Genomic DNA, 53,418 nt, shown 5'->3' on the forward strand with positions numbered 1-53,418 from the left:
CGGCCTCGGTCGCCGGCCTGCTGGTCACCACCGAAGCCATGATCGCGGAGGCTCCGAAGAAGGAGTCGGCTGGCGGCGGCATGCCTGGCGGCATGGGCGGCGGCGGCATGGGCGGCATGGGTGGCATGGATTTCTAATCCAGCCAATCTCGCAAGCTTACGGAAAGGGCGGCAGCGATGCCGCCCTTTTTGTTTGCTTCATAGCGGGCTGCCCCGGCTCAAGCGGCGATATCAATGCACCGCGGCAGCGGCACTCTTGGCCGGCAATGCCCCCTCAATCAGCGCCGCGACCTCATCGGCTACCGCCAGCACCGGGGCGCGGTCGTGGGTGGCGCGTGCGATCACCATCAGTCCTTCAAGCGATGATTCGACCAGCAGTGCCAGCGCGTGCGCGCGTCGCTCGGGCACCCCTGCCCTGACGAAGGCCGCCCTGAGCAAGCCTATCCATTGCTCGAAGGCGGACCGGCACAACTCGGCCAGTTCCGGCATGTCGATCGGCGAGTCCAACACCACAGGTGCGATCGGGCAACCGAGCGTGAACCGATTGTCTTCCAGCATGCGCGCGACCGACTGGTAGATGTGGTGGACAGCCACCGCCGGGTCCTTTTCGGCAGCGAGCGCGGCGTCCAGCCTCTGCGTCACATCGGCGACGCTGTCGCGCGTCACCTCGATGACCAGCTGATCCTTGCCGCCCGGAAAGTGAAAGTAGAGCGAACCTCTCGGTGCGCCTGAGGCGCTCAAAATATCGTTGAGCGACGTGCCGTGGTAGCCGCGCTGCCTCAGCAGCAGCCCGGTCGTCTCGAGTATGCGGGTGCGGGTGTCGTTCGCCATGTCAACCTCTGTCAGGAGTGAGCATTATAGGCCTTGCCTCGAATATGACAATCGGTCTATATAATATGTAGATCAGTCTACATATGCGAGAGGCAAATGCGCAGTTATCGTCTTGAAGAAACCTGCGGGACCAGGCGCCTGGTGATGCGCGACGAGGCGCAGCCGACGCCGAAGCCGCACGAGATCGTCGTGCGTGTCCGCGCCGCTTCGCTCAACCGCCGCGACACGATGATCCTCAACGGCAGCTATCCACTGGCGCCGCGCCAAGGGGTCGTTCCGCTGAGCGACGGCGCCGGTGAAGTCGTTGCGGTCGGCGATGCCGTCACCCGCTTTGCCGTCGGCGACCGCGTCACCGGCAGTTATTTTGCGCGCTGGATCGATGGCCGCATCAATGCCGGTCTGATCGACCAGCTTGGCTGCACGCTGGACGGGATGCTGGCCGAATACGCCGTGCTCGACGAGCAATGGGCGGTGCGGCTTCCCGATCATCTCGACTGGCATCAAGCGGCGACACCAACCTGCGCCGGCCTGACCGCCTGGAATGCCGTGACGGCGGCCGAAATGCCGAAGCCCGGCCAATGGGTTCTTGTCATCGGTTCAGGTGGCGTCGCGCTATTTGCGCTGCAATTCGCCAAGCTGCTCGGCTGCCGTGTCGTGGCAGTCAGCTCGCGCAACGAGAAGCTGGACCGGCTGCAGGCGCTGGGCGCCGACCTCGTCGTCTCGACCGCCGACATGCCGGAATGGGGTGCTGCGGTACGAGAGCAGACCGGCGGCATCGACCTCGTCGTCGAGACCGGCGGCCCGCCGACCTTCGCGCAATCGATGATCGCCTGCGCGCTTTACGGGCGCATCGTGCTTCTCACCATACAGGATGCGAAAGGCGGGACGGTGCAGATCCCCGGCCCGGTCTACCAGCGCAGCCTCGCCACCATCAGCCGCCTGTTCGTCGGCAATCGCACCAACCTCGAAGCCATGCTGCGCGCCATCTCGGTGCATCGGCTTAAGCCTGTCATCGACAAGGTGTTCGCCTTCGACGAGGCCAACGATGCCTATCGCTATTTCCAGCAAGGCGACGTCTTCGGGAAAGTGGTCGTCGACAGCGCCTGACTGGTCGGCCCAAAATCTGATCGACCCCTCAAATCAAAGGAGAGACACAATGACCATTCGTGAAGCAGAGGCCCAATGGCAGGGATCGTTGAAGGAAGGTTCGGGCCGGCTGAAGCTCGGCAGCGGCGTCTTCGAAGGCGCCTACTCGTTCCCGTCGCGTTTCGAGAACGGTCCCGGCACCAACCCCGAGGAATTGATTGTGGCGGCGCATGCCGGCTGCTTCTCGATGGCGCTGAGCGCCATTCTCGGCCGCGAAGGTTACACTCCCGCACGCATCCACACGATCGCGAAAGCACATCTCGGCGCCACCGTGGCCGGACCGACGCTGACCCGCATCGAGTTGGAGACGGAGGCAAGCGTCGCCGGGCTGGCGGCGGCGGAGTTCGAGCGGCTGGCGCAAATCGCCAAGGAGAGCTGCCTCGTATCGCGGGCGCTGGCCGGCGTCGCCGTGATCACGCTCAAGGCCCGCCTCGTCGAAACCGCTACCGATCACTGAAGGGAAGGAATATCCAATGACACAGGAACTCATCATCGACATCGCCGCAGCCAAACGCTCCGCCGAAACGGCCGAGATCATGCGGCGCTACAACGACGTCTTCCAGCGCCACGACCCGTCGGCGCTCGACGATCTGGTGGCGGAAGATTGCGTGATCGAGAACACCACGCCGGCCCCGGACGGCGCCCGCCGCATCGGCAAGGGCGCCTGCGTCGAACTGTGGTCGGCGATCGCGACCGGACCCGGCACGCGCTTCGACATCGAAGAAACTTTCGTCGCCGGCGACCGGGCGACGATCCGCTGGCGCTACTGGATGGCCGACGGCAATTCGCTGCGCGGCGTCAACCTGATGCGCGTGGCGGACGGGCAGATCGTCGAGGCCATGGGCTATGTCAAGGGATAGATTTGCGCTGCCCGCGACCTTCCTGTTTACCGGTCCGCCAGCGCCAGTTTGGCGCCGAGCATGACAAAGGCTCCGGCGAAGGTACGGCGCATCCAGGTCAGCACCTTTGGCCGCGACACGACATGGCTGCGGATTGACGCCGCGAAAACGCCGTAGCCGACAAAGACCACGAAGGTGAGCAGCATGAAGACGCTGCTGAGCTCCAGCATCTGCGACAGCGCATGCGGTTCGGTGGTGCTGACGAATTGCGGGAGGAAGGCAAAGAAGAAGATCGACAGCTTCGGATTGAGGATGTTGATGAGGATGCCCGAAGTGATCACTTTGCCGGCCGAGCGCGGCGCAACATTTTCTTCGACGCTCAGGCCACCCTTCTCCTTCAGCGTGTTCCAGGCCATGTAGAGCAGGTAGGCGACGCCGAGATATTTCAGCGTCTCGAAGGCGACGGCGCTGGTGTGCAGCAGCGCCGCGAGGCCGGTGATGGCGGCCGCCATGTGCGGAATGATGCCGAGCGTGCAGCCGAAAGCAGCAATGATGCTGGCGCGCGCACCACGTGAAAGCCCGGCGCTCAGGGTATAGAGAACGCCGGTGCCGGGCGAAGCCACGACAATCAGCGACGTCAACAGGAATTCGATGCTCACAGATGGTCTCCCGGTGCTGGCCCTGCCGCCGGCAGCGTAATCAGCGAAACGTGCGGGCACAAGCCAACCTGAGAGCCTATGCGCATTCAGATCATGCTGTTGGCGTGCATCTTGCTATCGGCAATAGGCTGCCGAACTTCCCAGTGTTCGACCAGCTTGCTGTCCTTCAGCCTGAAAATGTCGACGATGGCCAGGCCCTCCTCCTCCGGTTCGCGTTTTGCGTGCATGTGCACGATGACGAAATCCCCTTCGGCAAAAATCCGCTTCACCTCTCCCTTCACGAGGGGAAATGACTGTTTGCGCTGTTGCAGATAGGCTTTGAAGCCTTCCGCACCATCGGCAATGTTCGGATTGTGTTGGATGTAGCGTTCGCCAAAATGCATCGAAGCAGCTTCGATGTTGCCTTGGTTTACCGCTTTATCGATGAAGTCCAGGACGATCATCTTGTTGGTCTCGAGCGAACTATGAATCTTGGCTGGAACTAGATTTGATGGTTCGTCACGCATGTTTTGCTCCTTCCCGTGCCTGCTTCTGCCCGGTGTGGACAGGAGCGTCCGCACGCCGACATTGCCAACATGATCTGTTGCGACTGTGAGATGGTCGATACGCTATTCCACTAGATTCTTATCCAATCGTCTAATAGCGTCGTCCTATTCATCGTTGGAGGATGGTTCTCATGGACGCCTTGTCCGAACTTCTTGCTTCGCTGCGATTTGGCAGCGCCATGATCGGCAGCGCGACCCTGCATCGGCCATGGGGTATTTCAGTCGATCCGACAAGGAATGCCGCCATCCACGTCATACAGAACGGCGAATGCTGGTTGCGGCTGACTGGTCAAAAAGAGCCGATCCGCTTAGGCGAGGGAGATGTCATCCTTGTCGCGAGCGGTATCGGGCATGCCCTTTGCAATCCGGCGGATGCACCGACGGCATCGATATCCGCCGTCCTTTCCGCAAATCGGAGCGGACTGGAACCGAAAAGCGAGAGCGGCGCGACAACTCTTCTTTGTGCGAGATATTCACTCGACGGCGTCGGGCCATACCCGATGGCTTCGCTGCTTCCTCCGCTGATCCATTTCACCCGAAATCAGATTGGCACCAGCGAGCCGCTGCGGCTTGCCCTGGAACTTCTGCAGGTCGAAGCGAAAGGCGATCTCGGCGGCCACGACATTGTCGCCCCACGCCTTCTCGACAGCACGTTGATCTTCTTGTTGCGTGCCTGGATTGAACATCAGCCACTCGGAACAGGGGAATGGTTTGGCGCCTTGCGCGACAAAGGCATTGCGCAGGCCTTGCGCCTGATCCACGAGCGGCCGGGCAATCCCTGGACCATCGCTTCCCTTGCCAGCGGCGCAGCACAGTCCCGGGCCACCTTCGCGCGTCGCTTCGCTCAACTGGTAGGACAGCCGCCGCTGTCCTATGTGACCCGGTGGCGGATGAACCTTGCCGCCAAGGCTCTGCGGGAAACGAACCAGAACATTGGCGAGATCGGGCGCGCCGTCGGATATGAATCGGTGCCGTCGTTCTCGCAGGCATTTAAACGATTGACCGGACGATCGCCCGGCATCTACCGCAGCGACTTTCGCGCATCTGATTGACGAAATTCAAACTGGGACGCCAGCCCGGGCCGTCATTCAAGCGTCGGCAGACCGTGAGCCCGGCGCGCGATCAGGCAGTCGTCATCGCCCGGCATGCAGGCGCGGCAGACGTCGGGGCGGATGTCGTAGATGCCGCAGGCGGTCGACTTGCCGACCTCGCCGCACAGTGCCGAACAGCGCGCGCCGTCGCATCGCATACCGGCTTCGTCGGCAGCCACGTATTTTTGCGGGATAAGGTCGAGCTGCGCGTCATCCTCGGTGGAGAAGCGCGGCCATCTGGACGAGTAGGCGCAGCAGGCGCCACAGGTCTGGCAATCGAAGGCAATCGGACCGGCGCCCTCTTGTGGCGACGAAAACTCCTCTGCGACCGCCAGGGCAAGCAGCCTTGGCGCAGATTTCCGGTCGGCATTTTGCTGCAAGGGCGCTATTTCTTCTTGGGCTTGCGCGGCGGTGCTTCCGCCGGCGACCTGAACAGATCGGTGCCCGCTTCGGCGGCTTCGCCGGTTTTTGGCGCGGCGGCCGGCTTGGCCGGCTTCACGGCGGCAGCAGGCGCTGCCGGCTGGCCCTTGGCGGAAAACTTGATTGCCATATCAATCCTCGTCAGAGAAACGCGATGATGGCGCATTCGGATTGCGAAGGCGGCCGATGAGCGCCGAAACGGCCGTGATGTTCATTTCTTCGGGCGACCAGTTCCTGGCTTCCTCGATGTGCCGGGGCGCCAGCTCGCGATGCGTGCTGCCGCTGTAGGCGGCATCCTGAAAGGTCACGCGCTCGCGGGTCTTGGTGTTTTCCCGGACGTATTCGATCAGATAATTGGGGCATTCGGCACGACCGCGCACGCCGAGCCGAACTTGGGCATCGCCGTGGACACGCCTGCAGCGCTCGAGCTTTTCGAGCACGCGCCGGACATATTCGACCGGCTTGTCTAGTTCGCCCACGACATCGGCGATGGTCGAATCTGCGGCGATCGCCTTTTGAGGCACGCGTTTGGTGGCCATCAGCGTTTGCCTGCGCGTTTCGGCGAGGCCGCGAGCGCAACCGCCGCCGCCATGTCGTCGGCTTCCTTCTCCAGGCGCAATTCGCGCAGCCGCGCGGTCTTGGCTTCGCGGGCCTGGCTGACGGCATCCCGTTCGGAATTGATGCGGTCGAGCGACATCGACTGGGTCCGCGTCTTGCTGAAAATGGATTCGGCCTGGTCGCGGGGTTTTTTTGAAGTTGCGGTCAAGGTCTTTCTCCCGGTTCGGAGCACGCCGCCGAAAAGTGGCGAGACTGGTCTTTCGGCCAGGATCCCGCACAAAGCAATACGGCAGCCGGTTTCAAATTGCTGGAACGTCCTTAGCACGTCCGGGCCGTCGAGCAGCGCTCTTTCGGCGGTCGAAGCGCAAAAATGAAAAAGGCCAGGCACCGCCTGACCTTCCATAAGAGCGCCTGCGCATCCCGAGAGACGCGCAAAGAAACGTTCTTCTCATGCGCATGAGCGGGGACTTAACATCCCCGCGATCGTGCGCTGGAATTTGCCATTCACCGGTGCCAGTACATCCGTGGTCACCGGTGAGGCTGAATTCCGTTTTAGGCCGCCTTCAACTGGTCGGCGGACATCTTGCCCGACTTGTTGTCGCGGACCATCTCGTAGCCAAGCTTCTGGCCCTCGACGATGTCGCGCATTCCGGCGCGCTCGACGGCTGAGATGTGGACAAAAACGTCGGCAGAACCGTCGTCAGGCTGAATAAAACCAAAACCCTTGGTGGCGTTGAACCATTTAACTGTGCCTGTGCTCATAACGAACCCTTTCCATGGCAAATATTCGTTCGCCGTCATGCGGATGCACAACAACGTTTGTCTCGATTTTGATGGGGGAAGTTCGCCAAAGGCGCGCCTAAGCACGCGGATAACAAAAGTCGGTCAAACAAATATCGACAAAATTCTTATAGACTTCTTTGCGCGTTGTGTCAATTTTTTGATTTGCCACACTCGCAGAGACGCGCGGCGGCGGCCCGCGCCAGCACATCGGACGGCGAAAGCCGGGCTATTGCCCGCCGAAAAAACCAATCAGCCGGGAACCATTTTGGCGCCGGGGCATTTTTTCGGTGTCGAAAGCCGTTCTCGAAAGAGCAATCTTGAGAAAAGGCGGACGACAAACAGGACGCCCCCGCGCAGATAAAAGGCACGAGGGGCGTTCCTGTGATGCGACCATTCGCGCCGCCTGCCCCTCACAGCATGGCCCGGCTGAGCCCGCCATCCACCGGCAAAGCCACGCCGGTGATATAGGCGGCGGCGTCGCTGGCCAGGAATGCGGCAACCGCGCCGAATTCGGCGGGGGTCCCGTAGCGCTTTGCCGGGATTTCGGCCTGACTCTCGGCGGCGATCACAGCAGCGTCCACGCCCCTGTCGGCGGCGTCCATCGCGTCGAACTGTTTCGTCCGGTCCGTCGCAAAACGGCCAGGCAGCAACAGGTTGACGGTGACGCCGTCCGCCGCCACTTCGCCGGCCAGGGTCTTGGCCCAGCCGGCAAGCGACGCGCGCAACGCATTCGAAGCGGTGAGGCCGGGGATCGGCTCGCGGACGGATGTGAGGAAACGGCGATGATGCGCCCCCAGCGCCGCGCCCGCATGCTTGGCAGGAAAGAAATGGCGATACGCATCTGGCTCAGCACCATGCTGGTGAACTGCTTCTCCCAGACGCTCGCATCGAAGACGCTAGCCGCGAAGGGTGGCGGGCCGCCGCCATTGAGCAGGACGATGTCGATCCGCTGATGCTCGCCCTCGACGGCACGGATCAGCCGGGAGACGCTGTCGTTGTCGGAGAGGTCGGCGCTGAAGGTCGAGCAGATGTGGCCTGCGGGCTCGATTGCGCGTCGCGCCGCATCCAGGGTCGCCTCCTCTCGTCCGACCAGGATGATCTCGGCGCCTTTCGCCGCGAGCGCTTCGGCAACGCCGAAACCGAGGCCCTTGCCTCCGCCGAGGACAAGCGCCTTCCGCCCCTCAAGATTTGCGCTAATCAAGCCAAGTCTCCTCCTGGTTTTTGTTTCACTGCGCAGCCTCGGGATCAGGCCCGAGGCCATGCTTTGGGCGTGCATCAGCGAACATGCACGATAGCGTCGGCTTCGACCGGAACATTGGCCGGCAAGCCGGCCATGCCGAGCGAGCAGCGGGCGTGCTCGCCACGCTCGCCGAAAACATGGAGCAGAAATTCGGATGCTCCGTTGCCGACCTCCGAATAGGCCGAAAAGCCGGCCGCCGCATTCACATAGACGGTCAGCTTGGCGAATTTCACGACACGGTCGAGATTGCCGTCCAGTTCCTTGTCGAGCCAATAGACGATGTTGGCCGCGCAGAGCCGGGCGGCGTTCCGCGCGGCAGACAGATCGATCTCCCTGCCGACCTGGCCGATCGCGGCGATCTCCTGCCCGATCTCGGGAATCTGACCGGAGACATAGACGATGTCGGCGACCCGAACTGTCGGCGAGAACGGCAAAGCGGGCCGCTCGAGCGAGGGCCAGGCGACACCGAACTCCTCAAATCTTCTTCTGTAGGACAAGGTGGCTGCTCCTGTTTTCGTTCGTGCGAGCAGACCTTGAATTCAGATCGGGCTTTCGGATAGCCTGATAGTGCTGACACAGCTATCAGGAATTCTTATGATTGGAGATATCGACGTCAGACTGCTGCGCGCATTCGTCACCGTGGCCGATACGGGAACGGTGAGCCGAGCGGCCGATCGACTTGCCCGCACGCAGGCGGCGGTGAGCATGCAGCTTCAGCGCCTCGAGGGTGCAGTCGGCGCCGAGCTGCTGCGCCGTTCGCCGCGCGGCGTGACGCTGACCGAGGCCGGCGAGATCCTGCTCGCCTTCGCCCGCAAGGCCATCGCGATCGGCGACGATGCCAGGCGCGAGATAGAAGGCCGCAGGCTGGTCGGCCGTGTCCGGCTGGGCATCGTCGAGGATTTGGCGGTGACACGGCTGCCGTTGATCATTGCCGACTTCCGCCGCCGGCATCCTTCCGTGGAGATCGAGCTGACATCGGCCAGCAGCAGCGATCTCAGCAAGTCGCTGGGCGAAGGAAGATGCGACATCGTCATGGCCGATCCGGCACGCTTCACAATGGCGCCGCGAGGCCATCTGTCACGACAGCTGGTCTGGGCGGCAAGCCGCATGATCGAGATCGATGACGAGGTCGAGCTTCCGCTGATCATCTTCGAAGGCGCCTGCTCCTGGCAGGACAGGATGCTGGCTTCGCTCGCCGAGGCCGGGATCGGCTGGAAGATCGGCTGCCGCGTGTCGACCTTCGCGACACTGATCTCGGCGCTGAGGGCTGGGCTCGGCATCGGGCTTCTGCTGCAGGAAGGACTACCGCCCGACTGCCAAAGCCTCAACGGACGCTTCAACCTGCCGCCGGCGCCGATGGCGGATTTCGGCGTCTATCTCGCGAGGGACCCGTCGCGGCTGGTCGAGGAGTGTGGCGATTTCCTGCGAGCGGGATTCGAAGCGTAGCGAAATATCTGACGCCGTTCACCGTTCCTGGTCGGTCGGGCGGATGACGATCTCGTTGACGTTGACGTGTGCCGGCTGGCCCACGGCGTAGAGAATGGCCGCGGCGATGTCCTCGGCGGTCAGCGCCTCCATGGCGGCGAGCCGCTGGTCGAGCCCGGCCTTCGCCGCCGGGTTGGTGACATGGTCGCCGAGTTCGGTGCGCACAAGGCCAGGCTCGATGACGGTGACGCGAACCTTATCGGCATAGACTTCGCGGCGCAGCGATTCGGAAAAGCCGACGACGCCGAACTTGGTTGCGGCATAGCCGCTGGCGCCGGGATTGGCGACGCGTCCGGCGATCGACGAGACATTGACGATGTGACCCTTGGCGGCCCTCAGATGCGGCAGCGCCGCCTTGGTGACGCCCATCAGCGCCAGCAGGTTGAGCTCGATCATGCGGCGCCAGTCGTCGAGTTCGGCATCGGCGGCCGGCGACAGAAGCATGACACCTGCATTGTTAACGAGGATGTCGAGGCGGCCCCATTCGGTGACAACCTTGTCGACCATGGCGGTGACATCGTCGTTGCTGGTGACGTCGGCCTCGATGCGGAGCGCCGTGCCGCCGGCCTTTTCGATACGTGCGGCCAGCGCTTCGAGACGATCGGCGCGGCGTGCGGCAATCGCCACCTTGGCCCCGGCGGCTGCGAGCGCTACAGCCGTTGCCTCGCCGATGCCCGAGGAGGCGCCGGTGACGAGTGCGACCTTGCCGGCCAGTGCGGAAGAAACAGAAGTCATTGTGAAGTCTCCAAGGCCCCTGCCCGATCTTCAGATAGGCCGCGGGCCGCGAAGTGGAAGACCAGCTTGCCGGTTGCTCGGCTCTACTCGTCTGGGCCGGGCTCCGGCCAAGGCTCTTTCGCCGCCTCGGCATACCAGTGCCGCATCGCCGGCATCGAAAGCACGGCGTCGACATAGGCGCGGGTGTCGGGCGCCAGCGTGCCACCGTAGGTGTCGAAGCGGGTGACGACCGGCGCGTACATGGCATCGGCCGCGGTGAAACGGCCAAACAGAAACGGCCCGCCTTTGCCGTATTTTTCGCGGCATTCGCGCCATAGCCCTTCGATGCGCGCCCGTTGCGCCTCACCTTCGGCGTCGAGCGGCTTGTGGCCTTTCGGCCGGCGCAAATTCATCGGCCAGCCATAGCGGACTTCGCGAAAGCCCGAATGCATCTCTGTCGCCGCCGAGCGGGCCAGCGCACGGGCGCCGATATCGGCCGGCCAGAGCTTTTTCTCGGGAAACAGCTCAGCGAGATATTCAAGGATGGCAAGGGTTTCCCAGACGATCCGGACCTCGCCATTCGGCAGCCGATGGTTCAGCACCGGCACCTGGCCGGTCGGCGATATCCTGGCCAGATTGGCCGCGGTCTCGGGCGTGCGCAGGCGCACAAAACCCTCCTCGAACGGAATCTCCAGATGCTTCATCGCCAGCCATGGCCTCAGCGACCAGGACGAGAAGCATTTGTTGCCGATGAAGAGCGTGAATTCAGCCATTATCCCTCTCCGGCCCTGTCTGCTCGGGCTTTCTGGCACACCCTATCCCGCCCGCTTTGCGGCCGGAAGCCGGCCCAAATCGACCGGCCGAACCCGGAACCTAAGCGATCGGCAACCGTTTCCCTGGGCGAACGGTTCAGGAGATGCGCGATGGTGAACAAGGATCAGGTGGCAGGCGTCGCCAAGCAAGCCAAGGGCTCGGTCAAGCGAGCCGCCGGCAAGGCCACCGGCAACAGGCGGACCGAGGCCGAAGGCGACGTCGACAAGGCCACCGGCAAGATGCAGAAGGCTTACGGCGACGTGAAGGACAAGGTGAAGAAGGCGCTTTGAGCGCTGACCCTTCGCAGACCAGGAAAAAGGCGGTTCGGCCGCCTTTTTTTGCGCCCTCTCTTATCCGTCAGAAACTCAGGCTTTTGCTGTACGCATTGGTGAAGGTGACCTCGCCATGATCTCCGGCGGCTTCGCCCAGCACCACATCCATGCTGTTTCCCGTCACCCGCGCCAACGCAAAGCCGCCCATGAAGGCGGCCTTCGGCTTGAACAAGTCGAGCCCGTCACGGTGGTAGATCATCGGCGTCGCGTGCTGGTGGCCATGGAAGATGCCGACGACGTTGTAACCCTTCAGCACAGCCAGCAGCGCCTGCCTGTCCGCTTCGCTCCACCAATGCGGTGGACCCGTGCCATTGTCGTCAAAGGTTCTTTCGGCGGCGTCCCATCTTTCGATCGAAAAAGTATCCCAGCCATAATGCTGGAACAGGATGACCGGACGGCCGTCGCCGGCATAGGTCGCCAGGTCCTGCTTCAGCCATGGCAGGCTGCTGGTGGCGCCATGGCCGGTATCGCCGGCAAAACGGTGCGTCTGGACAAGATGCAGACCGCCCCAATCCCATGAATAGCAGTCGGTCGCGACGTCGTAGTTAGTCGCCGGCGCAGGCGGCTTGAAGAACACGCCGGGGCGGTGGTTGACCTCGACGTAGTCGCGCATTTCGCGGCGATACCAGTCGACATGCGAGCGCGGGCCGTTCTGGTCGAGGTCGTGGTTGCCGAGGCCGACATAGACCGGCATGTGAACGCGGTCGGGGCCGACGCCTTGCTGGTAGCGCTGGCTGAACTGAAGCAGCTGCGTACCCTCGCTGGGCTGGGTGATCTGGCCGCCGCCATCATCGGTGATGTCGCCGCCAACGACGAGGCCGAGCGGCGTGCCGATGTTGCCCGTCGAGCGCAGGCCGGTGGCAACGCCATCGATTTCGGCCGGCCATTGTCTGTCGCCGACGCCGTTGAGCGCAGCGACGTTGCGCAGCAAGGCGGCGTCGGTCTTGCCCTCCTGCTCGCAATGCGGGCTCAATCCGTTCGCCGTGCGGCAGGCGTGGACATCAGCGATAAACAAGAAGGTGGCGTCGATGGGCGGGATGCGCTGCCCGGTCTGGCCGAAGGCCGGGCGCGAAACGGCGCCGGCCGCGGCAACGACCGCTGCCTTCATCAGGAACCTGCGCCGGGAAACCGGCCGGGCGGAAATGCGACGCATCATGCGCTAAAATTCAGCACGACGCGGACCGGCAGTCCAGTTGCTCGCAAAGTGTGTCGACACGTTCCCCCAGGTCTGGCATTGCTTTCGGCATTCAACTTGCGCGGGCAGAGGAGGACGCCATGAACACTGCATCCATCGGCATGACAATGGTCATTCTGGCGGTGACGAGCGCAGCGCAAGGCGCCGAGTGCATCGACGCCAAATCGGCCAAGGCCGGCTTCATTCTCGAAAGGCCTGGCATCCACAGCGAATTTCGTCCGGCGGCGGGCGGAATGGTTGCCGTGGCCAACAAATACCAGTCGCAATCGCCCCAGTCGCAGTACCTGTTCGGCGGGCTGATCGAGGTGTTTCGCGACAGCAGCACGGGGCAGCTGGCGATGATCCCGTTTTCCGATCTCAGGAAGGTGTTCCCGCTGAAGGCGGGGGCCAAGAGCAAGATCGTGTTTGCCCGCCTCGCGCCGAATAAGCCGCCGAAGGGCACCGAGACGCTGGAGATCAACATCAAGGGCAAGGAGACGTTCAGCCTGGGTGAATGCAAATACTCCGTGCTCGCGGTCAAGCAGACGATCAGGAGCGAGGCCGGCGAGATGCGGGACGAGTTTACCGCGCTTTACGCACCCGACCTGCAGGCAGTTGTGGCCAGGCGCTATGACGAGGGCACCAGTGCCGAAAGCGTGGTCGGCTACGAGCTGATCAAGCCGCTGCCGAATTAAGAGCTCGGCCTCCCCGCCTCGGTCATAGTGAGCGACTGTCCTGCCGGCGTCAGAGGGCTCTGTGCAGTATCCTGCTACGTCGCCTCGTTCCTGTTTTGGAAGACATAACTCCCTGCTCCAACGCCATCAGGCAGTCACGCAGCACGCCTGCGTCCTGTGCTGTCTTGGCCATCGACATGGCGCCGGAATAGCTGGCGACGGCGAGCGCTGCGAAGCGCTGCGGATCGGTACCTAGCTCCCGGCCCGCCTGCTGGTCGGCGCTGATCTTGTCGGCGATCGCCTGACGCCAGGTAGAAAAAATGCCGGCAAGGGCAATGCGGAAATCCGGATCGGCAAGCGACAGTTCATGCGCCAGGTTGTTGAGCGGGCAGCCGCGCACGAAACCCTGCTGCTCCAGCTCCGCCGCGACGGCCGCGAACACGGAGCGCACGCCCTCGCGCGCTGAGGGAGCCATCCGCACCGGCGCGATCCATGTCTCTTCTACGGCGGCGGCGACCCGCTCCTCGATCAGTGCGAGCGCCAGCGCCTTCTTGGTTGGGAAATGGTGGTGCAGCGCGCCGCCGGTGACGCCCGCCGTCGCCATCAGGTCGCCCATGCTGGACGCATGATAGCCGCGTACCTGAAACGCCTCCTCGGCGACATCGAGCACCTTTTTGCGCATGCCTTCGGGGTCGTTGGTGCGTTTTTGAGCCCGCGACTTTGGGCGAGCGGTTATCTCTGCTGACATCTTCACACGATAGCAGATTGACAAAACAGGACAACCGGTCTGTTTTGTAAAACAGGATGACTGTCCTGTTTTGGAGCTCGCGCGATGAACCTGCCTTTGAACGCCATACCTAATCCCGATCTGCTCGCCTCGCCCGTCGTCGAACTCAGGCAATACACGCTGAAACCCGGCCGGCGCGAGACGCTGATCGGCATCTTCGACAATCACCTGATCGAGGGCCAGGAAACCGCGGGGATGACCATCATCGGCCAGTTCCGCGATCTCGACCGGCCGGATATGTTCGTCTGGCTGCGCGGCTTCGACGGTATGGAAGCGCGGAAAAACGCTCTGACCGCCTTCTATGACGGGCCGGTCTGGGCTGCCTGGCGCGACGCCGCCAACGCCACGATGATCTCATCCGACGACGTGCTGGTGCTGAAGCCGGCTTGGCCAGGCGCCGGCCTAGACCTCTCGGGATCGAAACGAGTACCCCAGTCGGACCCCGAAGAACCAAGCGCAAGCAGTGATTTGCAGGCAATTGTTGTCATCAGGATTCATTATTTGCAACCTGGCCTGGAAGCCCGTTTCGCCAATGACTTCCAGACCGCGGCCCTTCCGGTGCTCGCCGCATTTGGCGCGTCGCCGCTCGCCGCCTTCGTTACCGAACATGCCGAAAACAGCTTTCCGCGGCTGCCCGTGCGGGCCAGCGAAAACGTCTTCATCAGCATCACCGGTTTCGCCAGCGCCGATGCACATGCCCGCCACGAGGCAGCCTTGGCTGCCTCCCCGGAGTGGCAAGTGTTCGAGCAGAGCGTCCAGTCACGTATGGCCAAGCCGACTGAGACTTTGCGGCTGTCGCCAACCTCACAATCGCTGCTTGGGCGGTGAGACGAGGCGAAGTTTCATACGCTGGGATAGGCAGGCGACTTGACCCCGAGTGCAGGCAGCGCTGCTCTGGGGTTCATGCCGCCGGCGGAAGGCGGCACGTGCGGGAGTGTTGGATGAGACTAGGCGGCAAACGGGCACTGGTCACCGGTGGCTCGGACGGGATCGGGCTGGCAATCGCCGAGGCGTTTTTGCGCGTAGGCGCGGACGTGCTGATCGTCGGCCGCGACGGCAAAAAACTCGACGCCGCCCGCAAGCAGCTCGGGGATAATGTCGACACGCTGTCGGCCGACCTGTCGGCCAGCGCCGGCATCGATGCCGTGGTCGAGCATGCCAGGCGCGGCCCACCTGTCGATATCCTCGTCAACAATGCCGGCGTGGCGTTCCTTGTGCCGTTCGAAACCGTCAGCGAGGATCAGTTCCAGCAGTCCTTCGCACTCAACGTCACGGCGGTATTCTTCCTCACCCAGCGGCTGTTGCCGCATCTCGCGCCGGGCGCGGCCTCGGTGATCAACATCTCGTCCTATTTCGCGCACAAGATGATCCCGAAGCGGCCGTCCAGCCTCTATTCGCTGTCGAAGGGCGCGCTCAATTCGCTGACCAAGTCGCTCGCCTTCGAGCTCGGACCGCGCGGCATAAGAGTCAACGCCATCGCGCCCGGCACGGTCGACACAGCGATGCGGCGCAGGTCGATCGAAAACCTGCCTGAGGCCGCGCAAGCCGAGCTCAAGGCCTATGTCGAGCGCAGCTACCCGCTCGGCCGCATCGGCCGAACCGGCGACCTTGCCGGCATCGCCGTCTATCTCGCCAGCGACGAAGCGGCATGGACCAGCGGCGGAATCTTCGCCGTGGATGGAGGATACACGGCGGGGTGAGGTTGCGATCTCCCCCCTCGAGGGGGAGATGGCCGGCAGGCCAGAGGGGGTCGTCTCGCGTGGAACACCAGCCTGTTCCGTCCGCTATGGGAGTTGCGTCAAGACCTACCGACCCCCTCTGTCGCCTTCGGCGACATCTCCCCCTCAAGTGGGGAGATTGCCAGCACCTTCAACCGATTTGCATTCCCGTCACCCGCAATCTCCGCTTGAAGGCATTTGTGCAACGCGATACGCCGTTTGCAAATTGCAAACCGGAGAGACTTCGTGAGCGCGCCAGAGACCAGAACCGAAACCGACACGTTCGGTCCCATCGAGGTCGCCGCCGACCGTTACTGGGGCGCGCAGGCGCAGCGTTCGCTGGCCAATTTCAAGATCGGCTGGGAAAAGCAGCCGGCCTCGATCGTGCGGGCGCTGGGCATCGTCAAGCGGGCGGCAGCGGAGGCCAATATGGAGCTGAAGCGGCTCGATCCGGCGATCGGCAAGGCCATTATCGAGGCCTCCCAGGAGGTCATCGACGGCAAGCTCAACGAGCATTTCCCGCTGGTCGTCTGGCAGACCGGTTCGGGCACGCAGTCCAACATGAACGCCAATGAGGTGATCTCCAACCGGGCGATCCAGCTTTTGGGCGGCGTCATGGGGTCGAAGAAGCCGGTGCATCCCAACGACCACGTCAATATGAGCCAGTCGTCGAACGACACCTATCCGACTGCAATGCACATCGCCTGCGCCGAGCGCATCATCCACGACCTGTTGCCGGCCCTAAGACATTTGCATGCGGCACTCGAGGCCAAGACCAAGGCTTTCGCCCATATTGTGAAGATCGGCCGCACCCATACACAGGACGCGACGCCGCTGACGCTCGGCCAGGAATTCTCCGGTTATGCGGCGCAGGTCGCCTCGTCGGTCAAGCGCATCGAACTGACCCTGCCCGGCCTGCAGGAATTGGCGCAAGGCGGCACCGCGGTCGGCACCGGCCTCAACGCGCCGGTCGGTTTTGCCGAAAAGGTGGCGGCGCGTATCGCCGCGATCACCGGCATCGATTTCGTCACCGCGCCGAACAAGTTCGAGGCGCTTGCCGCCCATGATTCCATGGTCTTCTCGCACGGCGCCATCAATGCCTGCGCGGCGGCGCTGTTCAAGATCGCCAACGACATCCGTCTGCTCGGTTCCGGCCCGCGTTCGGGCCTCGGTGAATTGTCGCTGCCGGAAAACGAACCGGGCTCGTCGATCATGCCGGGCAAGGTCAACCCGACCCAGTGCGAAGCGATGACGCAGGTTTGCGTGCAGGTCTTCGGCAACAATGCGGCGATCAGCTTCGCCGGCAGCCAGGGCCATTTCGAACTCAACGTCTACAATCCGCTGATGGCCTATTGTTTCCTGCAGTCGGTGCAGCTGCTGGCCGACGCTTCGGTGTCGTTCACCGACAATTGCGTCGTCGGCATCGAGGCCCGCGAGGACAACATCAAGGCGGCACTCGACCGTTCGCTGATGCTGGTGACCGCGCTGGCGCCGACGATCGGCTACGACAACGCCGCCAAGATTGCAAAGGCGGCGCACAAGAACGGCACAACGCTGCGCGAGGAAGCGCTGGCCACCGGGCTGGTCAGCGAAGCCGACTATGAGCGGCTGGTGCGGCCGCAGGACATGACGCATCCGGGGTAAGTTGATCGCGAAAACGTTACCTGGGTGAACAATCCGTAACCAATCTGGCGTCTTTGGTGAACAGTCGGCCTGCGCTAACTAGACGGGTATCCCAAGCCGTTTGGCCAAACCCTTCTGGAGAGTTACGCATGTCCACCAACACGTCCACCAACACTTCGTTTGCCGGTTCCGGCACCGCCTCCGGCGCCTCGGGCACGATCCTGCTCGGCCGCATCCTGCTTTCGGTCATCTTCCTGCTTTCCGGCTTCGGCAAGCTGACGGCGATTGCCGGCACGGCCGGCTATTTCGGCAGCCTCGGCCTGCCGCTGCCGATGGTGACCGCCATTGTCGTCGGCCTGATCGAACTGCTTGGCGGCCTCGCCATCCTCGTCGGCTTCCAGACCCGGATCGTCGGCTGGGTGATGGCGATCTTCACCGTTGCCACCGCATTGGTCGCCCACACCGGATGGGCCGATCAGATGCAGATGATCAATTTCCTGAAGAACGTCGCGATTGCCGGCGGCTTCCTCGTGCTGGCCTCCTCGGGCCCAGGCGCGTATTCGATCGACGCCAAGCGCGGCTGAAGCAGTCCAGCATTTCCTGAACAAAGGGGCGCGGAATTTTCCGCGCCCCTTTTTCGTTGTCGTTTGTGCCTGTCGGTCCGCTGACCGGAATTCTGCTAGGATTGGGCTCTTGGCCACCCGGCCGACAACGGAGGTTACCATGCCCCGCAATGCGCTGCTTTTGCTTTCCCGACTGCTGTTCGCCGCACTGTTCGTGCCGTCCGGCTTCCACGCGCTGACCGACATTGCCGGCACGACCGGCTATTTCGCCGGCCTCGGCCTGCCGCTGCCGACGCTGGCTGCCTGGGGCACCGGGCTGTTCGAACTGATCGCCGGGCTGCTCATCCTCGTCGGCTTCAAGACGCCGATCGTGGCGCTGCTGCTCGCTGCGTTCTGCATCGCGGCGGGCTTCATCGGCCACTATGGCCAGGGTGGCGACGATCCGACGCTGACCTTCATGCATTCACAGATGCTGATGAAGGACATCGCCATATCAGGCGGTTTTCTGGCGCTGGCAATGGCCGGCGCCGGGGCATACTCGATCGACAGCAGAATGCTTGGAGCCCGCGCCTGAGCGCCACCCGCACCTGTCTACTTGGTGTCAAGGAAGACGAAATTTGCGAGGCGACTTATATTGACGGGCACCGACGCAAAACCGCGGAACCCCATCTCCCCCACTCCCACATACAGACAGAGCTGTTTCTTCTTTACCGCCATCGCCACCCACTCGGATCCAAAATCGTTTGGGTCCTTGACGTAATTTCGAAGATTGCTGTCAATGGCGACGTACACATAACCATCTGATTGAATCAGTTCTTGTTTCTTCAAGTATGGTAACAGATCGGACCGACCCACGATGGGCTTGATCGACCCGCCGATGGTCTGAGCCTTGTCGGAAAGAGTTCGATCGATCCCTCTCGAACACGGCTCGAGGCGTGAGAATAAATCGCTCTTCGAGAGGGATTTCATGAGCTTGAATATGTCGGCGCTCGGCTTGAACACGAAGTAGTTTATTTTCTCTCTGTTTTTGGGTGCGCGAAGCATTCTATGAAAATTGAACGGCGTTCTGACGCCCGGCTCTTTGGGATAATGTCGATTCAGATCGAACGTCCCCTTGGCCACGACGGACAGGGTGTACAGCGTCTGGGAGCTGGCGGTGCCCGCGAAGAGGACTAATATCGCCGCAACCAACAGCTGAAGAACCTGCCTGGATTTCACGGCGTTTCCCTTCTTTCCTCAACTGTCGCGACGCGATAGCGCGGGCCTCTATTTGACAGAAACGCTAGGCCCGCCCTCGACTGCCAGCACCAGCCGGCGGTTGGTGACCCGTGCCAGTTGTGCCAGCCGGCCGGCGGGCCGCTCGCCGTAAAGATCGGCCAGCGCTGCTGGCAGCACCAGCGCGAGCACGCCATTGCCGCGGTTTTCCCATTTCAGTCGCGGCATGACGCCGGGCATTGCCGCGCTCAGCAAATAGACGACGCGCAGCAGCGCGGCCAGCACGCGGGCCCGTTCGAGATAGCGCGGTGTCGCCAGCCCGCGGATTTCCGGAGCGGCTTCATTGAACACGCCCTCGTGGCGAAACAGGCTGACAAGCGCCAGGAAGGCGCGGCCGGGATGATCGACGCCGATGAAGGAGGCGTGGGCGATGATGTTGAGCGATTGCTTGCCGCGATATTCGGGATGGGCACGCCAGCCGATATCGGCGAGCAGGCAGGCGGCGTGGCGGTAGCGCGCCTCGTCCCTGGTTTCGTCGATGCCGAAGGCAGCGAAGGCCTTGCCGGTCCACTCGACAAGCTCATGCGCGTGGTCGACCGAGCGCGAGCGCAGGCGGGCAAGCTCTTCCGCCGCCGAGATCAGCGGATCGGCTTTCTGCTCGGCCTTGTCGAGCAGCGAATAGAGAAAGCCCTCGCGCACGCCCAGCGCCGACACGATGATCTTCGACGGCTGCATCGCCGCCATGATCTCCTGCAGCACGATGGCGCCATAGGGCAGCAGCGAGCGGCGGTTCTTGGAGATGCCCTCGATGCCTTTGACCTTGTCGATCTCGGCTTTGGCGACCTGCCGGAGGAAGTTCGCGGCGCTTTCGATGCCGATCTCGTAATGGTGCATGACGCCGAGCGGGTAGTTGGTCATTTCCATGTGCAGCCGGGCGAGGTTTCGCCAGGTGCCGCCGACCGTGTAGAACGCCCTGCCCTGCCCGCCCTTCAGCAATTTCGCCCGCGCCAGTTGCTCGCGCGTGATCCTTGCCGCCTGGGTCAGCGAGTTCTTCGCCATGTCCTGCAGGCGCAGGCCGCCCAACGGCAGCGTGATGCCGTCACCGATCGTCTCACCGTCAATATCGATCAGCTCGAGGCTGCCGCCGCCAAGATCGCCGGCGATGCCGTTGGCCGGATGGAAACCGGAAATGACGCCGAGCGCCGAATAATGGGCTTCCTCGCGGCCGCTCAGCACCTGGATCTCGGTCTTGAGCACATCCTCGGCGCGGTGGATGAAGTCGGGGCCGTTGACGGCCTCGCGAGCGGCGGCGGTCGCCAGCACATACATGCGCTCGGCGCCGGCCTGGTCGGAGAGCGCGCGGAAGCGGCGGAACTCTTCCATCGAGCGCGTCACCGCCTCGGGATCGAGTTTTCCGGTCGAAACGATGCCGCGGCCGAGGCCGGCCAGCATCTTTTCGTTGAACAGCAAGGTCGGCGAGCGCGCCAGCCCTTCATAGATAACAAGACGGATCGAGTTCGATCCGATATCGATGATGGACAGCGGTCGGCGGTCCTGAAGCCGGCCCTGGGACGCTGAAATCATCAGCCCGTCGCTGCGTTCTGTTTCTTGCGGCGTTTGAACTGCGCGATGCGCTTGGGCGCATGCGACTTCAACGCATCGCCCCGTCCGGACAGGCTCGGATTGGTCATGAAATATTCCTGCGCGTTGAACGGTTCCTCGCCCTCCTCCAGCACAACGCGCCGGGAGGTTCCGTCAGCCAATACGTCGAAACTTTGCTGGTTGTCCATGATGTTGCCGAGCATGATCTGGCCGAGCACCTGTTCGTGCACAGTTGGATTGGTGATCGGCACCATGGTCTCGACACGGCGGTCGAGATTGCGCGGCATCAAATCGGCCGAGGAGATGTAGACGATCGCCCCGTCCGATGGCAGGCCGTGGCCGTTGCCGAAGCAGTAGATGCGGCTGTGCTCGAGGAAACGGCCGACGATCGACTTCACCCTAATGTTCTCCGATAGGCCGGGCACCTGCGGTCTCAGGCAGCAGATGCCGCGCACGACGAGATCGATCTCGACGCCGGCGCGGCTGGCATCATAGAGGGCATCGATGATGATCGGGTCGACCAAGGCGTTCATCTTCATCCAGATGCGGGCGGGCCTGCCCTCCAGCGCGTGACTGATCTCGTCCGAAATGTGCTTGAGGATGCGGTCGCGCAGCGTGAACGGCGATATGGCCAGCCGCATCTGCTCGGCCGGCTCGGCATAGCCGGTGATGAAGTTGAACAGCTGGGCGACATCTCGCGCGATCGTCGGGGCCGTGGTGAAGAAGGACAGGTCGGTGTAGATGCGCGCGGTGACCGGGTGGTAGTTGCCGGTGCCGAGATGCACGTAATTGCGCAGCCTGCCATCCTCGCGGCGCACGACCAGCGACATTTTCGAATGGGTCTTCAGTTCGAGGAAGCCGAAGACGACCTGGACGCCGGCGCGCTCGAGGTCGCGGGCCCAGCGGATGTTGGCCTCCTCGTCGAAGCGCGCCTTGAGCTCGACCAGCGCGGTCACCGACTTGCCGGCCTCGGCGGCGTCGACCAGAGCGCGCACGATCGGGCTGTCGTTGGAGGTGCGATAGAGCGTCTGCTTGATCGCCACCACTTCCGGATCGGCCATTGCCTGGCGCAGGAACTGCACCACGACGTCGAAGGATTCGTAGGGGTGGTGGACGATGATGTCCTTCTCGCGGATCGCCGCAAAACAATCGCCGCCATGCTCGCGGATGCGCTCGGGGAAGCGCGGATTGTAGGGCGTGAACTTCAGATCGTCGCGGGCGACGGCGACGATCTCCGAGATCTGGCTGAGCGCCAGCGGACCGGTGAGCACGCTGATGCGGCTTGCCGAAACGCCAAGCTCGCCAGCGACGAAGTCGCGCAGTTCGGGCGGCATCAGCCGGTCGAATTCGATCCGGATAACGGAGCCGCGGCGGCGGCGCTTCAGCGCCGTCTCGAACAGGCGCACCAGATCCTCTGATTCTTCCTCGACCTCGATATCGCTATCGCGGATGATGCGGAACGTGCCGGAGCCCTTGACCTCATAGCCTGGGAACAGCTTGCCGATATAAAGACCGACCGCCTCCTCGAGCGGGATGAAGCGGACATGGCGCTTGCGATCCGGCAAACGGATGAAGCGCCTCAGCGCCACCGGCAGGCGCAAAAGCGCGCTCATTTCCTCGCCGTTCTTACGGTGGCGCAATTGCAATGCCATCGAGAAACCGAGATTGGGAATGAACGGGAACGGATGCGCCGGGTCGATCGACAGCGGCGTCAGCACCGGAAATACCTGCTCCTGGAAATGGTCCTCGAGCCAGATCTTCTCGTCCTTGCTCAGCGCATCGCGGGTGATGCTCTCGATGCCTTCCTTGTCGAGCAGCAGCATCAGCGCCGAAAGGCTTTTCTGCTGGTCCTCCTGCAGGCGCTCGACCTCGCGCAGCAATTGTTCAAGCTGCTGCTCGGGCGTGCGTCCGTCCGGGCTCTTCAGCACGATGCCCTCGCGCACCTGGCCGGCAAGACCCGCAACGCGGACCATGAAGAACTCGTCGAGGTTGGCGGCCGATATCGACAGGAAGCGAACACGCTCGAGCAGCGGATGATTGGCGTTCAGCGACTCTTCGAGCACGCGCCGGTTGAATTGCAGCCAGGAAAACTCGCGGTTGACGAAGCGGTCGGGATTGCCGCCTTCGCGGCTCGCCGCCTCGACGGTGATGAATTCGTTCTGCACCGGCTTCAGTTCGTTCATGGTTTCCGCTCTTCCCACACCGTTCGACGACCATAGCCTTAACCGGCTTAACTTATCCTCTGACAGGCTTTTGCGACAGTTTCATTTCATCGATCTTGCAAAGAGACGGGTTATGATCCAGATGCAATCGACAAGATCAGGAGACGACGATGGCAGGCGGTTCCATTCCCCATTTCCAGAACGATGCGGGCTATCCGGCAATCGACATCGGCGTCAAGGAATTCATGTGCACCGGCGCCAATCCGCCTTTCGACCACCCGCATGTATTTCTCGACATGGGCGACGACAATGAAAAAGTCTGCCCCTATTGCTCGACGCTCTATCGCTATTCGCCGAAGCTGAAGGCGTTGGAAACGCAGCCGCCGGGCTGCCTCTATCTCGACCAGGCCGCCTGATTCTTTCGCGACAAGCCTGATGCAGGAAACGCAGTCCCGGCAGGTGGTCATCGCCGGGGCGGGCGTCGCCGGGCTGACCGCGGCACTGGCCTTCGCCGAGCGCGGCTATCGGATAAAACTGTTCGAACAGGCGCAGCACCTCGAGGCTGCCGGCGCCGGTATCCAGCTTTCGCCCAACGCGACGCGCATCCTACGGCAGCTCGGCGTACTCGATCGGCTGCTGGCTACGGCGGTGCGGCCGGAGGCGGTCGTGCTCAAGGATGCCGCCACGCTGCGCAAGCTGGCGCGCGTACCGCTTGGCCAGGCGGCCGAAACGCGCTGGGGAGCGCCCTATCTCGTTGCCCACCGCGCGGATCTGCAGTCAGCGCTGATGCAGCGAGTTTCGGAGCAGCCCGGTATCGATCTGATCGCCGGCGCGCGGGTGACCGACATCGCAGCCGGATCGAAAGGTGTTACCGTCACTGCATCGGCTGATGGCGACACGGTCGAGGCTGGCTGTCTTTTGATCGGCGCCGATGGCGTCTGGTCGTCGGTGCGAGAAACGATTGCCCGCAACGCAGCCGATTTCCGGAGAAGCCGGTTTTCGGGCGAGCTTGCCTGGCGCGCCACGGTGGCCGCCGACAGCCCCGCTGGACAAACCTTTGCGGCGATCGGTGCGCCCGATTGTGTTACTGCATTCCTCTATTCCGGCTTCCATATGGTCGCCTATCCGGTCAGCCGTGGCACTGCCTTCAACCTCGCTGCCTTCACAAAGGGCGAGCGCATCGCCGAGGGCTGGTCGGGGCATGCCGACCCCGCCATCCTCGCCAGCGCCATGCGCGGTACCGCGCCGGCGCTGGTCCGTCTGGCGAGCGAGGCCGCGCCATGGACGGCATGGCCGATCCACACCGTCGAGCAGCGGCGGTGGACGACGCCGGAAGGCATCGCGCTGATCGGCGATGCGGCGCATGCGATGACGCCGTTTGCCGCACAGGGCGCGGCGATGGCGATCGAGGACGCGGTAACCCTTGCCGGTTTCGTTGCCACCTCGCCTGCCGATCTCAGCAGCGCGCTTGTCGCCTGGGAACAGGCGCGGGGGCCGCGCGTCGCCCAGGTCGCCCGCCGCGGCGTCGTCAACCGCCTCGCCTGGCATGCGGCCGGGCCGGTGGCGATGGCCCGCAACCTGTTCCTGGCGATGCGCTCGCCCGAAAAACTCGCCGCCGATCTCGACTGGCTCTATGGCTGGCGGGCGTTGGACGATGGCGCGCGATGATACGCACGACAGGCTGGAGGGACAGCGCCCTGGACAGCACCCCTCTCTGTCCTGCCGGACATCTCTCCCACTTGGGGGGAGATTGGCCATCACATTGGCTTTCGCCAATCTTCAAGGTTGCATGACCTAGCAAGGCGCCGAAGCCGCTAATCTCCCCCCTCGTGGGGAGATGTCCGGCAGGACAGAGGGGGGCGCGAAGGATCGCGGCGTTGATCAGCCGGAACCCTCTTCAATTGTAAAGCCGCATCGACAGGCCGAGCGAGGCCGGCAGCGGATTCCACCAGCCGGTGCGCAGCCCGGCCGTGCGCAGTGCCGCCGCCGTCCAGGTGTTGCAGCCGATCAGCGCGTTGAAATGACCATTGGCTTCGAAGAACCGATCGAAGCGGGAATAGGCCGCACTCTCGATCGGGATGGCCCCGTTCGGCCCCTGCCGGAAGCTTGCCGCAATGTAATCGAGCAGCGCCGTAAACCGCTCCTCGCCGATGTCGAAGGCAGCGACGTCGCGATGCGGCTCGGCGATGTCGACGGAAATGTCGACATGCATTGCCGAGGCATCGACCGTTAGCGCCTTCATCACCGGCACCGCCTTCAGCTCCGACCAGGTCGGCGTCTCCAGATAGAAGGCGCGGCCGCCCCAGCCGAAGACGATGTAGCGGACCTCCGCCACGTCTGCTGGAATGCCGGCATCGACCAGGAAATGGAAGCGCCGGCGCACATCGTCGTCGACCGGGATGGCGATGTCGGTGTGGATCGGATTTTGCAGCACCAGGATACGGTGGCTTGTGCCGATCGGATCGGCAACGGCCGCCGGCCAGAGCGGGCGCGGCAGCAGCGTGCCCAGCGCCACCGCAAGGACTGCTGCAACGACCAGCAGGCCAAGAAAACGGGCAAGCTTCTTCATGGGAAAGGCATAGAACAAGCAATGCTCAAGGTGAAGCCCCTCCGAACGTTGCACAGCTGACTTAGAGCTTGACGCGTATCCTCCCCGGGAGGATATGCTCAAGCATGTCAGATCACCTCCACGCCTCGCATCCTTCCATCGTAAAGCGCCTGAAGCGCGCGCAAGGCCACCTTGCGGCGGTGCTGGCGATGATCGAGGCGCATCGCCCTTGCGTTGACCTGGCGCAGCAGCTTCATGCCGTCGAAAGGGCCATCAGCAGCGCCAAGCGCGAGCTGATCAACGATCACATCGAGCATTGCCTGACGGACAGCGTCGAAACCGGCGGCAACTCGCTGGCGGAACTCAAGCAGCTGGCGAAGTATCTATGAATGCCATCGTAGCCCCCATTCTGGACTGGCTCGGGTTCGGCTCGCACGCCGCACATCATCACGGCGGTCACGGTCCGCACGGTCACAGCCATGGCGTCATCGATGCGACAATTGCCACCACCGACCGGGGCATCTGGGCAATCAAATGGTCGTTCGTAATCCTGGCCATCACCGCGGCGCTGCAGATGGTAGTGGTTGCGTTGTCGGGAAGTGTGGCGCTGCTGGCCGACACAATCCACAACATCGGCGATGCGACCACGGCGATCCCGCTATGGATTGCGTTCGTGCTGGCGCGGCGCAAGCCGTCGCGGACCTTCACCTATGGCTTGGGCCGGGTCGAGGATCTGGGCGGCATCATCATCGTGCTCATCATCCTGTTCAGCGCTGTAGTCGCTGCCTACCAAGCCATCGACAGGCTGATCAATCCACAAGTGGTGACACACCTGGGCTGGCTGACTGCGGCGGGCATTGTCGGCTTCCTCGGCAACGAGGCGGTTGCCGTGTTCCGTATCCGCGTCGGTCGCGAAATCAACAGCGCGGCACTGATTGCCGACGGCTACCACGCCCGCACAGATGGACTTACCAGCCTTGCCGTGGTCATCGGAGCCATTGGCGTTTGGTTCGGCTTTTCCTTGGCCGATCCGATCGTCGGTCTGCTGATCACGATTGCGATCTTCGGTATCGTCTGGCAATCGGCCCGCTCGGTGCTGACCCGCATGCTGGATGGAATCGAACCCGGTGTGATGGACGAAATCCGACATGCCGCCGAGCATGTTCCGGGCGCGCGCATTATCGATGCCAAGGCGCGCTGGATCGGTCATAGATTGCACGCCGACATCGCAATTGCCGCAGACGAAACCCTGCCGCTGTCGGCGGCGAACAAGATCGCCGCAGCGCTGAAGGACGAACTATCCCAGCATATGCCGGCCCTGGCTGAGGCGAATGTGCGGTTTTCAACGGAACGTGGAGAGAACGACCATCCTCACGAGCACACGCATGACCACGGCCACATGCACTGACGCTCGCCGATTTTCTGCTAGTCTCGTCCGATGTTCCAGACGCTCGTCGAATTTCAGCGCACGATCTATCTGACGCTCGGCGAACAGATCAAGCTGCTTGCGGCCGGAGGCAATTGGCTGGCGTTCATGGCCTTCCTGCCGATGGGCGTCGTGTTCGGGGCTGCCCATGCGCTGACGCCGGGGCACAGCAAGGCCGTCCTGGCGACTTATCTTGCCGGTTCGGATGCGAAGGTCTCGCGTGGTCTGCTCGTATCTATCACGCTATCGTTCACGCATGTGACGATTGCCGTTCTGATAGCGGCTCTCTCGCTGCCACTGGTCTCAATAGCATTGGGCAGCGTCGGCCGCGCTCCGCTTCTGGAGCACATCAGTCGCGGGCTGCTCGGCCTCATCGGCGTCTGGATGCTCTGGCGCGCTTTGAGCCACAGTCATCACCACAGGCACGAGGGCGAGGCTGTCGGCGTCATGGCAGGCCTGATCCCATGTCCGCTTACGCTTTTCGCGATGACTTTCGCGATGTCCAGGGGTGTTCCGGCAGCGGGCGTCCTGTTTGCCATCACCATGATGGTCGGCGTGGCGCTGACGCTGTCCTGCGTCGCCGTGTTGTCGATCGTGTTTCGGGAACGGCTTGTACAGTTTTTCGCGCGCCAGCCACGGCTGTTCGAAACCATCTCCCGGGCCATCGAGGGCGCCGCCGGTCTCGCCCTTGCCGGCGTCGCTGTCTGGCAGATCACCTCAGCTTGAGAGAAAATTTGGCCCCAGCCACTGCATGGCGTCCGGGCCGGTGCACCGGCTGGAACGAGCCTAGGCGACGCCGGTCATGTCACATCGATCACGACCATCAGCCCGCCGCCGCCCTTCTCCTCGACATTGTTGTTCGTGGTGTGATGCGGGATGTGGCAATGGATCAGCCATTTGCCCGGACGCTGCGCCTTCCAGATCACGTCGTAGCGCTGACCCGGCCCGACGTTGATCGTATCGGCAAGGAAACGACCCGAAGCGGGGACCGTCTCGCCGTCGCGGGCAACGACCTCGAACGGTCCGCCATGGATATGCATCGGATGGATGAAGCCGTTGTTGGTGCCGATGAACCGCACCTTGAGCGTCTCGCCGACCTTCATCGGGATCGTCTCGGTCGAGGGATAGGCCTTGCCGTTGATGGTGAAGAAATTCGGCATGCCGCCGTCCATCGGCATCGACGGGTAGGTCAGCCCTTCCCGCACCAGCCATTCCTGAAGCTGGATGACGTAATCATGGTCGGCCGCGACCTCGTCGGCGGGATTGGCGGGATCAATGATCAGCGCACCGTAGAGGCCGAGCGCCTGGGTCCGGTCCGGCTTGGCATGGGGGTGGTAGAAATAGGTTCCGCGCTGGGTTGCGGTGAATTCGTATGAATAGGATTGGCCGGGCTCGATCGGCGCCTGGGTGATCTCGGCCGGCCCATCCATCTGGTTCGGCAGGATCAAGCCATGCCAATGCACCGTCGTTTCTTCAGGCAGGCCGTTGGTGACGTTGATCCTGACCCGATCGCCCTGGCGAATGTGAATTCGCGGGCCGGGAATCTGGCCATTATAGGCATAGGCGTCGACCGCGACGTCCGGCAGGATCTGCCAGCGGACCACTGAAGGCCTGAGCTCGAACACCTTGATGCCGTTCTCTATCCGAAACGGTAGTTCCTGGTCGCCCCTTGCCGTCAGGCCATAAGAGGCGGCCACGAGACGTGGATCGGTAGCGGCCATGTCGCGCATCGTATCAGCCGGCGTGTCGCGATCCATGATCATGCCTTGCGGCATGATCACCCCGCCGACGTCGCGTGCCGACAGCGTCAGGTTCAGCCAATTCGCCGGCGCGATCATGCCGATGGCGAGCGCCAGCAGGGAGACGGCACCCAGGGCAGCCACCTGCGGCGTTGTGGCATCCGTCTCCATGTGATGGCCGCCGCCTTTGCCTTTGTGGGAAGCTATACCGTGGCGCTGTCCGCGATGGCCACTGGCGTCGGCCTGCTGCATTTGCATCTGCGCATGTTGCCTCGTTGCAGGCTGCTCTCGACCATCGATGCCGGCTGCCTGCGCGCGCTGTGTCATCAACCCATGTTTCAGCCCCCGGGCGACCAGCCAGACATTGGCCGGATAGGCAAGCGCAAAACCGGCGATGACGCCGATCGACATCACGCCCCAGAACAGCAGCTCCGTCGGTTCCATCGCGCGCATGTCGCGGCCCATCATCAGGAAGCTCATGACCGGCGCCATGCCGGCCATCATGAAGTTCATGGAGATGAACTCGGGCAGGAAGCTCTTGCGTACGTTTTCCCAATAGGTGCCGCCCATCATCGATTTCATGAACAGCGACTGGAAGATGAACAGGCCGAAGGCAAAGCCGGCGAGATATTCGACGATCAGGTCGATCCACATCGGCAGGCCGAGCGCCGCCGTGATGGCGGCGGCAAGAATGATGCCGGTGGCATCGCCGGCGACGCAGTGGATGGTGGAGCCGACGCCCTGCTTCCAGAGCGGCCGGGTGAACACCTCATGCTCGCCCGGCCGTGGCTCCTTGTCCGCGAGCACGTAAAGCAGCAAGCCGAGCGGACCCATATAGAGGGTGACCAGGATGAAGCCCCATTTCATCACCACCGGTTCGGGATTGTTGCGATATTGGTCGAAGCCGACATAAAGCGTCGAAGCCAGCGCCAGCGCGCACCAGACGACGAGGAAATAATCGATCGGTTGGATGAGCATCAGGATGAAACCTTGACCTGCCGCCGCACGCGCCCACGCTGCTTGTTATACAACTCCCAATGGCAATGAACGCAGCCGGCGCGCTTATGATCCGTGCCGGCCTTAGTTACCAGGTTGCAAGGTGGTCACTCGAACGGCTTGAAGCACGCTTGCTATCTTCTCGCGCAGCGCACGGTCAGCGCTCGTCGAATACGCGCGAAGCCAGCAAGACAGAGAGCCCGGTCCGCCGGTCTTGTCCCGAACCGGCGTACAGGATCAGTGCAGGATCTGCGACAGGAACAGCTTCGTGCGCTCATGGCGCGGGTGGTCGAAGAACTCGGCCGGCGTGTTCTGCTCGACGATCTGACCCTGATCCATAAAGATCACCCGGTTGGCGACTTTGCGCGCAAAGCCCATTTCGTGGGTGACGCAGAGCATGGTCATGCCTTCCTCGGCCAGCCCGACCATCGTCTCCAGCACTTCCTTGATCATTTCCGGGTCGAGAGCCGAGGTCGGCTCATCGAACAGCATGATACGCGGGTTCATGCACAGCGAGCGGGCGATCGCCACGCGTTGTTGCTGGCCGCCGGAAAGCTGGCCGGGATATTTGTTGGCCTGTTCCGGGATCTTGACGCGCTTGAGGAAATGCATGGCGATTTCCTCGGCCTGTTTCCGCGGCATCTTGCGCACCCAGATCGGCGCCAGCGTGCAATTTTCCAGAATGGTCAGATGCGGAAACAGGTTGAAATGCTGGAACACCATGCCGACCTCGCGGCGCACCTCGTCGATCTTCTTCAGATCGTTGGTCAGTTCCTTGCCGTCGACGATGATCTTGCCCTTCTGGTGTTCCTCCAGCCGGTTGATGCAGCGGATCATCGTCGATTTGCCGGAGCCCGACGGGCCGCAGATGACGATACGCTCGCCGCGCATCACCTTCAGATTGATGTCCTTCAGCACATGGAATTCGCCGTACCATTTGTGCATGGCGATGATATCGATGGCGACATCGGTGGTGGAAATATGCATCTTGGCGGCATTGACCTTGATCTCTTCCGCGCTGACGGCGTTTTCTATGGCCATGACAAGGTCCCCTTTTTTAGCGTTTGTGGCCGGTGTCGAGACGGCGTTCCGTGTACATTGAATAGCGCGACATGCCGAAGCAGAACAACCAGAAGATGAAGGCCGCGAAGACCAGGCCGGATCTGGCCGTCTGCGGCGTCGCCCAATTGGCGTCGGAGAAGTTCTGCTTGACGATGCCGAGGAGGTCGAACATCGAGATGACGATGACCAGGCTGGTGTCCTTGAACATGCCGATGAAGGTGTTGACGATGCCGGGAATGACCAGCTTCAGCGCCTGCGGCATGACGACCAGACCCATCTTCTGCCAGTAGCTGAGGCCGAGCGAATCGGCGCCCTCATACTGGCCTTTGGGGATCGCCTGCAGGCCGCCGCGCACCACTTCGGCCATGTAGGCGGCGGCAAACAGCGACACGCCGATCAGCGCGCGCAGGAACTTGTCGAAGCTGACGCCGGCCGGCAGGAACAGCGGCAGCATCACGCTGGCAAAGAACAGCACCGTAATCAGCGGGATGCCGCGTACCGTCTCGATGAAGATCACGCACAGCAGCTTGACGATCGGCATGTTCGAGCGCCGGCCGAGCGCCAGCACGATGCCAACCGGCAGCGACACAGCTATGCCGACGAAAGACAGGCTGAGTGTCACCAGCAGTCCACCCCAGAGCGGGGTTTCGACATAGGGCAGGCCGAACATGCCGCCGATCAGCAGAACGAAGGCAACGACCGGCAGTGCAAAAAAGAGAAGAATGGCATTCAGCCCCTTGCGCGGTACGCGCGGAATGAGCAGCGGCACCAGCAGCGCCACGAACAGGATGGCCACCAGGATCGGTCGCCAACGCTCTTCCAGGGGATAGCGGCCGAACATGAACTGGCCGAACTTGGCGTTGACGAAGGCCCAGCAAGCGCCGGTCCAGCCGTCCGACTGGATGCCGCCTTGCGCCACGGTGGCGCAGACCGTGCGGTCCGGTCCCGTCCACTGGGCGTTGATGAAAGCCCAATTGACGATCTGCGGCAGGATCATGGCAACCAGCACGATGCCGATGATGGTCAGGATGGCGTCGCCGGTCGATGCGATCAGATTCTTGCGGACCCAGGCGGTGAGGCCGCGCTCGCTCGACGGCGCCGGCTGCGCCAGCGCCATCTCCGTCCGCACCCAGGACATATCGTGCTCTTGCATGGCCCTACCTCTCCACCAGCGCCATCCTGGCATTGACGACGTTCATGATCGCCGACGTGATCAGGCTGAGCGCCAGGTACACCGCCATCATGATCACCACGCCTTCGACTGCCTGCCCGGTCTGGTTCAAGACCGTGCCGGCCGTCGCCGTCAGGTCCGGATAGCCGATGGCGATGGCGAGCGAGGAATTCTTGGTCAGGTTGAGATACTGGCTGGTCAGCGGCGGAATAACGATGCGCATCGCCTGCGGCACGACGACAAGCCTGAGGATCGATCCCGAGCGCAGCCCGAGTGCCGCGGCCGCCTCGGTCTGGCCTGCGCTGACGCCCCTGATGCCGGCGCGCACGATCTCGGCGATAAAGGCGGCCGTATAGCAGGACAACGCCAGATAGAGTGACAGGAACTCGGGCCTGACCTGAAAGCCACCGACGAGATTGAAGGTCGACTGCTTTGGAAATTCAAAGCTCAGCGGAAAGCCGCTCAGCGCGTAGGCCAGCAGCGGCAGGCCGACGATCAACGCCATGGATGTCCAGAACACCGGGAATGGCTGTCCCGTCGCCATCTGCCGCTGCCGCGCCTTGCGGGCGACGAACCAGGCCATGGCGATGCCGAGGAGCAGTGCGACCAGGATCAGCCAGGAGCCCTCGCCCCATATAGCGCGGGGAAAATAGAAGCCGCGCTGGTTGAGAAAGGAGCCGAACGGCAGATTGATGCTCTCGCGTGGCGGCGGCAGCACGGCGAGCACGCCGGAATACCAGAAGAAGATGACCAGCAGCGGTGGGATGTTGCGGAACACCTCGACATAAACGGTGCAGATCTTCCTGATCAGCCAGTTATGCGACAGCCGGCCGATGCCGACGATGAAACCGATGATGGTGGCGGTGATGATGCCGACGACAGCAACGATCACGGTGTTGATAAAGCCAACCAGGATGGCACGGAAATAGGTCGAATCCGATGAATAAGCGATGGCGCTTTCGCTGATGTCGAAGCCGGCGCGGCCCTTAAGAAAGCCGAAGCCAGAAGCGATGTGCAGCCGCGTCAAATTGGCGATGACGTTGTGGGTGACCCACCAGACACCCGCTACTAGCAGGACGAGGACCAGTGCTTGAAAGAATATGCCGCGGACGCGCGGATCATTGATGAAGGAACCGCGGCTTGGCTCCTCGCGAAGAACTTCCTGCGATGCCATTCGACAGTCCCCTGGAAAGAGAGACCGGAAGGCAGACGATCTGCCTTCCGGATCCATTTTCGATCAGCGGATCGGCGGAGCGTACTGCAGGCCACCCTTGGTCCACAGCGCGTTGATGCCGCGGGCGATCTTCAGCGGGCTGCCGGAGCCGACATTGCGTTCGAACATCTCGCCGTAATTGCCGACGGCCTTGACGATGTTGACGACCCAGTCGTTGGAGACACCTAGATCGGTGCCGATCTTGGTGTCGGCTTCCTGGCCGAGCACGCGCTTGATCTCGGGATTGTCCGAGTTCTTCATCTCGTCGACATTGGCCTGGGTGATGCCCAGTTCCTCGGCGTTGAGCAGCGCGAAATAGGTCCACTTGACGATGTGGTACCACTGGTCGTCACCCTGGCGCACGGCCGGCCCAAGCGGCTCCTTGGAGATGATCTCGGGCAACACGACGTGGTCGGCCGGCGAGCTGAGCGTCAGGCGAATGCCGTAGAGACCCGACTGGTCGGTGGTGTAGACGTCGCAGCGGCCGGCGTCATATGCGGCGTTGACCTCATCCAGCTTTTCGAAAACGACGGGGTTGTACTCCATCTTGTTCGACTTGAAATAGTCGGCAAGGTTGAGCTCGGTCGTGGTGCCGCTCTGCACACACACCGCCGCGCCCGAAAGCTGCAGTGCCGAATTCACGCCCGGAAGCTTCTTGGCGTTGATCATGAAGCCCTGACCGTCATAATAGGTGACGCCGACGAAGTTCAGGCCAAGCGCCGTATCGCGGTTGATGGTCCAGGTGGTGTTGCGCGACAGGATGTCGACCTCGCCCGACTGCAGCGCGGTGAACCGCTCCTTGGCGCTGAGCGGCGTGAACTTGACTTTGGTGCCATCGCCGAAGACGGCGGCCGCCACGGCGCGGCAGAAATCCACATCGATGCCTTTCCATTCACCCTTGTCGTCAGGCGCCGCGAAGCCAGCAAGACCCGTATTGGTGCCGCACTGGATGAAGCCTTTCGCCTTGACATCGTCGAGCGTGCTCGCCGATGCGGCCGAAGCCGCGAATCCAAACGCGGCGGCGCCCAAAAGGCCGATTGCAATGTGTTTCATGACCCACAGACCCTTTTCTGTTTTTTCCAGGCGAACCTGACTTTTTCCCGTGTGAACGCAGCTAAGTATCCCGGCCCGTTACCGGAATCCCGCATCGTCACCGACGCGCTGCCTCCCATTCACGAACAACATCGAAGGCGATTATTCCTGTGAGGTCAAGGGAAATGACCAAATCCGAAAGACTTTGAAAACCAACCGCCTGAAATGCCTGAAATTGCAGACAAACGCGCTCGCAAATTGGTCAGCGCGCCAATAAAGCCGGCAAAGTCCGACCGTGAGTTGCCAAGCGCACTTGGCAGCCTTCCCGCGGATCCACGGCTCGTTGCTGAATTGGCATATTCAAGACCTTGGCCTGGCGGGTGCGGTGCGGTTGCGCGGCCAATGCCGCCGCACTATGGCTAACGACCAACCCATGGGACGAAAAGCAATGGCAAAAGACAACAGCGAGATGGGCGCCAACACGCGGCTCGCCCATTCCGGCAACAACCCGCATGACTATTTCGGCTTCGTCAATCCGCCGGTGGTGCATGCCTCGACCGTGCTCTATCCCAATGCGGCGGCGATGGCTTCACGCAGCCAGAGATACACCTACGGCACGCGCGGCACGCCGACCACCGATGCGCTGAACAGCGCGATCGATGCGCTGGAAGGTTCGGCAGGCACGGTCGCGGTGCCGTCCGGCCTGGCGGCGGTGACGCTGCCGCTGCTCGCCTTCCTGTCGGCCGGCGATCATCTGCTGATCGTCGATTCCGTTTATCATCCGACCCGCAACTTCGCCGACACGATGCTGAAGCGGCTGGGCATCGAGTTCGAGTATTACGAACCGCGCATCGGCGCCGGCATCGCGGCGCTGATCAAGCCCAACACCAAGGTGGTGTTCACCGAATCGCCGGCCTCCAACACTTTCGAGGTGCAGGACATACCGGCCATCGCCAAGGCAGCGCATGCCGCCGGCGCCATCGTCATGATGGACAACACCTGGGCGACGCCGCTCTACTTTCGCCCCCTCGACCATGGCGTCGACATCTCGATCCACGCGGCGACGAAATACCCGGCCGGCCATTCCGACGTGCTGCTCGGCACGGTGTCAGCCAACGCAGCCTGCTGGAAGCAGCTTTGCGAGACGTTCAACACGATGGGCTGCTGCGCCGGGCCGGACGACGTCTACCAGGTGCTGCGCGGCCTGCGCACCATGGGCGTGCGGCTGGAGCACCATCAAAAGAGCGCGCTTGCCCTCGCCGGCTGGCTGGAGGGCCAGCCGGGCGTGGCGCAGGTGCTGCATCCGGCGCTGCCCAGCCATCCCGACCACGCCATGTGGAAGCGCGATTTTTGCGGATCGAGCGGCATCTTCTCGATCGTTCTCGCGGGCGGCGGACAGAAGCAGCAGCACGCCTTCCTCGACGCGTTGAAGTTTTTCGGCCTCGGCTATTCCTGGGGCGGCTATGAGAGCCTTGCCGTGCCGGTATTCCTTGGCGACCGCACCATCGCCAAGGGCCCGTATGACGGGCCGCTGGTGCGCCTGCAGATCGGGCTCGAGGATGTAGGGGATTTGAAGGCCGACCTGGCGCGCGGGCTGGCGGCGGCCGCTGAGGCCTGAGCCAGCACCTTTCCAGACTGAGTCAGAAAATCGGCGTAACAGCCTGGAAAAATTGCGATCCTGAGCGATATCATGGCGACCGATCGGCCGATGAGGCGGTGTGGTGAAGTCGGTAGAATAGCCTCTGCCAGTCCTTGACACGGATTGAGGCTGGCCGGCGGGATCGGTCGGGAACCTTTTGTCGGCCGATGCATCCAATGTCGCGATGAGAAGCCTATCAGGAGATCGGCTATGCCTGCTGCGTTGACGGCAACGCCCGCCGCTTCCGGCGACATGCAGCTTGTCGGCCGCGCGCTGGCACGTGATGGCGATGCATTCCGCACCATCATCAAGACGCACAACCAAAGGCTCTACCGCATCGCCCGAGGCGTCGTGCGTAACGACAGCGAGGCCGAGGACATCGTCCAGGAGGCCTATGTCAGCGCCTTTGCCCATCTCGAGGCCTTTCGCGGCGATGCCTCGCTCGCCACGTGGCTATCGCGTATCGTCATCAACGAAGCGCTCGGCCGCTTGCGCAAAAGGCGGCGAATGGTAGCGATGCCTGAAAACCCGCAAGCCGAAATCATCCGGTTTCCCCTCAACCCGAGCGACGATCCGGAGCGGACGATGGCGCAACGGCAGATCCTTGAGCTTGTCGAACGGGCAACCGACAGTCTTCCCGATGTCTACCGGATGGTGTTCGTGGCGCGCGTCATCGAGGGATTGAGCATCGAGGAAACCGCCGAACTGCTTGGCGTGCGACCAGAAACCATCAAGACCCGGCTGCACCGCGCCCGCGCGCTGGTGCGCAAGGCGCTGGACGACCAGATCGGCCCGGTGCTGCTCGACGCCTTTCCCTTCGCGGGCCGGCGCTGCGAACGGCTGACCAATGCCGTGATGCAGCGGCTTGGTCTTTCCGGATAGGCCGCGCCGATTTTCGCGGGAACGTTTGGCGGCGACCTGCATCCAATGAGCATCACTGAAAACGAAGCCCGATGCAGTTCCGCGTCGGGGCGAAGGAGAGCATCATGTTTATTCGATCGACCACGGCACTGGCCGCAGTTTTCCTGCTTAGCGCAGCGCCCTTGTCGCAAGCTGCCGACAAACCGACCGATCCGCAGATCGCACATATCGCCTACACAGCGGGCGTGCTTGACGTCGAGGCGGCCAAGCAGGCGCTGAAGAAATCGAAGAACAAGGAGGTCGTGGATTTCGCCAAGGACATGGTGCGAGATCACGAGGCGGTCAACAAACAGGCTCTCGACCTGGTCAAGAAGCTCAAGGTCACGCCTGAGGACAATCCGACCAGCAAAGCGCTGACCAAGGCGGCGGCCGAGGAACGTGCCAAGCTTGCCAAGCTCAAGGGCGCGGCGTTCGACAAGGCCTATGTCGCCAGCGAGGTGGCCTACCACAAGCAGGTCAATGGCGCGCTCGAAACACTGCTGATTCCGTCGGCCAGCAATGCCGAGCTGAAAAGCCTGCTGGAAACCGGCCTGAAAATATTCGAGGGCCACGAACAGCACGCCGAACACGTCGCCGGCATGCTGAAGTGAGGATTGGGCCGATGATGTCGAGGCGGCATCTGTGGGTTGCGCTGGCACTGGCCATGGGTGCCGCGCCGGCCAAGGCCGACACCATCGAGGTGACGATCGAGAAGCTTGTGTTTTCGCCGGCAAAGATCGAGGCGAAGGTCGGCGACACGATCAGGTGGGTGAACAAGGACGTGTTCGCCCACACGGCAACCGTCAACGGCGGTTGGGAAGTGACGATCCCGCCGAAGAAGGCGGCGAGCCTGACGGTGAAGAAGGCGGAATCGGTCGATTATTTCTGCCGCTTCCATCCCAACATGAAGGGTTATGTGACGGTGACGTCGCCCTGACTGGCTGATGCATGCCGCGCAAAAGTGTGCAGCGGTTTTGCGATAACGACATGCATAAACAAGAGCCTAAAGCGCGCCGCATGAGGCCGGTCGAATGCGACGCGCTTTTAGGCCGCCAGCCATGCCGTCCCTACAAGCAGCGTGACCAGCGTCAACGGCAGGCCGACCTTGAAGAAGGCGATGAAGCCCAGCGGTTTGCCGGAGACCCGCGCGTGCTCGGCCACGATCAGATTGGCGACCGAGCCGAGCAGCGTGAAATTGCCGGCCAGCGTCGAGCTCATGGCGACGACCAGCCAGGCCCGCTCGGGGTCTTCCAGTCCGGGCACGAACGGCTTCAGCGCCAGCACGGCCGGGACATTGCTCATGATGTTGGATAGCACTGCGGTGAAGCCGGACAGCCGCCAGACATCATTCAGCCCGAGGTCCTTTGCCGAGGCGACGATGTCGGGCGTCAGCAGCGTCTTCTCCGCCCCGGCGACGACGATGAACAGCCCGGCGAACATGAACAGCAGCGGCCCATCGATCTCGCGATAGATGCGCTCAGGTTTGATGGCGCGGGTCAACAGAAGAATGGCGCCGCCGATCAGCGCTGCCTTGGCGACTGGAACTCCGGCGAAGAAGGCGATCGCCAAACCGACACAGACGACCACCGCCTTCACCACCTGCCCCGGCAGCATGCGGCCGCGATAGACTTCCGGGCTGAGCTCGGCCTTGCGCGAAAATTCGGCGCGGTAGACGATGCGGATGATGACGATGACGGCGACGAGGCCGAACGCCGCGACCGGCGCCAGCGCCGCCGAGAAGGCCGGATAGGAAATCCCCGACAGCGCGCCGATGACCATGTTCTGCGGATTGCCGGTGATGGTGGCGACGCTGCCGCAATTCGACGCCGTGGCGGTGGCGATCAGATAGGGAACCGAATTGCGGTTGATGACGCGGGTGACATGGACGACGATCGGCGCCATGACCAGGCAGATGGCATCGTTGACCAGGAACGCCGACAGGACGCCGGTCAACAGCGTCACCATCACCAGCAGCATGAACGGCGCATGCGCATGCTCGATGGCGAACCCGCCGAGCGCGCGAAAGGCGCCCGACACTTTCAGATGCGCCACGACGATCATCATGCCGAGCAGAAGCGTGATGGTGTCGAAGCTGATGGCGCGGTAGGCGTCTTCCATGGTGAGCGCGCCGATGGCGATCATCGCCGCACCGCCGAGCAGCGCGATGCCTGCCCGGTCGAGGCGCAGCCCGGGTATCCTGCCGATTGCGACGCCGGCATAGGTCAGGACAAGGATCAGCAGTGCCGCCGCGCCCATCGCTGTCATGTGTTGGAAAATCCTGTGCGACTGGCGAGTGAACCTGTCCGGAATGGACCTTGAAAATATTGGCGATCCCGACAGGATTCGAACCTGTGACCATCGGCTTAGAAGGCCGGTGCTCTATCCAGCTGAGCTACGGGACCGCTGGCCGGCCGCATGACCGGCTGATTTGTTGGGCGCCGGCAGGGCCGGCATAGGATCAATGCGTCCAGGGCGTCCTGCGGTCATAGCGGAAATTCTCCGCATAGGAAATCTGGCGGCGCTTGATTTCCTTCGGCTCCTCGACGCGGAAAGCCAGCCCTTCCTTCTCGGCATAGGCGACCGCCTCTTCTCTTGTGTCGAAGGTCAGCCTGATCTGGCTTCGCATGTCGCCGGACGTGGTGTAGCCCATCAGCGGATCGATCTTCTTGCGCTGCTCCGGATCGAATTCCAGCACCCAATAGCCGGTTTTGGCCTTGCCGGACTGCATCGCGGTTTTGGCTGGGCTGAAAATGCGGGCTGACATGACCACCTCATTGCTGGTTGCAAGCACACGACCCCGAGACCACATTACTGTTCTCTGGCTATGCACTAGCCCGTCATTACTGCGCAATGCCGCCGGCAGCAAGGCCGATGGCTTTTTACGCTTGCTTTGGCGGGCTGAAATCACTAGGCAACAGACCGTTCGGAGTGTAGCGCAGCCTGGTAGCGCATCTGGTTTGGGACCAGAGGGTCGGGAGTTCGAATCTCTCCACTCCGACCATTCATCAAGCAAATCTCGTCGGCAGGGCAAGCGGGTCACGCTCGAGTGTGTCTCCCGTCGCCGGTCATGTTTAAGCGACGGACGGACAGCACGAGCCCGCGCTGCCCGTCCGATATGCAAGCCGTCAGCCCTGGATGAAGGCCAGCAGATCCGGATTGATGATCTCCGGATGGGTGGTGCACATGCCGTGCGGAAGGCCCTTGTAGACCTTGAGCGTGCCGTGCTTCACCAGCTTGGCCGCAAGCAGCGCGGAATCGGCGATCGGTACGATCTGGTCGTCGTCGCCATGCATGATCAGGACGGGAACCTCGATCTTCTTGAGGTCGTCGGTGAAATCGGTCTCCGAGAACGCCTTGATGCAGTCGTAATGGGCCTTGGCTCCGCCCATCATGCCCTGGCGCCACCAATTGTCGACGGCGCCTTGCGAGACCTTGGCGCCCTCGCGATTGAAACCGTAAAACGGGCCGGCCGGCACATCCCTGTAGAACTGGGCGCGGTTGGCGACCAAAGCGGCGCGGAAGCCGTCGAAGACCTCGATCGGCAGGCCACCCGGATTGCTGTCGGTCTTGACCATGATCGGCGGCACGGCGCCGATCAGCACCGCCTTGGCAACGCGGCCGCCACCGCCATAAAGCGCGACGTAACGGGCCACCTCGCCGCCACCGGTCGAATGGCCGATGTGGATCGCATCCCTGAGATCGAGATGCGCCGCCAGCGCCGCAACGTCGGCGGCGTAGGTGTCCATCTCGTTGCCGGTCGCGGTCTGCGACGAGCGGCCGTGGCCGCGGCGGTCATGTGCGATGACGCGGTAGCCCTTTTCGAGGAAGAACAGCATCTGGTTGTCCCAATCGTCGCCGCTGAGCGGCCAGCCGTGATGGAAAACGATCGGCTGGCCCTTACCCCAGTCCTTGTAGAAAATCTCGGTGCCGTCATGGGTGGTGAATGTGCTCATCGTTCTACTCCTTGATGAAAAAGTCGGGGGGTAACAGGGAAGCTTTTAGCCCCCTTCAGCTGGACAAATTATAACAGTGCGGTCAGGGTGAGCATTGGCAAAACGGACATTCAACGTGGCAAAACTGACAAATGACGGCGGCGCGTGATCTGATCGAAATCGGCCTTGTCTTGTATCCCGGCGTGCAGGAAGCAGCCGTGCTCGGCCTGACCGATCTTTTCATGCTGGCAAACCGGCTGGCTGTCGAGCGGTCGCCCGAGGCGGCGAGGCTTCGCGTCAGCCATTGGCAATTGGAGGACGCGGGCCACACCGTAGTCCGCACCTTCGACAGCGACCCCGGCGCCGACAATGAACCAGCCATGGTTATCCTCCCACCGACCTTGGGAGATCCGATCGCTCGGGAAGCAGCCGCGCCCTATGCCGGCTGGCTCAGGTATCGCCACACGGCAGGCGCGACGCTCGGTTCGGTCTGTGCCGGCGCTTTCGTGCTTGCCGAAACCGGCCTGTTGTCCGGCCGTGCGGCGACGACGCACTGGGCTTATCGCGACGCGCTGGCGCTACGCTTTCCCGACATCCTGCTCGACGCCGACAGGCTGGTCATCGACGATGGCGACATCATCACCGCCGGCGGCTACATGGCCTGGACCGATCTCGGCCTGAAGCTGGTGGATAGGGTGCTCGGGCCGACCGTCATGATGGACACGGCGCGTTTCATGCTGGTCGACCCGCCGGGCCGCGAGCAACGCTTTTACAGCCCGTTCGCGCCGCGGCTGACCCACGACGACGAAGCGATCCTCAAGGTGCAGCATTGGCTGCAGGCGAACGGCGCGCGCGACGTGACGCTCGGCGCCATGGCCGAGCATGCGGGGCTGGAGGAGCGGACCTTTCTGCGACGCTTCCGCAACGCCACTGGCCTCAGGCCGACCGAATATTGTCAGCACCTGCGGGTCGGCAAGGCGCGCGAGATGCTGGAAACCACGATGCGATCGATCGACCAGATCGCCTGGGAGGTCGGCTATGACGATCCCGGCTCGTTCCGCAAAGTATTCGCCAGGATAACCGGATTGGTGCCCGGCGACTATCGCAAGCGCTTTGGCACGGAACGAGCGGTGGTTGCAGGCGGAGAGAGCTGAGGCCAGCCGCGCAATGGCGCTATCGATTCGATGCTGCCAAAGGCAAGCTCGCCGGGCGAGAACCCCAACCACCCATCTCCCGGCGAGCCTACTACCTGATTTGATACGCAATCAGGACCGGGATTAGCCGGCAAGCTCTTTGTTGCAAGACAGGTGCCAGTCTTTTTTCTCGAAATGGGACACAGACGGAAGTGAGCTCCCTGATGTTCATGCCGAGGCTTTTTGCCTGATGTGCCGGATCAGTCGAATTCCTGAAATCAGCAGTAATGCGCCTCCGACTTCCACGACCAGGATCACGGCCGAGCCCAGGGAATAGCTGGCCAAAACTCCGAAAAGGCTTGCCTGAGCCAGGTGATATGAGCAGGCTCCTCGCCGTAAGCCCTGAGCATCAAGTCCGCGTAATCGAACATCTCTTTGACCACGATCGCCGACCAGAACAGCGATGAGACAAGCCATATCAGTGCGATTCGTCTGACGATCGGGCTCATTCCAATACCTACTGTCAAAAAGATCGACTTGATTAGCACACCCGCCAAACGAGATCATCCCGCTATATCTCGAACTCGCCCTGCCCTTCATCCATGGCGCTGACGGTCTCGGCTGCCAGGGCGCGGGTGATCGGCGTCTTGCGCTCGAGCGCGGTGCGGTCGAGCCGTTCGACCACCCGCATGGCAGTGGCCAGCGAGCGCTCGATGCGGCGCACCAGATATTGCACGACATGCGGCTCGACCTCGACCTGGCGGTCGGCGAACAGCTTTGTGATGACGCCGGCCAGCAGAAGATCGTCGGGTTCGTGGATCTCGACGGTCGCCGCCGCCTTCAGCCGCGACGCCAGGTCGGGCAGCCTGACGCCCCAGGCGGACGGGAAGCGCCGCCCCGTCAACAGCAAGCTCGAGCCGGCGCCGCGCACCGCGTTGATCAGGTGGAAGAGGCCGTGCTCATCGATCGGTTCGGAATCGATATCGTCGATCAGGGCCGGATGCGGGCCGAGGTTTTCGATGCAGTCGCCGATGCGGCCGGCCTCCACTTTCACCGCGTCGGCGCGAGTCCGCCAGATCGAGGCCAGATGGGTTTTCCCCGAGCCGGCCGGCCCGGCCAGCACAACGACCGGCGACGGCCAGTCCGGCCAGCGGTCGACAAGCGCCGCCGCCTGGCTGTTGGTGCTGGAGACGACGAGCTCGTCGCGCGAATAGCCGGTGCCGTGGCCTAGATCGAGCGGCAATTGACGCGGCGGATCGATCTTGTCCGGCATCTGGCTCAACCGCGCGCGCCCCCGCGGCGGCGCACCTGCAGCGGCGGCACCGGCTCGTCGGCGTGGCCCTTGTAGAGCGGCGATTCGAGATAGCGGGCGATGGCGAAGCGCACCAGAACGGCAACGGCGGCGGAAGCCGGCACGGCGATCAGCAGGCCGACGAAGCCGAACAGCGCGCCGAAGGCAAACAGCGCAAACATCAGCCATACCGGATGCAGGCCAACGCTTTTGCCGACCAGCCTGGGCTGCAGGATGTTGCCCTCGATGAACTGGCCGACGAAGAACACACCGGCCACCGCCGCGATCATGGTCCAGTCCGGCCAGAACTGGACGAAGGCGACGCCGACGGCCAGCACCAGGCCGGTCAGCGAGCCGACATAGGGGATGAAGGAGATCAGCCCGGCGAACAGACCGATGAGGATGCCGAAATTCAGGCCCGTCAGTGTCAGGCCGGTGGCGTACATGGCGCCGAGCACCAGGCACAGCGTGCCCTGGCCGCGCACGAAGCCGGCGGTCGCCGTGTTGATGTCCCTGGCGATCGTCCTGACGGTCTTGACGTAATCGCGCGGCACCCAGCTGTCGACGATTGCCACCATGCGGTCCCAGTCGAGCAGCATGTAGAAGGCGACGACCGGCGTTACCACGAACAGGCTGACGACCGAGACCAGCGCCACGCCGGAGCTCCAGATCGAGGTGAAGACGGTGGTCAGGAGGCCGAAGCCGGAGGTCAGCAGCGAGTTCAAGCCTTCACGCAGGCCGTTGGCGTCGACGCCGAATTTTTCTTCCAGCCATTTCGGGTCGAAGCTGGTGATCAGGCCCTGCAGCCGGGTCAGATAGTCCGGCAGCTTGCTGGCGAAATCAGCCATCTGCGAGGCGAGCACCGGAACCAGGATGACGACAGCCAGCACCAGGACGACGATGAAGGCGATGAGGATGACCACCGTCGCCATCAGCCTGGAGAGGCCGAGCCGCTCCAGCCGGTCGGCGACAGGATCGAGGAAATAGGCGAGCACCATGCCGGCAACGAAGGGCAGAAGGATGCCGCTGAAGACATAGAGGAAGACAGCGAGGATGATGGCGCTGACCAGCCAGAAGCGGATCTGCCGGCGAAACGACGCCGATGCCGCAGCCTCCGCTGCCGCGGCTTCGGCCTCGGTGTCGATGGACCGTTCGTCAGGTGCCCGGTGGTCAGGTGCCCCGCGTTCAGGTGCCGGGTGTGGAGCCTTCGCCATAGCCGCTCATATGCCTCAGCCAAGCCACGAGATAGGCCGCGGCCGAAGCCACGGTCAAGACCCCGGACAGCAATATGAGGGCCGGCCTCAGCGGATCGAGACGGATGTCGAAGGCGAGTTCGCCCAACACCACTGCCGCCAGCACGATCTGGATCGCGGTGTTGGCCTTCGACACCAGGAGCGGCTTCATCTCGACCGGATGCGCCATGACGGTGGATAAAAGCACGGCGCAGACGATCAGTGCGTCGCGCGACACCATGGTAACGACCAGCCACAGCGGCAGTTCGCCGCTGAAGCCCAGGACCACGAAAACCGAGACCAGCAGCAGCTTGTCGGCCATCGGATCGAGATAGGCGCCGAGCCTGGAAAACTGGTTGAAATGGCGGGCGATGAAGCCGTCGACCCCGTCGGAAATGCCGGCAATGAGGAAGCCGGCAAAGGCCCAGTCCCAGCGTTCCTGCAGCATGGCCAGCACCACCGCCGGCACCAGCACGAAGCGCATGATCGTGATCATGTTGGGGATGGTCAAACGCATATCCCGTCGCTCTTGTTTGTCGATACATGATGGAGATGGAGGGTTACGGCAAGTGAGAAGCGACACCGAAGCTGCCAATCTCCCCACGAGGGCGCCAGCAATGAAATAGTTCAAGACCAATGTCGAGTTCGGGGAAACTCATTCGTCTCACGATAGGAAGCCGAAGAATTCGCCCAGGCAAGGAAACGGACGCGATGAAAATCACTATCACAGCATTTGAACGATCGCCCGATGGCAAGGGACTGGCGCGCGATACGCGCGTTCGCTGGGCGCTCGAAGAAGTGGGGCAGCCTTATGAGGTTCGTCTTGTTTCCTTCGCGGAGATGAAGGCGCCTGAACATCTGGCCATCCATCCCTTCGGCCAGATCCCCACCTATGAGGAAGGTTCTCTCTCGCTGTTCGAGACCGGCTCGATCGTCTTTCATCTTGCTGAGGAGCATGCGGGATTGCTGCCGAAGGATCGCAATGCCCGCGCGCGTGCGATCACGTGGATGTTTGCCGCACTCAACACCGTCGAACCGCCGATCCTCGAATTAACGACGGCAAGAATATTCGAACGTGACAAGCCTTGGAGCGAGGAGCGCTTGCCGTTGGTAAAGGACCGTGTTCGCGCTCGGCTGGACAAACTCTCGGCCCACTTGGGCGTCGCCGACTGGCTCGATGATACGTTCAGCGCAGGCGATTTATTGATGGTATCGGTGCTGCTGCGACTAAGAATGTCAGGCATTTTGGACGAATATCAAAACTTGGCTGCCTATGTAGCGCGCGGGGAAGCTCGGCCGGCTTATATCCGGGCTTTCGCCGCGCAATTTGCAATCAACGCAGAGGGGGCGTGAAGAACAGCCAGCGTTGAACCAACCAAATGGAAGCGAGCCCGAAGCGCGCTATCCTTTGGCCGTTAGGAAACAAGGCGCGCAGTGGATGGACTAATAGGCCGCTAGCAAGGCACCATGGCGCACAAAGAGGGAGTGGAACCTTGTCTTTGGCCGTTGGCGAAGCGCGTAAGTATCTCGATACGTTCATGACGGGACATGGCTTTCGCCGCATCCGGAAAGGCGTCTTCGAAGTCGACCGGAGCGACGATATCAGCCTGATTCTCGAAGAGGCCTTTACTGCAAGCTATGGCGATGTTCATTTGAACATGCTCGTTTACCTGGACTTTCTTACCGTCAGGCCGTTGCTTGAAAGGCTGTACGGCAAAAAATGGATCTGGCCCGGACTGTCGCAGTTTCATCCTGAAACGATATTTAACAATGAGCTGAAAGCTTATGCTCGTTACTTCGAGCACCTTGACCAGACGAGCATAGATAGGTTGCTGGGGAAATATGTCGAGCTGGCGCGACGGATCAGGGCTCAGAACCCGGACCTCGCCAGTTACGTCGCCGGACATAGCGAGTTGCTCGACAAACCTTACGAATTCACACAGCCCTTCGCAGTTCGAATCCTCGCGCTAATTGCCTGCGAAATCGAACTTGGGCACTACGAGCGGGTGAAGCAGGCTGTGCACTGGATTCGAACGAACAATAGCGGAATAGCGCTGAGCGGCTATGCCAAGGCACAACTCGACCGCGTCGACATGGTTCTGGCGGAACGAGAGGGGCGTCCATAAGGGGGGCAGCTTGGGCGACTGTCCACTCCTTTGTCGAGCCAAGACCGTCTGATCCCGCCGTCATCCTTGCGAGGTGCGGCCGTTCATGCGAAGAGCCCGTGAAGCGACAGCCTATTTCCCCACTGCTGAATGACGATGGCGCAGAGAATCACAATCGCTTGGCGAGTAACGCTTTGCTATCTGGCCGGACTGACAGAAAGTCTGCTGGCTTTCGCATCTTTCGGAGCCCCGCACCGCTACGCAGCGACGCAAGATCTTCTGTGGGCCTTCGCTCTTGAGCTGGCCGTGGGCGTGGTCGTCTCTTGGCCCCTCTGGCTGACGGCTGCGGTCGTGGCGTTCCTGTTCGCGCGGTCGGTCGTTGCAAATCCAGGTCTGTGGGCTGCCGCGGCGGCTTTGGTCGCCGCCGGCTTCTCGTATGGAACCCTGCCCTTCGACGGTGAAATCAGATCTCTTGCCACCGTCGGTGGCCTCGCCGCAATTCTGGCAGGCATTTCTTTTTATTGTTGGAGTGTATCACGCCCGGTTCCCGCGGCATCCAACTGAAAACACCATTAATCGCGCGCTTGCCTTGCGGGGCAAAACCGTTCATGCGAAGAGCCCGCACGCGAGTGAAAACAGCGACAGGCAAGCGCAACAGATGAGCAGGCGCCGGAAATGAGCAAGCGCAAGAACGGGCTCACCTATGCCGAAGCGGGCGTCGACATCGACGCCGGCAATCTCATGGTCGAGAAGATCAAGCCGCTGGTGCGCGCAACCCGCCGGCCGGGCGCCGATGGCGAGATCGGCGGCTTCGGCGGCCTGTTCGACCTCAAGGCCGCCGGCTTCACCGATCCGGTGCTGGTCGCCGCCAATGACGGCGTCGGCACCAAGCTGAAGATCGCCATCGACGCCGGCAAGCACGACACGATCGGCATCGACCTCGTCGCCATGTGCGTCAACGACATCGTCGTGCAAGGCGCCGAGCCGCTGTTCTTCCTCGACTATTTCGCCACCGGCAAGCTCGATCCCGACCAGGGTGCTTCGATCGTCGGCGGCATCGCCGAGGGCTGCCGGCAGGCCGGTTGCGCGCTGATCGGCGGCGAGACGGCGGAAATGCCCGGCATGTATCACGACAAGGATTATGACCTTGCCGGCTTTGCCGTCGGTGCCGCCGAACGCGGCCAGCTGCTGCCGACCGACGACATCGTCGAAGGCGACGTGCTGCTCGGCCTCGCCTCGTCGGGCCTGCATTCGAACGGCTTTTCGCTGGTCCGCCGCATCGTCGCCGTAAGCGGCCTTGGCTGGGGCGATCCGGCGCCGTTCAATGACGAGGCGACGCTGGCCGAGGCGCTGCTCGAGCCGACGCGCATCTACGTCAAGTCGATCCTCAAGGCGATCCGCAACACGCATGGCATCAAGGCGCTGGCCCATATCACCGGCGGCGGCTTTCCCGAAAACATCCCGCGCGTTCTGCCCAAGGATTTTTCGGCCGAGCTCGATCTCGGCGCCATCGAGGTACCGCCGGTGTTTTCGTGGCTGGCCAAGACCGGCGGCGTCGCGCCGGAAGAGATGATGCGCACCTTCAATTGCGGCATCGGCATGATCCTGGTCGTCGCCTCCGGCCAGGCGGCGCAGGTCGCTGCCGTTCTGCAGGAGGCCGGCGAGACAGTGACGCCGATCGGCCAGATCGTGCCGCGTCGCGATGCCGGCGTCATCTATCGGGGCTCGATTGGCCTATGACCAGGAAACGGACGGTCGTACTGATCTCGGGGCGCGGCTCCAACATGACGGCGCTGGTTGCGGCGGCGAGCAACCCGGCCTATCCGGCCGAGATCGTCGGCGTCATCTCCGACCGCGCCAATGCCGCCGGCCTTGGCATCGCCGCGGCGCGCGGCATCGCCACCAGAGTGATTTCGCGCTCCGACTATGCCAGCAAGCAAGCCCATGACGAGGCGATCGATGCGGCCCTGTTGTCGTTCGGCGCCGAGATCGTCGCGCTGGCCGGCTATATGCGCATCCTCGGCGCGCGCTTCGTAGAGAAGTGGCAGGGCCGCATGATCAATATCCACCCTGCCCTGCTGCCTGCCTTCAAGGGGCTGGATACGCATGCGCGGGCCCTCCGCGCAGGCATGCGCATCCATGGCTGCACGGTGCATTTCGTCACGCTCGACATGGATGACGGGCCGATCATCGCCCAGGCCGCCGTGCCGGTGATGGTCGGCGACAATGAGGACACGCTGGCCGCGCGCGTGCTCAAGGCCGAGCACCAACTCTATCCGCTGGCGCTGGGCCTTGTCGCCGAAGGCAAGGCGCGGATGGAAGGCGGCCGCACGGTGTTTTCGCGCTTCGCCGACGATGCCGACAACGCCACGTCGGTGGTGATTGCCCCCGACCCGCTGCGCGAAGAGACCGATCTCGAGCACCTGGCGCGGATAACGCCGTAAGGGTCAGTTCTTGAATTTGGTAGCAAATATTGCTACCGTATTCGGGAGGAGACGGCTTGATGGCGACAGTCGAAAAAGTCAGCGTAGCGCTTTCCCCGGAACTGCTGGACATGGTCAAAGGCGCGGTGGCCAGCGGGCAGTACGGTTCGGCAAGCGAAGTGATCCGCGAGGCACTGCGCGAATGGCGGCTTCGCCAGCCCTTGCGCGAGGCCGAAGCGGAGCGGTTGCGGAAAGCCTGGACGGAAGGGCTGGAGAGCGGTCCGTTTGCGCCGTTCGACATCGAGGACATAAAACAGAAAGCCCGCAGCCGGTTGGGCAACACCAGCAAAAACCGGCGGAATGGCTGACATCCGCATTGTCCGCAGCCCGGCGGCAGAAGACGACCTGATCGATATTTGGTTTGGCATTGCAAGGGACAACCCGCTTGCCGCGGACCGCTTTTTGGATGCTATTGCCGAGCGCATCGTGCAATTGGGCACATTCCCGGAATCCGGTCCCAAGAGGCCCGACATCGCTGCCGAGGTGCGGGCGTTGACGATCGGCAACTATCTCGTGCTTTATCGCCTGGCCGAACAGCGGGTCGAGATCGTCCGCGTCGTGCATGGCGCACGCGACGCTTCGGCCTTATTTTGAATCCATGAAGCAACTGCTGCTCCTGCGTCACGCCAAGTCGAGTTGGGACGATCCCAACCTCATCGACTTCGATCGGCCGCTGTCCGCGCGCGGGCTGAAGGCAGCGCCGCTGGTCGGGCGCGAACTGGCCCGGTGCGGCTGGCTGCCGGAGTTGGCGCTGGTGTCGCCGGCGCTGCGCACCCGCGACACGTGGCGGCTGGTCTCGGCGGAATTGCCGGCGAAGGTGCAGGTCAAATTTTCCCAGGCGCTCTACGAGGCAGCGGCGGCGGACATCCTCGCCAAGGTGCGGCAAGTAAAGGCAGGGACTGGAACGCTGCTGGTGCTTGGCCACAATCCCGGGCTGGAGGAGTTCGCGCGCGGGCTTGCCGGGGCTGGATCTGATGAAGCGGCGCTGAAGAAGCTGGCGGAAAAATACCCCACCGCGGCCCTGGCTCGGTTCGACGTCGATGGCGATTGGGCCGGTCTCACCTTCGGCAGCGCCCGGCTGACGCACTGCATTTGGCCGAAGGATCTGCGTTAGGGATTTACCAACAGGCCCGGGGATCGCCGATCCTTTCGACCGACCGGGCTTTGCCCAAACAAGCGCGGCGGGCCAGGCCCGCCGCTCTTTGTGCTCCCGGTTAAGGAACTATCGGCCCCAATTGCCCCGGCCAGATTGGGGCACTACGGGTTGATCCGTGCCGAACCGGGTCGTCGCCTCGGTGTCGACGGCGTTGTGCTCGGCCGTGAGCGGCTTGCGGATGGAACCGGTAAACCCGCTGTCGATGGTGCCGACAGGCGCGTTGCCAACAGGCGCGGCCGGCTGGTTGACGCCGTCCGAACCATAGTGATCGCTGCCTGCAAAGGCGCTGCCCGTGGCGACGAGGACGATGGTGGCGACGGTAAGAGCAATCTTGGTCATTTCAGGTACTCCAGTGTACTGGTCATTCGTGAGTTGTCGTTGCTTTCGACGCATTCGAGATGAGAGCGCTGTCCGCGCCGACGAATACGCACCCGGCTTTTTCCGATGTGCACGTTGCTGGACGATTTCAGCAACCGAGATTGTGGCTACAGATGAAACCTGCAAATCAAAGTATTCGATTGGCGCAGGATGCTATTCGGCGCACACGCCCGTTGATACGCGAAAGCAAGAGTAGCGGGCCAAGCCCGCCGCTCTTTGGGGTGCGGGCCGTGATAATCAGCGGCCCCAGATGCCTTGGCCGGATTCAGGCGCCACCGACTCGGAGGTTATCTTGGCACCGGTATGCTCGGAAGTAACTGGCTTGCGGATCGAACCGGTGAAGGTGTTGTCGACGTTGGCAGCAGCAGCAGCGGCCGGCTGGTTGACGTTGTCCGAGCCATAATGGTCGCTGCCGGCAAAAGCAGTGCCGGTGGCAACGAGGATGGCGGCGGCGGTAAGAGCGAGCTTGGTCATTTCGGGTACTCCGGTAGTTTCTTTGGTCTGTCCGTCAAGTGGCGTGCCTCGGGAGGAATTCGCGTCGCTCGGACCACCCCGAGATGGGTCGGCAAGTCTGTCGTTTCCAATCACGAAAATTTTGTACGGGTGCGCCAAATTGGCCGCTTGAAATTCGACATGCAGCTCCTTGCGCCACAATGTTCTTCTTTCTTTTCAACTAGTTATGCGGTCAGTGGTGATTTGCCGCGCGAACATTCTTTGAGCCGGCGTTCACCCTTTCCTGTACTCTCTGTCAACAGAACCGAACCGTTCGGTTCGAGTGCTTTTACGTTTGGCTGATCAGCGCTTTCAGAGGCTCGATCGACATTCCTGCCGACGGGCGCCGTGAAATTCACGCTGCCAGCTCAGCGCCAGCGGCGTCGTGCTTGGGCCGCGCGCTGGCCAGAAGCACGACGGGGCAGTTGCAGGCGGCTAAAACAGCGCCGGCGGTTTCACCGAAGAACAGGTCCTCGCCCGGACGTTGGGTGACGACCATCACGACGATCGCCGCGCCTTTGGCCGCCTCCCGGGTGATCGCCTTGTCGGGTGTGACGCGGGTATGGAACGCTGTGTCGATATGCAGGCCGTAGCGGCCCGCCAGGTCGGCGATGTCTTTCAGGACGGCCTCTTCGCGGCTATGCGACACCGATGTCGACCTGCGGCCCTTGGCTGCCTTTTGCGAGACGTAGAGAACCTTGATCCGCGCCCGGTTTGGACGGGCCAGCGCCAGCGCCAAGTCGGCGGCGCGACGCGCCACTTGAGTACCGTTGACGGGGACGAGAATGCTGGTGCCGGCCTTCAGCGTCGGCATCTTTTCGCCAGCATTGCCGCCGTTCAGGACCAGGCAAAGCGGGCCGTCAAATCCTCCGGCAATGTCGTTGAGGGCCGGCGCGAAGGCGCCATCGGCGGTCAGCACATTGTCAAGCCCGACCAGCAGCAGGCCGTATCCCTTGCGGGCCACTTCGGCGATCGTCTCACCGGTGGCTTCCAATTCGGTGCGGGCCGTCAGGTGGACTTTGCCGACAAGCGTATCTTCAATCCGTTTCACCGCCCGGGCGTTTTTTTTTGCACCCTTCTTGATTTCCTTCAGGGTGCGCTCCTGTCCTTTGCTGTCGGTTGGCCTGTCAATTCGGCCGTCCTTCGGCTGAAGCAAGGTGGTGGGCATGCCGCTGCCTCCGCCGACCAGTCCGGCGAGATATGCAGTGAACTTGCCGATCCTGCTGTCGTCGACCAGCACCAGCAGCCGCTCCAGCCTGGAAATGAAGCCGTATTCATCCAACGCCTCGCGCTCGACCCGCTGCTGCTCGTCGTGCCCAACCGGCAGCCGGCCGAGCGCCCAGCGCAGCATGGGCGGCATGGCCAGCGTTGTGATCACGGCCATAGTGACGATCATGGTGAAGAGATTGTGCGACAGGATGTTCATCGACAGGCCGATGCTGGCGACGATGACCTCGGTCGAGCCGCGCGCGTTCATGGCACTGCCGACGGCGATTGCTTCCTTGAACGACATGGCGGCGAGCCTGGCGCCGATGAAGGCGCCGCCAAACTTGCCGATGCTGGCGATGACCACGAGAGCGCCCGTCAGCATGGCAAGCGTCGGATCGGCAAGCACGGTGAGATCGGCGGAAAGCCCCGCCATGCCGAAGAAGATCGGCATGAACAGCGCGGTGATGACGCCGCGAAGTTGGCCTTCGATATGGCTGGAGAGGATGGGCGATTCCCCGACAAGGATACCGGCGACGAACGCCCCCAGCACGGTATGGACGCCTATCATGTTGGTGATCAGCGCCATCACGCCCATGATGATGAGGATCATGGTGATCACCGCAAACTCGCTGCGGAATTGATCGTTGGTCCAGCGGATCAAGGTGAAGACAAGACGGCGGCCGATGGTGAAGGAGAACACCATGAACAGTGCCACTGCGGCGATGGTGGTCACCAGCGGCGCGAACTGCAGCCTGCCATTGGTGGCGATGCCGAAGGTTACGGCGATGATAAGCCAGCCGATCGTGTCCTCGATAATCGCCGAGGAAATAATCACCTGTCCGAGGTTGCGGCGCATGAAGTTCATCTCGCGCACCACCATGGCGACGATCTTGACCGACGAGATCGACAGCGCGGTGCCCAGGAACAGCCCGGCGACGGTGCGTTGCGTCGCGTCGGCCAGCAGTGCGTCCGGCAGGAATTGCGCAAGCGCGAAACCGCAGATGAAGGGCACCACAATGCCGGTCGCCGAAATGGAAAAACATGCCGCGCCAACCCGGCGCACCAGCCGCAGGTCCGTCTCCATGCCGGTCAGCAAAAGCAGCATCAGGATGCCGAGCTGCGAGACGGCGTCGATCATGCCCTTTTGCGCAGGATCGCTGGGAAAGATCAGGTGCTGGGCCGACGGCCATAGCCAGCCGAACAGCGAAGGACCGAGCAGGATGCCGCCGATCAGTTGGCCCATGGTTGCCGGCTGGCCATAACGCTGCAGCACTTCGCCCAGGCCGCGCCCAACAGCAGCAGAAGCAC

The 53,418-nt window shown here is 62.6% G+C and carries 61 protein-coding genes, 2 tRNA genes and 2 pseudogenes (1 of these 65 only partly in view); 31 read left to right on the top strand and 34 right to left on the bottom strand.

Annotated elements, in window-relative coordinates; translation table 11 throughout:
• Positions 1-230 precede the first annotated feature (230 nt).
• Complete coding sequence (locus tag NKK47_RS22315) at positions 231-830, bottom strand: TetR/AcrR family transcriptional regulator (protein ID WP_352578268.1); 600 nt, start codon at positions 828-830, stop codon at positions 231-233.
• A gap of 96 nt (positions 831-926) precedes the next feature.
• On the opposite strand from NKK47_RS22315, the gene NKK47_RS22320 reads away from it, so the two are divergent.
• Genes NKK47_RS22320 through NKK47_RS22330 form a run of 3 tightly spaced genes read left to right on the top strand, consistent with a single transcriptional unit; the run spans position 927 to position 2,836 of the window.
• Positions 927-1,937, top strand: a complete 1,011-nt coding sequence (locus tag NKK47_RS22320; RefSeq protein WP_352578269.1) for a zinc-dependent alcohol dehydrogenase family protein — start codon at positions 927-929, stop codon at positions 1,935-1,937.
• Between the two features lie 49 nt (positions 1,938-1,986).
• Positions 1,987-2,433, top strand: a complete 447-nt coding sequence (locus NKK47_RS22325) for an OsmC family protein (RefSeq protein ID WP_352578270.1) — start codon at positions 1,987-1,989, stop codon at positions 2,431-2,433.
• A 16-nt stretch (positions 2,434-2,449) separates the two neighbouring features.
• Entirely contained in the window at positions 2,450-2,836 is a 387-nt protein-coding gene (locus tag NKK47_RS22330; protein ID WP_352578271.1) for a nuclear transport factor 2 family protein, read from the top strand.
• A gap of 26 nt (positions 2,837-2,862) precedes the next feature.
• Here the strand turns inward: NKK47_RS22330 and NKK47_RS22335 are convergent, their stop codons facing one another.
• Together NKK47_RS22335 and NKK47_RS22340 are read right to left on the bottom strand one after the other, a co-directional pair.
• The gene (locus NKK47_RS22335) at positions 2,863-3,474 is read right to left on the bottom strand and encodes a LysE family translocator (protein ID WP_352578272.1); all 612 of its coding nucleotides are present in this window, start codon (positions 3,472-3,474) and stop codon (positions 2,863-2,865) included.
• Between the two features lie 86 nt (positions 3,475-3,560).
• On the bottom strand, positions 3,561-3,980 hold the full coding sequence (locus tag NKK47_RS22340) for a nuclear transport factor 2 family protein (RefSeq protein ID WP_352578273.1): 420 nt from the start codon (positions 3,978-3,980) through the stop codon (positions 3,561-3,563).
• A gap of 170 nt (positions 3,981-4,150) precedes the next feature.
• Between NKK47_RS22340 and NKK47_RS22345 the strand changes: the two genes are divergently transcribed.
• Positions 4,151-5,071 carry an AraC family transcriptional regulator gene (locus tag NKK47_RS22345; protein ID WP_352578274.1) on the top strand — a complete coding sequence of 307 codons (921 nt, stop codon included), beginning with the start codon at positions 4,151-4,153 and terminating at the stop codon, positions 5,069-5,071.
• Positions 5,072-5,103: 32 nt separating this feature from the next.
• Here NKK47_RS22345 and NKK47_RS22350 read toward each other — a convergent pair whose 3' ends face one another.
• The 7 genes and pseudogenes from NKK47_RS22350 to NKK47_RS22380 all read right to left on the bottom strand — a co-directional run bounded on the left by NKK47_RS22350 (position 5,104) and on the right by NKK47_RS22380 (position 8,608).
• On the bottom strand, positions 5,104-5,445 hold the full coding sequence (locus NKK47_RS22350; protein ID WP_352578297.1) for a YkgJ family cysteine cluster protein: 342 nt from the start codon (positions 5,443-5,445) through the stop codon (positions 5,104-5,106).
• A 50-nt stretch (positions 5,446-5,495) separates the two neighbouring features.
• A complete protein-coding gene (locus NKK47_RS22355) occupies positions 5,496-5,660 on the bottom strand; it encodes a hypothetical protein (RefSeq protein ID WP_023722752.1) in 165 nt (54 codons plus the stop codon).
• Between the two features lies 1 nt (position 5,661).
• Positions 5,662-6,069: a hypothetical protein gene (locus tag NKK47_RS22360; protein ID WP_352503387.1), complete on the bottom strand. Its 408-nt coding sequence runs from the start codon at positions 6,067-6,069 to the stop codon at positions 5,662-5,664.
• A complete protein-coding gene (locus NKK47_RS22365; RefSeq protein WP_023677608.1) occupies positions 6,069-6,296 on the bottom strand; it encodes a hypothetical protein in 228 nt (75 codons plus the stop codon). The genes NKK47_RS22360 and NKK47_RS22365 overlap by 1 nt, the downstream gene beginning before the upstream one ends.
• A 344-nt stretch (positions 6,297-6,640) precedes the next feature.
• Positions 6,641-6,850 (bottom strand): cold-shock protein, encoded by a 210-nt coding sequence (locus NKK47_RS22370; protein ID WP_010915421.1) that lies wholly within the window; start codon positions 6,848-6,850, stop codon positions 6,641-6,643.
• A gap of 431 nt (positions 6,851-7,281) precedes the next feature.
• Positions 7,282-8,147, bottom strand: a pseudogene (locus tag NKK47_RS22375) (SDR family oxidoreductase).
• Positions 8,147-8,608: a RidA family protein gene (locus NKK47_RS22380; protein WP_352578275.1), complete on the bottom strand. Its 462-nt coding sequence runs from the start codon at positions 8,606-8,608 to the stop codon at positions 8,147-8,149. Before NKK47_RS22380 ends, NKK47_RS22375 begins: the two are co-directional and overlap by 1 nt.
• A 97-nt stretch (positions 8,609-8,705) precedes the next feature.
• Between NKK47_RS22380 and NKK47_RS22385 the strand changes: the two genes are divergently transcribed.
• Positions 8,706-9,557, top strand: a complete 852-nt coding sequence (locus NKK47_RS22385) for a LysR family transcriptional regulator (RefSeq protein WP_352578276.1) — start codon at positions 8,706-8,708, stop codon at positions 9,555-9,557.
• 18 nt (positions 9,558-9,575) lie between these two features.
• Here the strand turns inward: NKK47_RS22385 and NKK47_RS22390 are convergent, their stop codons facing one another.
• The gene (locus NKK47_RS22390) at positions 9,576-10,331 is read right to left on the bottom strand and encodes an SDR family NAD(P)-dependent oxidoreductase (protein ID WP_352578277.1); all 756 of its coding nucleotides are present in this window, start codon (positions 10,329-10,331) and stop codon (positions 9,576-9,578) included.
• 83 nt (positions 10,332-10,414) lie between these two features.
• Positions 10,415-11,083 carry a glutathione S-transferase family protein gene (locus NKK47_RS22395; RefSeq protein ID WP_352578278.1) on the bottom strand — a complete coding sequence of 223 codons (669 nt, stop codon included), beginning with the start codon at positions 11,081-11,083 and terminating at the stop codon, positions 10,415-10,417.
• A gap of 150 nt (positions 11,084-11,233) precedes the next feature.
• On the opposite strand from NKK47_RS22395, the gene NKK47_RS22400 reads away from it, so the two are divergent.
• Entirely contained in the window at positions 11,234-11,413 is a 180-nt protein-coding gene (locus NKK47_RS22400; protein ID WP_352578279.1) for a CsbD family protein, read from the top strand.
• A 67-nt stretch (positions 11,414-11,480) separates the two neighbouring features.
• Here the strand turns inward: NKK47_RS22400 and NKK47_RS22405 are convergent, their stop codons facing one another.
• Positions 11,481-12,611, bottom strand: coding sequence for a metallophosphoesterase (locus NKK47_RS22405; RefSeq protein ID WP_352458369.1), 1,131 nt, complete (start codon positions 12,609-12,611; stop codon positions 11,481-11,483).
• Between the two features lie 119 nt (positions 12,612-12,730).
• Here NKK47_RS22405 and NKK47_RS22410 point away from each other — a divergent pair, with 119 nt between their 5' ends.
• On the top strand, positions 12,731-13,324 hold the full coding sequence (locus tag NKK47_RS22410) for a hypothetical protein (RefSeq protein ID WP_352578280.1): 594 nt from the start codon (positions 12,731-12,733) through the stop codon (positions 13,322-13,324).
• Between the two features lie 49 nt (positions 13,325-13,373).
• On the opposite strand, the gene NKK47_RS22415 is transcribed toward NKK47_RS22410, so the two are convergent.
• Entirely contained in the window at positions 13,374-13,985 is a 612-nt protein-coding gene (locus NKK47_RS22415; RefSeq protein WP_352578281.1) for a TetR/AcrR family transcriptional regulator, read from the bottom strand.
• 150 nt (positions 13,986-14,135) lie between these two features.
• On the opposite strand from NKK47_RS22415, the gene NKK47_RS22420 reads away from it, so the two are divergent.
• From NKK47_RS22420 to NKK47_RS22440, 5 genes are all read left to right on the top strand, one after another.
• Complete coding sequence (locus NKK47_RS22420; RefSeq protein WP_352458373.1) at positions 14,136-14,918, top strand: NIPSNAP family protein; 783 nt, start codon at positions 14,136-14,138, stop codon at positions 14,916-14,918.
• A 113-nt stretch (positions 14,919-15,031) separates the two neighbouring features.
• A complete protein-coding gene (locus tag NKK47_RS22425; RefSeq protein ID WP_352578282.1) occupies positions 15,032-15,790 on the top strand; it encodes an SDR family NAD(P)-dependent oxidoreductase in 759 nt (252 codons plus the stop codon).
• 264 nt (positions 15,791-16,054) lie between these two features.
• Positions 16,055-17,452 carry a class II fumarate hydratase gene (fumC, locus tag NKK47_RS22430; RefSeq protein ID WP_023677621.1) on the top strand — a complete coding sequence of 466 codons (1,398 nt, stop codon included), beginning with the start codon at positions 16,055-16,057 and terminating at the stop codon, positions 17,450-17,452.
• Positions 17,453-17,580: 128 nt separating this feature from the next.
• Positions 17,581-18,015, top strand: coding sequence for a DoxX family protein (locus tag NKK47_RS22435; protein ID WP_352578283.1), 435 nt, complete (start codon positions 17,581-17,583; stop codon positions 18,013-18,015).
• Positions 18,016-18,154: 139 nt separating this feature from the next.
• Entirely contained in the window at positions 18,155-18,568 is a 414-nt protein-coding gene (locus NKK47_RS22440) for a DoxX family protein (protein ID WP_352578284.1), read from the top strand.
• A gap of 17 nt (positions 18,569-18,585) precedes the next feature.
• Here NKK47_RS22440 and NKK47_RS22445 read toward each other — a convergent pair whose 3' ends face one another.
• The 3 genes from NKK47_RS22445 to NKK47_RS22455 are packed head-to-tail and all read right to left on the bottom strand — an operon-like array spanning position 18,586 to position 22,994.
• Complete coding sequence (locus NKK47_RS22445) at positions 18,586-19,212, bottom strand: hypothetical protein (RefSeq protein WP_352578285.1); 627 nt, start codon at positions 19,210-19,212, stop codon at positions 18,586-18,588.
• A 48-nt stretch (positions 19,213-19,260) separates the two neighbouring features.
• Complete coding sequence (ppx, locus tag NKK47_RS22450) at positions 19,261-20,793, bottom strand: exopolyphosphatase (RefSeq protein WP_352458379.1); 1,533 nt, start codon at positions 20,791-20,793, stop codon at positions 19,261-19,263.
• Positions 20,793-22,994: an RNA degradosome polyphosphate kinase gene (locus tag NKK47_RS22455; RefSeq protein WP_352458380.1), complete on the bottom strand. Its 2,202-nt coding sequence runs from the start codon at positions 22,992-22,994 to the stop codon at positions 20,793-20,795. Before NKK47_RS22455 ends, ppx begins: the two co-directional genes overlap by 1 nt.
• 149 nt (positions 22,995-23,143) lie before the next feature.
• On the opposite strand from NKK47_RS22455, the gene NKK47_RS22460 reads away from it, so the two are divergent.
• Complete coding sequence (locus NKK47_RS22460; RefSeq protein ID WP_023677627.1) at positions 23,144-23,389, top strand: zinc-finger domain-containing protein; 246 nt, start codon at positions 23,144-23,146, stop codon at positions 23,387-23,389.
• A gap of 19 nt (positions 23,390-23,408) precedes the next feature.
• Positions 23,409-24,641 (top strand): FAD-dependent monooxygenase, encoded by a 1,233-nt coding sequence (locus NKK47_RS22465; protein WP_352578286.1) that lies wholly within the window; start codon positions 23,409-23,411, stop codon positions 24,639-24,641.
• A gap of 229 nt (positions 24,642-24,870) precedes the next feature.
• On the opposite strand, the gene NKK47_RS22470 is transcribed toward NKK47_RS22465, so the two are convergent.
• On the bottom strand, positions 24,871-25,542 hold the full coding sequence (locus tag NKK47_RS22470; RefSeq protein ID WP_352578287.1) for a TIGR02117 family protein: 672 nt from the start codon (positions 25,540-25,542) through the stop codon (positions 24,871-24,873).
• Positions 25,543-25,646: 104 nt separating this feature from the next.
• Between NKK47_RS22470 and NKK47_RS22475 the strand changes: the two genes are divergently transcribed.
• Genes NKK47_RS22475 through NKK47_RS22485 form a run of 3 tightly spaced genes read left to right on the top strand, consistent with a single transcriptional unit; the run spans position 25,647 to position 27,673 of the window.
• Positions 25,647-25,910, top strand: a complete 264-nt coding sequence (locus NKK47_RS22475; protein ID WP_023677629.1) for a metal-sensing transcriptional repressor — start codon at positions 25,647-25,649, stop codon at positions 25,908-25,910.
• Positions 25,907-26,929, top strand: coding sequence for a cation diffusion facilitator family transporter (locus NKK47_RS22480; protein ID WP_502905031.1), 1,023 nt, complete (start codon positions 25,907-25,909; stop codon positions 26,927-26,929). Before NKK47_RS22475 ends, NKK47_RS22480 begins: the two co-directional genes overlap by 4 nt.
• A gap of 30 nt (positions 26,930-26,959) precedes the next feature.
• Positions 26,960-27,673, top strand: a complete 714-nt coding sequence (locus tag NKK47_RS22485) for a HoxN/HupN/NixA family nickel/cobalt transporter (RefSeq protein ID WP_352452778.1) — start codon at positions 26,960-26,962, stop codon at positions 27,671-27,673.
• A 74-nt stretch (positions 27,674-27,747) separates the two neighbouring features.
• Here NKK47_RS22485 and NKK47_RS22490 read toward each other — a convergent pair whose 3' ends face one another.
• From NKK47_RS22490 to NKK47_RS22510, 5 genes are all read right to left on the bottom strand, one after another.
• Positions 27,748-29,664 (bottom strand): multicopper oxidase domain-containing protein, encoded by a 1,917-nt coding sequence (locus tag NKK47_RS22490; protein ID WP_352578288.1) that lies wholly within the window; start codon positions 29,662-29,664, stop codon positions 27,748-27,750.
• Positions 29,665-29,919: 255 nt separating this feature from the next.
• A complete protein-coding gene (locus NKK47_RS22495) occupies positions 29,920-30,669 on the bottom strand; it encodes an amino acid ABC transporter ATP-binding protein (protein ID WP_031212005.1) in 750 nt (249 codons plus the stop codon).
• Positions 30,670-30,739: 70 nt separating this feature from the next.
• The gene (locus NKK47_RS22500) at positions 30,740-31,897 is read right to left on the bottom strand and encodes an amino acid ABC transporter permease (protein WP_023677633.1); all 1,158 of its coding nucleotides are present in this window, start codon (positions 31,895-31,897) and stop codon (positions 30,740-30,742) included.
• Positions 31,898-31,901: 4 nt separating this feature from the next.
• A complete protein-coding gene (locus NKK47_RS22505; protein WP_023677634.1) occupies positions 31,902-33,089 on the bottom strand; it encodes an amino acid ABC transporter permease in 1,188 nt (395 codons plus the stop codon).
• A 63-nt stretch (positions 33,090-33,152) separates the two neighbouring features.
• Positions 33,153-34,181 carry an amino acid ABC transporter substrate-binding protein gene (locus tag NKK47_RS22510; RefSeq protein WP_023677635.1) on the bottom strand — a complete coding sequence of 343 codons (1,029 nt, stop codon included), beginning with the start codon at positions 34,179-34,181 and terminating at the stop codon, positions 33,153-33,155.
• Positions 34,182-34,608: 427 nt separating this feature from the next.
• Here NKK47_RS22510 and NKK47_RS22515 point away from each other — a divergent pair, with 427 nt between their 5' ends.
• The 4 genes from NKK47_RS22515 to NKK47_RS22530 all read left to right on the top strand — a co-directional run bounded on the left by NKK47_RS22515 (position 34,609) and on the right by NKK47_RS22530 (position 37,636).
• A complete protein-coding gene (locus NKK47_RS22515) occupies positions 34,609-35,778 on the top strand; it encodes a cystathionine beta-lyase (protein WP_352578289.1) in 1,170 nt (389 codons plus the stop codon).
• 231 nt (positions 35,779-36,009) lie between these two features.
• Positions 36,010-36,681 (top strand): RNA polymerase sigma factor, encoded by a 672-nt coding sequence (locus NKK47_RS22520; RefSeq protein ID WP_023677637.1) that lies wholly within the window; start codon positions 36,010-36,012, stop codon positions 36,679-36,681.
• A gap of 104 nt (positions 36,682-36,785) precedes the next feature.
• Positions 36,786-37,310: a DUF4142 domain-containing protein gene (locus NKK47_RS22525; RefSeq protein WP_352457671.1), complete on the top strand. Its 525-nt coding sequence runs from the start codon at positions 36,786-36,788 to the stop codon at positions 37,308-37,310.
• 14 nt (positions 37,311-37,324) lie between these two features.
• Positions 37,325-37,636: a cupredoxin domain-containing protein gene (locus NKK47_RS22530; RefSeq protein ID WP_352457682.1), complete on the top strand. Its 312-nt coding sequence runs from the start codon at positions 37,325-37,327 to the stop codon at positions 37,634-37,636.
• A 107-nt stretch (positions 37,637-37,743) separates the two neighbouring features.
• On the opposite strand, the gene NKK47_RS22535 is transcribed toward NKK47_RS22530, so the two are convergent.
• From NKK47_RS22535 to NKK47_RS22545, 3 genes are all read right to left on the bottom strand, one after another.
• Positions 37,744-38,964 (bottom strand): anion transporter, encoded by a 1,221-nt coding sequence (locus tag NKK47_RS22535; protein WP_352457670.1) that lies wholly within the window; start codon positions 38,962-38,964, stop codon positions 37,744-37,746.
• 60 nt (positions 38,965-39,024) lie between these two features.
• Positions 39,025-39,101: transfer RNA gene (locus tag NKK47_RS22540), tRNA-Arg, on the bottom strand.
• A 56-nt stretch (positions 39,102-39,157) separates the two neighbouring features.
• Positions 39,158-39,463, bottom strand: a complete 306-nt coding sequence (locus NKK47_RS22545; protein WP_023677641.1) for an ETC complex I subunit — start codon at positions 39,461-39,463, stop codon at positions 39,158-39,160.
• Between the two features lie 160 nt (positions 39,464-39,623).
• Here NKK47_RS22545 and NKK47_RS22550 point away from each other — a divergent pair.
• Positions 39,624-39,700: transfer RNA gene (locus NKK47_RS22550), tRNA-Pro, on the top strand.
• Between the two features lie 124 nt (positions 39,701-39,824).
• On the opposite strand, the gene NKK47_RS22555 is transcribed toward NKK47_RS22550, so the two are convergent.
• Entirely contained in the window at positions 39,825-40,652 is an 828-nt protein-coding gene (locus NKK47_RS22555) for an alpha/beta fold hydrolase (protein WP_352578290.1), read from the bottom strand.
• A 131-nt stretch (positions 40,653-40,783) separates the two neighbouring features.
• Between NKK47_RS22555 and NKK47_RS22560 the strand changes: the two genes are divergently transcribed.
• Positions 40,784-41,785 (top strand): GlxA family transcriptional regulator, encoded by a 1,002-nt coding sequence (locus tag NKK47_RS22560; RefSeq protein ID WP_352578291.1) that lies wholly within the window; start codon positions 40,784-40,786, stop codon positions 41,783-41,785.
• A gap of 293 nt (positions 41,786-42,078) precedes the next feature.
• On the opposite strand, the gene NKK47_RS22565 is transcribed toward NKK47_RS22560, so the two are convergent.
• From NKK47_RS22565 to NKK47_RS22580, 4 genes are all read right to left on the bottom strand, one after another.
• A complete protein-coding gene (locus tag NKK47_RS22565) occupies positions 42,079-42,273 on the bottom strand; it encodes a hypothetical protein (protein WP_352457667.1) in 195 nt (64 codons plus the stop codon).
• Positions 42,274-42,335: 62 nt separating this feature from the next.
• Positions 42,336-43,037, bottom strand: coding sequence for a DnaA regulatory inactivator HdaA (hdaA, locus tag NKK47_RS22570; RefSeq protein WP_352578298.1), 702 nt, complete (start codon positions 43,035-43,037; stop codon positions 42,336-42,338).
• 5 nt (positions 43,038-43,042) lie between these two features.
• The gene (locus tag NKK47_RS22575; RefSeq protein ID WP_352578292.1) at positions 43,043-44,269 is read right to left on the bottom strand and encodes an AI-2E family transporter; all 1,227 of its coding nucleotides are present in this window, start codon (positions 44,267-44,269) and stop codon (positions 43,043-43,045) included.
• Complete coding sequence (locus NKK47_RS22580) at positions 44,241-44,798, bottom strand: CDP-alcohol phosphatidyltransferase family protein (protein WP_023677645.1); 558 nt, start codon at positions 44,796-44,798, stop codon at positions 44,241-44,243. The genes NKK47_RS22575 and NKK47_RS22580 overlap by 29 nt, the downstream gene beginning before the upstream one ends.
• Positions 44,799-44,998: 200 nt before the next feature.
• Between NKK47_RS22580 and NKK47_RS22585 the strand changes: the two genes are divergently transcribed.
• From NKK47_RS22585 to NKK47_RS22620, 8 genes are all read left to right on the top strand, one after another.
• Entirely contained in the window at positions 44,999-45,640 is a 642-nt protein-coding gene (locus tag NKK47_RS22585) for a glutathione S-transferase family protein (protein ID WP_352578293.1), read from the top strand.
• Between the two features lie 140 nt (positions 45,641-45,780).
• Positions 45,781-46,413, top strand: coding sequence for a hypothetical protein (locus tag NKK47_RS22590; RefSeq protein WP_352457665.1), 633 nt, complete (start codon positions 45,781-45,783; stop codon positions 46,411-46,413).
• A 135-nt stretch (positions 46,414-46,548) separates the two neighbouring features.
• Positions 46,549-46,956: a hypothetical protein gene (locus tag NKK47_RS22595; protein ID WP_352457664.1), complete on the top strand. Its 408-nt coding sequence runs from the start codon at positions 46,549-46,551 to the stop codon at positions 46,954-46,956.
• A gap of 111 nt (positions 46,957-47,067) precedes the next feature.
• Positions 47,068-48,132: a phosphoribosylformylglycinamidine cyclo-ligase gene (purM, locus tag NKK47_RS22600; protein WP_023677649.1), complete on the top strand. Its 1,065-nt coding sequence runs from the start codon at positions 47,068-47,070 to the stop codon at positions 48,130-48,132.
• Entirely contained in the window at positions 48,129-48,836 is a 708-nt protein-coding gene (gene purN, locus NKK47_RS22605; protein WP_352457663.1) for a phosphoribosylglycinamide formyltransferase, read from the top strand. The genes purM and purN overlap by 4 nt, the downstream gene beginning before the upstream one ends.
• Positions 48,837-48,895: 59 nt before the next feature.
• Complete coding sequence (locus NKK47_RS22610) at positions 48,896-49,183, top strand: type II toxin-antitoxin system ParD family antitoxin (protein WP_352457662.1); 288 nt, start codon at positions 48,896-48,898, stop codon at positions 49,181-49,183.
• Positions 49,176-49,469 carry a type II toxin-antitoxin system RelE/ParE family toxin gene (locus tag NKK47_RS22615; RefSeq protein ID WP_352457661.1) on the top strand — a complete coding sequence of 98 codons (294 nt, stop codon included), beginning with the start codon at positions 49,176-49,178 and terminating at the stop codon, positions 49,467-49,469. The genes NKK47_RS22610 and NKK47_RS22615 overlap by 8 nt, the downstream gene beginning before the upstream one ends.
• 4 nt (positions 49,470-49,473) lie before the next feature.
• Complete coding sequence (locus tag NKK47_RS22620; protein ID WP_352457660.1) at positions 49,474-49,989, top strand: SixA phosphatase family protein; 516 nt, start codon at positions 49,474-49,476, stop codon at positions 49,987-49,989.
• Between the two features lie 108 nt (positions 49,990-50,097).
• Here the strand turns inward: NKK47_RS22620 and NKK47_RS22625 are convergent, their stop codons facing one another.
• The 3 genes and pseudogenes from NKK47_RS22625 to NKK47_RS22635 all read right to left on the bottom strand — a co-directional run.
• Positions 50,098-50,370, bottom strand: a complete 273-nt coding sequence (locus NKK47_RS22625) for a DUF680 domain-containing protein (RefSeq protein WP_352452971.1) — start codon at positions 50,368-50,370, stop codon at positions 50,098-50,100.
• 276 nt (positions 50,371-50,646) lie between these two features.
• A complete protein-coding gene (locus NKK47_RS22630; RefSeq protein WP_352457659.1) occupies positions 50,647-50,883 on the bottom strand; it encodes a DUF680 domain-containing protein in 237 nt (78 codons plus the stop codon).
• Positions 50,884-51,256: 373 nt separating this feature from the next.
• Positions 51,257-53,418, bottom strand: a pseudogene (locus tag NKK47_RS22635) (cation:proton antiporter domain-containing protein); it runs 39 nt beyond the window's last position.

Origin of the sequence: Mesorhizobium sp. M0019, assembly GCF_040323975.1 — a bacterium.
GTDB lineage: Bacteria > Pseudomonadota > Alphaproteobacteria > Rhizobiales > Rhizobiaceae > Mesorhizobium.

Bases quoted from the DNA above. Each gene is read 5' to 3' on its own strand.
- NKK47_RS22345 (WP_352578274.1), top strand. From the start codon at position 4,151: ATGGACGCCTTGTCCGAACTTCTTGCTTCGCTGCGATTTGGCAGCGCC.
- NKK47_RS22330 (WP_352578271.1), top strand. From the start codon at position 2,450: ATGACACAGGAACTCATCATCGACATCGCCGCAGCCAAACGCTCCGCC.
- NKK47_RS22585 (WP_352578293.1), top strand. From the start codon at position 44,999: ATGAAAATCACTATCACAGCATTTGAACGATCGCCCGATGGCAAGGGA.
- NKK47_RS22610 (WP_352457662.1), top strand. From the start codon at position 48,896: ATGGCGACAGTCGAAAAAGTCAGCGTAGCGCTTTCCCCGGAACTGCTG.
- NKK47_RS22470 (WP_352578287.1), bottom strand. From the start codon at position 25,542: ATGAAGAAGCTTGCCCGTTTTCTTGGCCTGCTGGTCGTTGCAGCAGTC.
- NKK47_RS22500 (WP_023677633.1), bottom strand. From the start codon at position 31,897: ATGCAAGAGCACGATATGTCCTGGGTGCGGACGGAGATGGCGCTGGCG.
- NKK47_RS22460 (WP_023677627.1), top strand. From the start codon at position 23,144: ATGGCAGGCGGTTCCATTCCCCATTTCCAGAACGATGCGGGCTATCCG.
- NKK47_RS22495 (WP_031212005.1), bottom strand. From the start codon at position 30,669: ATGCATATTTCCACCACCGATGTCGCCATCGATATCATCGCCATGCAC.
- NKK47_RS22355 (WP_023722752.1), bottom strand. From the start codon at position 5,660: ATGGCAATCAAGTTTTCCGCCAAGGGCCAGCCGGCAGCGCCTGCTGCC.
- NKK47_RS22340 (WP_352578273.1), bottom strand. From the start codon at position 3,980: ATGCGTGACGAACCATCAAATCTAGTTCCAGCCAAGATTCATAGTTCG.
- NKK47_RS22390 (WP_352578277.1), bottom strand. From the start codon at position 10,331: ATGACTTCTGTTTCTTCCGCACTGGCCGGCAAGGTCGCACTCGTCACC.
- NKK47_RS22440 (WP_352578284.1), top strand. From the start codon at position 18,155: ATGCCCCGCAATGCGCTGCTTTTGCTTTCCCGACTGCTGTTCGCCGCA.
- NKK47_RS22315 (WP_352578268.1), bottom strand. From the start codon at position 830: ATGGCGAACGACACCCGCACCCGCATACTCGAGACGACCGGGCTGCTG.
- hdaA (WP_352578298.1), bottom strand. From the start codon at position 43,037: ATGCCGGACAAGATCGATCCGCCGCGTCAATTGCCGCTCGATCTAGGC.
- NKK47_RS22405 (WP_352458369.1), bottom strand. From the start codon at position 12,611: ATGATGCGTCGCATTTCCGCCCGGCCGGTTTCCCGGCGCAGGTTCCTG.
- NKK47_RS22525 (WP_352457671.1), top strand. From the start codon at position 36,786: ATGTTTATTCGATCGACCACGGCACTGGCCGCAGTTTTCCTGCTTAGC.
- NKK47_RS22485 (WP_352452778.1), top strand. From the start codon at position 26,960: ATGTTCCAGACGCTCGTCGAATTTCAGCGCACGATCTATCTGACGCTC.
- NKK47_RS22395 (WP_352578278.1), bottom strand. From the start codon at position 11,083: ATGGCTGAATTCACGCTCTTCATCGGCAACAAATGCTTCTCGTCCTGG.
- NKK47_RS22575 (WP_352578292.1), bottom strand. From the start codon at position 44,269: ATGGCGAAGGCTCCACACCCGGCACCTGAACGCGGGGCACCTGACCAC.
- NKK47_RS22490 (WP_352578288.1), bottom strand. From the start codon at position 29,664: ATGCTCATCCAACCGATCGATTATTTCCTCGTCGTCTGGTGCGCGCTG.
- NKK47_RS22435 (WP_352578283.1), top strand. From the start codon at position 17,581: ATGTCCACCAACACGTCCACCAACACTTCGTTTGCCGGTTCCGGCACC.
- NKK47_RS22475 (WP_023677629.1), top strand. From the start codon at position 25,647: ATGTCAGATCACCTCCACGCCTCGCATCCTTCCATCGTAAAGCGCCTG.
- NKK47_RS22410 (WP_352578280.1), top strand. From the start codon at position 12,731: ATGAACACTGCATCCATCGGCATGACAATGGTCATTCTGGCGGTGACG.
- NKK47_RS22620 (WP_352457660.1), top strand. From the start codon at position 49,474: ATGAAGCAACTGCTGCTCCTGCGTCACGCCAAGTCGAGTTGGGACGAT.
- NKK47_RS22555 (WP_352578290.1), bottom strand. From the start codon at position 40,652: ATGAGCACATTCACCACCCATGACGGCACCGAGATTTTCTACAAGGAC.
- NKK47_RS22385 (WP_352578276.1), top strand. From the start codon at position 8,706: ATGATTGGAGATATCGACGTCAGACTGCTGCGCGCATTCGTCACCGTG.
- NKK47_RS22560 (WP_352578291.1), top strand. From the start codon at position 40,784: ATGACGGCGGCGCGTGATCTGATCGAAATCGGCCTTGTCTTGTATCCC.
- NKK47_RS22325 (WP_352578270.1), top strand. From the start codon at position 1,987: ATGACCATTCGTGAAGCAGAGGCCCAATGGCAGGGATCGTTGAAGGAA.
- NKK47_RS22415 (WP_352578281.1), bottom strand. From the start codon at position 13,985: ATGCGCAAAAAGGTGCTCGATGTCGCCGAGGAGGCGTTTCAGGTACGC.
- NKK47_RS22425 (WP_352578282.1), top strand. From the start codon at position 15,032: ATGAGACTAGGCGGCAAACGGGCACTGGTCACCGGTGGCTCGGACGGG.
- NKK47_RS22630 (WP_352457659.1), bottom strand. From the start codon at position 50,883: ATGACCAAGCTCGCTCTTACCGCCGCCGCCATCCTCGTTGCCACCGGC.
- NKK47_RS22535 (WP_352457670.1), bottom strand. From the start codon at position 38,964: ATGACAGCGATGGGCGCGGCGGCACTGCTGATCCTTGTCCTGACCTAT.
- NKK47_RS22545 (WP_023677641.1), bottom strand. From the start codon at position 39,463: ATGTCAGCCCGCATTTTCAGCCCAGCCAAAACCGCGATGCAGTCCGGC.
- NKK47_RS22565 (WP_352457667.1), bottom strand. From the start codon at position 42,273: ATGAGCCCGATCGTCAGACGAATCGCACTGATATGGCTTGTCTCATCG.
- NKK47_RS22400 (WP_352578279.1), top strand. From the start codon at position 11,234: ATGGTGAACAAGGATCAGGTGGCAGGCGTCGCCAAGCAAGCCAAGGGC.
- NKK47_RS22505 (WP_023677634.1), bottom strand. From the start codon at position 33,089: ATGGCATCGCAGGAAGTTCTTCGCGAGGAGCCAAGCCGCGGTTCCTTC.
- NKK47_RS22320 (WP_352578269.1), top strand. From the start codon at position 927: ATGCGCAGTTATCGTCTTGAAGAAACCTGCGGGACCAGGCGCCTGGTG.
- NKK47_RS22530 (WP_352457682.1), top strand. From the start codon at position 37,325: ATGTCGAGGCGGCATCTGTGGGTTGCGCTGGCACTGGCCATGGGTGCC.
- NKK47_RS22420 (WP_352458373.1), top strand. From the start codon at position 14,136: ATGAACCTGCCTTTGAACGCCATACCTAATCCCGATCTGCTCGCCTCG.
- NKK47_RS22480 (WP_502905031.1), top strand. From the start codon at position 25,907: ATGAATGCCATCGTAGCCCCCATTCTGGACTGGCTCGGGTTCGGCTCG.
- NKK47_RS22515 (WP_352578289.1), top strand. From the start codon at position 34,609: ATGGCAAAAGACAACAGCGAGATGGGCGCCAACACGCGGCTCGCCCAT.
- NKK47_RS22465 (WP_352578286.1), top strand. From the start codon at position 23,409: ATGCAGGAAACGCAGTCCCGGCAGGTGGTCATCGCCGGGGCGGGCGTC.
- ppx (WP_352458379.1), bottom strand. From the start codon at position 20,793: ATGATTTCAGCGTCCCAGGGCCGGCTTCAGGACCGCCGACCGCTGTCC.
- NKK47_RS22510 (WP_023677635.1), bottom strand. From the start codon at position 34,181: ATGAAACACATTGCAATCGGCCTTTTGGGCGCCGCCGCGTTTGGATTC.
- NKK47_RS22455 (WP_352458380.1), bottom strand. From the start codon at position 22,994: ATGAACGAACTGAAGCCGGTGCAGAACGAATTCATCACCGTCGAGGCG.
- purN (WP_352457663.1), top strand. From the start codon at position 48,129: ATGACCAGGAAACGGACGGTCGTACTGATCTCGGGGCGCGGCTCCAAC.
- NKK47_RS22520 (WP_023677637.1), top strand. From the start codon at position 36,010: ATGCCTGCTGCGTTGACGGCAACGCCCGCCGCTTCCGGCGACATGCAG.
- NKK47_RS22625 (WP_352452971.1), bottom strand. From the start codon at position 50,370: ATGACCAAGATTGCTCTTACCGTCGCCACCATCGTCCTCGTCGCCACG.
- NKK47_RS22370 (WP_010915421.1), bottom strand. From the start codon at position 6,850: ATGAGCACAGGCACAGTTAAATGGTTCAACGCCACCAAGGGTTTTGGT.
- NKK47_RS22360 (WP_352503387.1), bottom strand. From the start codon at position 6,069: ATGGCCACCAAACGCGTGCCTCAAAAGGCGATCGCCGCAGATTCGACC.
- purM (WP_023677649.1), top strand. From the start codon at position 47,068: ATGAGCAAGCGCAAGAACGGGCTCACCTATGCCGAAGCGGGCGTCGAC.
- NKK47_RS22615 (WP_352457661.1), top strand. From the start codon at position 49,176: ATGGCTGACATCCGCATTGTCCGCAGCCCGGCGGCAGAAGACGACCTG.
- NKK47_RS22595 (WP_352457664.1), top strand. From the start codon at position 46,549: ATGGCGCAGAGAATCACAATCGCTTGGCGAGTAACGCTTTGCTATCTG.